The organism is Mycobacterium lepromatosis (assembly GCF_000975265.2).
Classification (GTDB): Bacteria; Actinomycetota; Actinomycetes; order Mycobacteriales; family Mycobacteriaceae; genus Mycobacterium; species Mycobacterium lepromatosis.
On the sequence record NZ_CP083405.1, the window covers coordinates 1 to 57,671 of the forward strand.

Genomic DNA, 57,671 nt, shown 5'->3' on the forward strand with positions numbered 1-57,671 from the left:
ACGTCTGTACCGCACGCCAGAAAGCCCGAAATTTACGAGAACCAGAGAGATACGTCGTTGACCGATGACCCTGGTCTAAGTTTCACCACAGTTTGGAATGCAGTCGTCTCCGAACTCAACGGCGAATCCAACACAGACGACGAAACCACCAACGACAACACCTCCGTCACTCCGCTAACTCCTCAGCAAAGAGCATGGCTGAATCTGGTTCAACCACTCACCATCATCGAAGGATTTGCTCTTTTGTCGGTGCCCAGCAGCTTCGTCCAAAATGAGATTGAACGTCATCTACGCACGCTGATCACCGATGCACTCAGCCGTCGACTCGGACAACAGATACAGCTCGGAGTCCGTATCGCACCGCCCTCTACCGACCACGTTGACGACAATCCCCTACCAGCCGATGTCCCTCCAACTGACGATTGCGGTACAGATACCGACGAAAATTACGGGGAGCCTCTTGCAAGCAAGCAACAGGGTCGGCCAACCTACTTCACCGAACGTCCACACCATACCGAATCAACTGCTACCGGAAGTACCAGCCTCAATCGCCGCTACACCTTCGAAACGTTCGTTATTGGCGCTTCGAATCGGTTCGCGCATGCCGCCGCGCTGGCGATCGCCGAAGCACCAGCCCGAGCCTACAACCCTCTTTTCATCTGGGGCAAGTCAGGTCTTGGCAAAACACACCTGTTGCATGCTGCCGGCAACTACGCACAACGGCTTTTTCCAAGCATGCGAATCAAATACGTCTCCACCGAAGAATTCACCAACGACTTCATCAACTCGCTCCGTGACGACCGCAAAGTAGCGTTCAAACGCAGCTACCGCGACGTTGATGTGCTGCTCGTCGATGACATCCAGTTCATCGAAGGCAAAGAGGGTATCCAGGAAGAATTTTTCCATACCTTCAATACCTTGCATAACGCCAACAAGCAAATCGTCATCTCGTCTGACCGCCCACCAAAACAGCTCGCCACCCTTGAAGACCGATTGAGAACCCGGTTCGAGTGGGGCCTTATTACCGACGTGCAACCCCCTGAACTGGAAACCCGCATCGCCATCCTGCGTAAAAAAGCCCAGATGGAACGCCTCGCGGTACCTGACGATGTCCTCAAGCTTATCGCTAGCAGCATCGAACGTAACATCCGTGAACTCGAGGGAGCTCTCATCAGAGTCACCGCGTTTGCTTCGCTAAACAAGACTCCAATCGACAAAGCATTAGCGGAGATAGTACTGCGTGACCTGATCGCAGACGCCAACACGATGCAAATCAGCGCGGCAACCATAATAACGGCCACTGCCGAATACTTCGACACCACCATCGAAGAACTCCGTGGGCCAGGCAAAACCCGAGCGCTGGCCCAGTCACGCCAGATCGCGATGTATTTGTGTCGTGAGCTCACAGACCTCTCGCTACCCAAAATCGGCCAAGCATTCGGCCGTGACCACACCACGGTTATGTACGCACAACGAAAGATTTTGTCCGAAATGGCTGAACGACGTGAGGTGTTCGACCACGTCAAGGAACTCACTACTCGCATCCGGCAGCGGTCTAAGCGCTGACTTTCAATGCACACCACGTAGCTCCGTCAGAAAAAATTTCTTGCACTTATGTCACACCAGTCACACCTCCAAGGTGTGTGTATTTCTGTGGACAAACCAGGTATGCTGATGTGCAAAAATTTTCTATTTAGTGCACTCCCACAATCGATCCACAGCGACAAATCTCAGAATTTTCATTATCAACACCGATATCCACACCTCAACAGCTCTCCTAGCTCAACAAAATCCGGTTGTCCCCAAGATCCACACCCTTTAATACTGACACTATGAAAATTCCTCTATATTCACATTTGAAAAAACACTGGGGATACGGTCGCCCTGATGAGACGGCAACCTCAGCTGTCACCGCTGACACCGAACTTTTATGTTGGCGCTCGAAGATCTACGTTTGTTCTTCGACTACTGTTACGGACGTCGTTGTGCACTGTGTGTCATCGGCGTTCGTTAGAGTGGACCCACGCTAGCAGGGGAGGCTAGCCGTTGGATTTCAACGATTTTTAGGTGAAGGGGCGCCATGGATCTGGCTACAACCGATGCTGGCTTCAGCGATTTAAAATTTTGTTTGACACGCGAGTCGTTCGCCAACGCAGTGTCATGGGTGGCGAAAAATCTGCCCACTAGGCCGGCAGTACCGGTGCTATCCGGTGTATTGCTGACCGGTTCGGATAGCGGTCTGACGATCTCTGGGTTCGATTACGAGGTTTCCGCAGAAGTTCAGATTGCTGCCGAGATAGTTTCCTCTGGAAGTGTTTTAGTATCTGGAAGGTTGTTGTCAGATATTACCCGGGCCCTTCCAAACAAGCCTGTTGATTTCTACGTAGATGGTAATCGAGTTGCATTGACTTGCGGAAATGCGAAATTCTCATTGCCGACAATGGCGGTTGAAGATTATCCTACACTGCCTAACTTACCAGATAAGACTGGCACGTTGCCATCGGATCTGTTCGCTGAGGCGATAGGTCAGGTTGCTATTGCGGCCAGTCGTGACTACACATTGCCCATGCTGACCGGGATCCGGATCGAGATCTCTGGTGACAAGGTGGTTTTAGCTGCCACCGATAGGTTCCGTTTGGCAATCCGCGAGTTAACATGGTCGGTATTGTCATCGGATTTCGAAGCGACGGTGCTGGTGCCGGCCAAAACGTTGATGGAAGTTGCCAAAGCTGGGACCGCGGGCTCTGACGTTTGTCTGTCGTTGGGCGCTGGAACTGGCGTTGGGAGGGACGGACTGCTCGGCATCAGCAGTGGTGGGAAGCGCAGCACCACTCGACTTCTTGACGCAGAGTTTCCGAAGTTCAGGCAGTTAATACCGGCTGAACACACCGCGGTGGCTACTATAAATGTAGCTGAGTTGACCGAGGCAATCAAATTGGTGGCGTTGGTAGCTGACCGTGGCGCGCAAGTGCGCATGAGATTCAATGACGGCATGCTGCGACTTTCCGCTGGTGCCGATGATGTGGGCCGAGCCGAAGAAGACTTGGCTGTTGCTTTTGCCGGTGAGCCGTTGACTATAGCGTTCAACCCGGGCTATCTGACCGATGGACTTGCATCGGTGCATTCAGAACGGGTGTCATTTGGTTTCACAACACCGGGTAAACCAGCGTTGCTGCGTCCAGTGTCTAATGACGATGTCCATCCGACGCACGAAGGCCCCTTTCCCGCACTGCCAACTGATTATGTGTACCTACTGATGCCAGTTCGGTTGCCTGGATAAGTGTACGTACGGCATTTTGGATTGCGTGACTTTCGGTCCTGGGACCATATTGATCTCGAGTTGCATCCAGGACGAACAGTGTTTGTCGGCCCCAATGGTAACGGTAAAACAAATCTGATTGAGGCACTATGGTATTCTACCACTTTAAGTTCGCATCGGGTCGGAACGGATATTCCGTTAATTAGAGCTGGGACAATCCGGGCCGTAGTTTCGACGATCGTGGTTAATGAAGGTAGAGAATGTGCGATTGATTTGGAGATCGCGGCGGGGCGGGCAAACAAGGCGCGATTGAATCGTTCATTTGTGCGCAGTATGCGTGAGGTAGTTGGGATATTGCGAGCGGTGCTGTTTGCCCCAGAAGATCTGGCGTTAGTTTGCGGAGATCCTGCTAGTCGGCGCCGTTACTTGGATGATTTAGCGATTGTGCGCCGGCCTGTGATCGCCGCTGTGCGCACCGACTATGACAAAGTGTTGCGGCAGCGCACCGCATTATTGAAATCTTTTGCAGCTGCACGGTATCCAAATGACCAAGGTGTGCTGGACACACTTGACGTGTGGGACACCCGATTGGCTGAACATGGCGCCGAGTTGATGGCCGCACGTATTGACTTGGTAAATCAGTTGGCGCCAAAAGTGGAAAAGGCTTATCAGCTGTTGGCGCCGGGATCGCGCGCCGCATCGATCGGCTATCGTGCCAGCCTAGAGGTCGGGGGCGCCGCAAGTGTTGGGAGTAGTGACCGTGGTTCGCTGCAAGCTGATTTGTTAGCTGGGTTGTCGGCGTGTCGAAACGCCGAATTGGAACGTGGTATATGCTTGGTCGGTCCGCATCGCGATGAACTCGAGTTGCGACTCGGCGACCAACCTGTGAAAGGCTTTGCCAGCCATGGGGAATTATGGTCGCTGGCGATAGCGTTGCGGTTGGCGGCCTATGAGCTGTTGCGTACCGATGGCAGCGAACCAGTATTGTTGTTTGACGATGTATTCGCTGAACTCGATGTTACCCGTCGTCGGGCATTGGCGACAGTGGCGGAGTCGGCGGAGCAGGTATTAGTAACCGCGGCGGTGCTGGAGGACATTCCGGTGGGTTGGGACGCTAGGTGGGTGACCATCGATCTGCGTGACAGTGATTCGGGACGGGTATCGGTGGTGCACTCGTGATTGAATCCAAGGAGCCGTATAGCTGTGATGGTGATAGCACCGAAACACCAAGCACGTTATCGTGTGTCGATTTAGTTAAGCGCGCTCTTGAGGAAGTCCGCGTTGCGGCCCGTGCACAAGGAAAAGACGCCGGTTGTGGGCGTGTCTTACCCCCCGTTCCACGTTGCGTTATGGGTCGACGTAGACATTGGTCGGGTCCAGGGGCCGATGTTCGTGATCCGCAACTTTTCGGTAAGGTGGCGTGTGATCTGGCGAAAAAGCGCGGTTGGTCTGCTCAAGTCGCTGAGGGCATGGTGTTCGGTCAATGGGCGTCAATAGTGGGTGGACAGATCGCTGACCATGCATCCCCGATTGGACTCAACAATGGTGTGCTCAGTGTGGCCGCCGAATCGACAGCTTGGGCCACTCAGCTGCGGATGATGCAGGCACAGCTGCTGGCCAAGATTGCGACGGTTGTTGGTAACTATGTGGTGACTTCACTGAAAATCACTGGTCCGGCCGCACCGTCATGGCGGAAGGGACCACGACACATTGCTGGCAGAGGGCCGCGCGACACCTACGGCTAGCCGACAAACCGGTTCAGAGTCGCCAGGATGAAATGAATCCGTGTGGTTAACACGGGGAAAGGGGTGTTTCATGAATAGAAATATTTATCGTACGACTTGGTCAGTTAGGTAGAAAAAGCTCCAAAAAATCGGTCCCGACAAGTTGATTACCGTAAAGTGGAGCGGTGCGACTACTGCGGTAACTGGACCGCTCATATGCAACATTGAGGAGAGCATTCGGACCGTGGCTTCTGAGAAGAAGGCCCAAGAGGAATATGACGCTGCATCCATAACTATTCTTGAAGGGCTGGAGGCTGTTCGTAAACGTCCTGGCATGTACGTCGGGTCGACCAGTGAGCGTGGTCTGCACCACCTGATATGGGAGGTGGTGGACAATTCGGTAGATGAAGCGATGGCTGGTTATGCTACGCAAGTTGATGTGCGGTTACTTGGCGATGGCAGCGTCGAGGTTGCCGACAACGGTCGTGGTATTCCAGTGGCGATGCACGCTACGGGGGTGCCGACTGTTGATGTTGTCATGACCCAACTACATGCCGGCGGTAAATTCGGTGGTAAAAACAGCGGCTACAACGTCAGTGGCGGTTTGCATGGGGTAGGCGTGTCGGTGGTTAACGCATTATCTACCCGGCTCGAGGTTGACATCAAACGCGACGGGCATGAGTGGTCGCAGTTCTACGATAGGGCCGTGCCGGGCATTCTTAAACAAGGCGAAGCGACTGAGGAGACGGGAACGACGATTAGGTTTTGGGCAGATCCTGACATCTTCGAAACTACCGAGTACGACTTTGAAACGGTGGCGCGTCGACTTCAAGAAATGGCTTTCTTGAACAAGGGTTTGACGATCAATCTTACTTCCGAGCGGGTGAGGCAGGACGAGGTTGTCGACGAGGTCTTTAGCGATACAACCGAGGCGTCCATGACCATTGAAGAAAAGTCGGCGGAGTCGAGTACGTCGCACAAGGTTAAGCATCGCACGTTCCACTATCCCGGAGGTTTGGTGGACTTCGTCAAGCACATCAACCGGACTAAGAACCCTATTCAACAGGGCATCATCGATTTTGATGGTAAAGATGCTGGTCACGAGGTTGAAGTCGCAATGCAATGGAACGGCGGTTATTCGGAATCGGTGCATACTTTTGCGAACACAATTAACACTCATGAAGGAGGAACCCACGAAGAAGGTTTTCGTAGTGCTTTGACGTCAGTGGTGAACAAATACGCTAAGGATAAGAAACTACTTAAGGATAAAGATCCCAACTTAACTGGTGACGATATTCGTGAGGGTTTGGCGGCGATTATCTCGGTTAAGATCGGTGAGCCACAGTTCGAGGGACAGACCAAAACGAAATTAGGGAACACCGAAGTTAAATCGTTTGTTCAGAGGGTTTGCAATGAGCAATTAATCCACTGGTTTGAAGCCAATCCAGTGGATGCGAAAGTGGTTGTGAATAAGGCGATATCTTCGGCACAAGCCCGAATAGCTGCACGTAAAGCACGGGAGTTAGTGCGTCGAAAAAGTGCCACCGATCTTGGTGGACTTCCTGGCAAACTTGCTGATTGTCGTTCTACCGATCCTCGAAGTTCTGAACTGTATGTAGTCGAAGGTGATTCGGCTGGTGGTTCGGCAAAGAGCGGCCGCGATTCGATGTTCCAGGCGATCCTTCCGTTGCGCGGCAAGATTATTAATGTCGAAAAGGCACGTATCGACCGGGTGCTGAAGAATACTGAAGTTCAGGCAATTATTATGGCACTAGGTACTGGAATCCATGACGAGTTCGACCTCTCCAAGCTGCGTTACCATAAAATTGTGTTGATGGCTGATGCCGATGTCGACGGCCAGCACATCTCAACGCTGTTATTAACTTTGTTATTCCGGTTCATGCGACCGCTAATCGAGCACGGGTATGTATTTTTAGCGCAACCGCCACTTTACAAACTCAAGTGGCAACGCATGGATCCGGAATTCGCTTATTCCGATCGTGAGCGTGATGGCTTATTAGAGGTTGGGCTAAAGGTTGGCAAAAAAATTAACAAAGAAGATGGTATCCAGCGCTACAAAGGTTTAGGTGAAATGGATGCCAAGGAGCTGTGGGAAACCACCATGGACCCGTCGGTGCGGATCTTGCGCCAAGTAACGCTGGATGATGCAGCGGCCGCTGATGAGTTGTTCTCTATTCTAATGGGTGAGGACGTTGATGCACGCCGTAGTTTTATCACTCGTAATGCCAAGGATGTTCGTTTCCTGGATGTCTAGTTAAATAAACATCTTTCGACGTGTGATGCAAATGAGGAATAGATGACTGATATCACACTGCCACCGGGTGCTAGTTCTGTACAGCGGCTCGAGCCGGTCGACATTCAACAGGAAATGCAACGTAGCTATATTGATTACGCGATGAGCGTGATCGTGGGCCGGGCGTTGCCTGAAGTCCGCGATGGTCTCAAACCTGTGCATCGTCGGGTGCTGTACGCGATGTTAGATTCCGGGTTCCGCCCGGACCGCAGCCATGCTAAATCTGCACGGTCGGTTGCTGAAACAATGGGAAATTACCATCCGCACGGCGACGCATCGATTTATGACACGTTAGTACGTATGGCACAGCCGTGGTCGCTGCGTTATCCCTTGGTTGATGGGCAAGGTAATTTTGGTTCTCCGGGTAACGACCCGCCGGCCGCGATGCGTTACTGTGTTTCAGGAAATTCTTTGGTGAGGTTGCTATTTGGGAAGTCGATACGGATTGGCAATGTCGTTGTTGGCGCTCAGCCCAACTCGGATAATCCGATCGAATTGAAGGTTCTTGATCGGAATGGTAATCCAGTTATAGCCGATTTTTTATTCCATTCAGGAGAGCATCAAACCTATACGGTGCGCACCATTGAAGGTTATGAAATTACCGGAACGTTGAACCATCCTTTGCTGTGTTTAGTGGACATCTGCGGCGTACCCACTCTGTTGTGGAAGCTGATTGAGGAAATTCGACCAGGAGACTACGTCGTCTTGCAGCGGACCCCACCAACGGAGTTCGGGCCAGCGGACTGGCACTCCACGATGGAGGCGTTGTTATTTGGAGCCTTTATGAGTGGGGGCTTCGTGTCTAAGGACCATGCTGGATTTAACAGCTTTGACTACGACTATTTTACTATGGTAGTCAACGCGTACGACGCGGTTGTGGGTGGCTTGCGTTACGTATCGTCTCGGACCATTGCATTGGGATCGAAGCTACTCGAACTCGATGTTTACAACCTCACTGAGTTTAAAAAGACAAGACTTAATAGTTTATGCGGGCAACGGCATGTGGACAAGTTGGTCCCTGACTGGCTGTGGTGTTCTCCCGCTGCTGTCAAACGAGCGTTCCTTCAGGCATTGTTTGAAGGTGAAGGGTCTTGTTTGATATTGCCGTGCAATATAATTCAGATTTCTTACTCGACGCCCAGTGAGCAGTTGGCCGCCGATGTCCAGCAGATGCTGCTTGAGTTCGGGATCGTGTCTGAGCGTTACTGCCATGCTGTCAGTGAGTACAAGGTTGTCATAACCAACCGTACCCAAGTTGAAATGTTCTCTACCCGAGTCGGTTTCGTTGGTACAAAACAAGTTAAACTCACCCATATCTTGGGCTCTATGCCCCCTTGCGTTGGCATGGATATTAACCATGTACCAAATTTGACCACGTTCATTCGGAAGTATTGTGGTAACTGTTGGGTCGACGAAGATTGGCTTAGTTGGCGCAATATTGACTGCATCGCTAATCTCGACATCTGCGCCATCGTGACCGACCTCACTGATGGTCGGTTTTACTACGCGCGCGTTGCATCCGTGACTGACACAGGTATTCAACCGGTGTTCAGTTTACGTGTGGACACCGAGGACCACGCGTTTCTGACCAACGGGTTCATCAGCCATAATACCGAGGCTCGACTTACTCCATTAGCGATGGAAATGTTGCGTGAGATCGACGAGGAAACAGTTGATTTCATTCCTAACTATGACAGTCGGGTGCAAGAGCCGACAGTATTACCTAGTCGATTTCCCAACCTGCTAGCCAACGGTTCTGGCGGCATCGCGGTCGGCATGGCTACTAATATACCGCCGCATAACCTGTGTGAGCTCTCTGACGCCGTGTTTTGGTGCCTAGAGAACTACGACGCTGACGAAGAGGCAACTTTGGCCGCTGTTATGGAGCGGATTAAAGGCCCTGATTTCCCTACTGCCGGGTTAATCGTTGGTTCGCAAGGTATTGTCGATGCGTACAAGACTGGCCGCGGTTCTATTCGGATACGCGGAGTCGTTGAGGTCGAAGAAGATTCACGGGGCAGGACGTCGTTAGTTATCACTGAGCTACCGTATCAAGTAAACCACGATAACTTCATTACTTCAATAGCTGAACAGGTCCGCGCTGGTCGGCTAGCTGGCATCTCGAATATAGAAGACCAAGGCAGCGAACGGGTTGGTGTGCGCATCGTCATCGAAATCAAGCGTGACGCAGTGGCCAAGGTTGTGCTTAACAACCTGTATAAGCACACTCAGTTGCAAACTAGTTTCGGTGCTAACATGCTATCAATCGTCGACGGCGTACCACGCACGTTGCGGTTGGATCAGCTAATACGCTATTATGTCAAACATCAACTGGACGTCATCATCCGGCGTACTACTTACCGACTACGTAAGGCCAATGAACGGGCTCACATTTTACGTGGATTGGTTCAAGCGCTCGATGTGTTGGATGAGGTTATTACATTGATTCGGGCATCGCAGACCGTGGACATTGCCCGAGCCGGGTTAATCGAGTTACTCGATATCGATGATACTCAGGCCCAGGCTATCCTGGACATGCAACTACGGCGTTTGGCAGCGTTGGAACGTCAGCGTATTATCAATGATTTGACTAAGATTGAGGTCGAAATCACTGATCTAGGAGACATTCTGGCTAAACCGGAACGTCAGCGTGATATAATCCGTAATGAATTAGTTGAGATCGGAGAAAAATACGGCGATGACCGCCGTACTCGGATAATTGCGGCTGATGGTGATGTTAACGATGAGGACCTGATTGCCCGAGAAGATGTCGTTGTAACAATAACTGAAACCGGATATGCTAAACGTACCAAAACTGACCTGTACCGCAGTCAAAAACGCGGCGGGAAAGGTGTTCAGGGCGCTGGTCTAAAGCAAGACGACATCGTCCGGCATTTTTTTGTGTGTTCGACCCACGATTGGATCCTGTTCTTTACTACCCAAGGCCGAGTGTACCGGGCCAAGGCCTATGAATTACCAGAGGCTTCTCGGACAGCGCGTGGGCAACATGTGGCTAATTTGTTTGCGTTTCAGCCTGAGGAACGTATTGCCCAAGTAATTCAGATCCGCAGTTACGAAGACGCCCCATACTTAGTGCTTGCCACGCGTAACGGTCTGGTTAAGAAGTCAAAGTTAACTGACTTCGACTCTAACCGTTCAGGTGGGATCGTGGCAATTAATTTGCGTGACAACGACGAGTTGGTCGGTGCGGTGCTATGTGCAGCCGATGACGACTTGCTTTTGGTGTCGGCTAAAGGCCAGTCTATCAGGTTTTCAGCGACCGATGAAGCGTTACGTCCGATGGGGCGGGCTACCTCCGGTGTGCAGGGCATGCGGTTCAACGCGGATGATCGATTGTTGTCGTTGAATGTGGTTCGTGAAGATACTTACCTGCTTGTCGCAACGTCTGGAGGTTATGCTAAACGCACTGCGATCGAGGAATACCCGATGCAGGGCCGTGGCGGAAAGGGTGTTCTAACGGTCATGTATGATTGCCGACGCGGTAGCTTAGTCGGGGCGATCGTAGTCGATGAAGACAGCGAATTGTACGCGATCACTTCAGGAGGCGGGGTAATTCGCACAACGGCACGCCAGATTCGTCAGGCAGGACGCCAGACCAAGGGTGTTCGGTTAATGAACTTAGATGAGGGCGACACGCTGTTAGCCATTGCACGCAATGCCGAAGAAAGCACTGACGCTAATATCGAGGAAAGTGACGATATCAAAGAATCGTGTACCTAGTTTTTTCTTGATCCGATAATAATTCTAGGTCCGATAATAATACTCCGCCCGACCGGACACGATGTGACTGCCAACGCCTGGGCGGACCATGGTATACATTTAAGGAGTCGGGGTGACGTCACCGAACGAGTCGAGGGCCTTTAACGAGGGCGACAACCTGATTAGAGATGGTTTGATCGATCGTGCCAGTCTACACCGCGCGACATCCGTACCGGGAGAGTCACCGGGGGGTCTCCAACGAAGCCACAGTCCGGAGCCTAATGATTCACCGCCTTGGCAGCGGGTATCCGCTGAAGCTTTCCAGTCCGGTTCTCGTCCGTCAGAACCGGCCGCCGTCACGCGGCCGTCGAACCCAGTACCAGGTACAAACGTCCGGCCGAACCGTTTTATCCCCGGCATGACTGCACCGACGCTAGGCGGGCAGCTATCCAGGAAGAACAATTCGACACAGGCATTGGAGCCTGTTCCGGTGCATAACGAGGTCCCATTCACCGAGGCGTACGCCAGCGAGTTGCCAGATTTGTCCGGACCAGTTCAGCGAGTTGCACCATACAAATCCGCGCCTGATCGCGGTTCGAGCACTCCAGGGACAGGGCGTTCAGAGATCACCAAAGTGCGAGAAACCAGTGAAGTTCGGGTCCAAGCATCGCGTCAAAGCCGTGGACCGGTCCGGGCTAGAATGCAGATCCGCCGGATCGATCCATGGAGCATGTTGAAGGTGTCCTTGTTGCTCTCGGTTGTTTTGTTCTTTGTCTGGATGATCGCGGTGGCGTTTCTCTACCTATTACTCGGCGGTATGGGGGTGTGGGCTAAGCTCAACAGTAGCGTTGGTGACCTTCTAAATAACACCAGCGGCAATAGTGGAGAACTTGTCTCCAACAGCACCATTTTCGGCTGCGCTGTCTTAATTGGCTTGGTCAACATTGTGTTGATGACTACAATGGCAGCCATTGCCGCGTTTGTCTACAATTTATCTACCGATTTAGTCGGCGGTGTTGAAGTCACTCTCGCAGATCTAGATTAGGTCGTGGCAATATTGGTTGGGCGCTTGTGTTTGGGGGTGGGATTCCTGCTGCGGTAATCTCATCGATCGGCTATGCGCAAGTATGGGCCTATAGCTCAGACGGTTAGAGTGCTTCGCTGATAACGAAGAGGTCGGAGGTTCGAGTCCTCCTAGGCCCACAACTATGTGTATATCAAGACGTTGTGTGAAATTTGCGTTGTTGCTGGTCTTGATCGCTGTAATGGCGGTGATAGTGCGGTCACGACACGACGTTGAGATCTGACACGTGGCGGCATTAGACATGCTTGATCATGACAAGGGGCCTTAGCTCAGTTGGTAGAGCACTGCCTTTGCAAGGCAGATGTCAGGGGTTCGATTCCCCTAGGCTCCACACATGCAACTAGAGCTAGACAGTGGTCTGTAACTCTGGAATTTCTGAGGTTGCGGGGCTAGTGACCACATTTTAGCCACAATCGCGAGTTAACAACGTATTGATGGTCATCCTAGACTGCCTAGCCTCGACATTCCGATCCTGACCGAGGGTATAGCTGCTTTAATTTCAAGTCCGCAGAGTCAAAGAAAGTCACCACGTCTGGATCGCCCGGCACTAGGAACTCGTTGATGAACACCGGAGAGCTGACTGTGTTCGCTTTGCAGCTCTTTGGTGACTTCATCACGAACACGTCGTTTACCAGTGTCGTCGACCGCGGCACCCATACCTGCCTGTTGTCGACGTCGATCTCTCGTTACCATGGTTCTGCGGATTACCCGAACCGCAGCCCCATATCCTCGTATGTCGATGTACGCAGGAGGCATAGGCCAGAGCGTACAGCTCTTCTTAGCGTCGGAAATATCGATCTATTACTTCCTCACCGAAAGTAATTTGATATGGTCGACCGGATTCATCACGAGCCGGTTGTCGGTGACTGCCATCACGAGCAGCTTCCTAATGACATCGACCATTTTGTGCATCAAAGCCAGACCCACACCTAGATCCGTAACTCACTCGCGGACAAACCTCTGGCGATATCACCCAACACTGTGTCTAGTACCATCTGATATTAGGTGCGAGTAGAATTCCTCAATTCATGCTTGGAGTTGAGTCACATTGTGCCTACTCTCTTAGCTTTACTTGACCGGCAGCTGAGCATCCTGTAAGTGCCGCGGCGCTGTCGGTCTCAAGCCGATTTGTCCACGCTTAATCAGCACGCTTGGTCGGAAAGCTCTGCTTCGTTGTTTGACGGCGGTTAGGAATCTTGTATTGTGCCTGATATCGGGTTGTACCATTTGATGTTTCTTGCTGTTCAATCTTTGCTACAAACGTACTGTTCTTGAAATTGGTCGAGCCACACACATTCTTTTTCTGATGTCGCGACCTTGTTTCTAATGTCGCGACCTTGTTTCTAATGTCGCGACGGTTAACCCCCATCGATGGCATTGAAATCCGATATTTCGGGTAAGGGTTTTTCGGCTTGTAACCTATCCCCGACAAACTGGTTTTCCTGCGCTTCGGATAGTTCAGTCGCCTCAACTTCTTGCTATGACACCCGGGTCCAATACCACTGCTTGAGTTCGAAAGATTGTCGTTAGGACCCAGCAAATAGGGGAGGATGACTTCGTTGCCATAGCTGTGCCTTTTGGTGTTTGGCCTGTAACTCTGTTTGATGCCAGACGTATTCAAGTTTAGCTAAAGGTATTTTTCGGTACCATCAATTGTTTTTCGATAGCCAGGTCCCAATAAATTTTTTCTTGATTGAGAGATACTGAAAAAATTATGGTACTGCCTCAAATATTTATAACGTTGACTTTTTAGTGTTACGAGCGCTTGTGTGTCGATTTTCTCGATTAATGAAAAGTAGCACGCCCAGGAACAGCGGAAACCCGGTTTTTTCTGGGTTGTGTATGCTGACTTTTACCGCGTTACGATTGGAGGAAGGGTCGGAGCTATGAGTGAACCGAGTAATCACTGCTTATCGGCATCGGATTGTCGAACTTGTGAATTGTCTTGTTCATAACTTTTAAAGTGCGGCGCGATTTTTGACGCGAAAAAACCCATCGACCCATTGAAAAGCTTCTGTCGCAGGTACCTTTGGTAAAATGTTAACGAGTGTACATACCGCTTACACTTCGTTGTCATAGGGCTTAGCGTCGTACAAATCAAAAATGTATTGACAAATAACAAATCTAAGCATGGTTGGTTGTTGTTAGTGGATAACAAAATGCAAACATCGTTCTGCCGCTAATAATTTTTATGATTCCTACTTGGCTGGAATGTGACGAATGTTATTTAGCAAAAAACCATGTTCGTCGTATCAATTTTATTCTGGGTAAACTCTTGACGTAAGTCGATCAATTCCTTTTTAATTTTTTTGGACAGAGCTTCTCGTGAGACTATACGAGCTCACCGACACCGTAGACCCTGTCGGCTACCAGGCTATGTTGGTAACGCTGGTCATGATTACTAGGCGTGCTATCACGATGATGAAATACGGCCCTGCTTAGCAGTATTTGCCACCCACTGAAGCATGTCTTCGCCACAAAAGTGTGGACGCTTCGTAACCACTTCTTCGGCCTAACGAGGCACCACTTCGTGATTTGTCCTATCGACAATAGTCATTAATCCCCCTTTGGATTTCCCCGTCACCATTCTGTCGTTACAGATCAATTTTTTCGACTCCTGATCTGTAGCTTCGGATCGCTCACCTAAGCTATAAAAATTCCCAATTTCTCTGAGAGCAATTGCAAAACATGGGACAGGTTATCCGGCATATTTTAGTAGATCAAGTCATTGTTATCGATATGCAAACTTTGGATTAGGCAAATAGATATAGATATAGGTTGTTGAGTTTATAATTTCGAGCTGACGGGGCACGGGTTATCTAACACAGGCACACGGTCAAGCATGTTTGTTGATTGATTTTTTTACAACATGGAGTAAGTTGAGGTTAAGTTCTATCTAAACCTAGCCGGTATTCTTGATGTAAGATCTCATTTTTGTGCGTACCTATTATTGCAAGAACACTCCTACGACGTGGCTGAGCTCTATAATCTGCATATAAGTCGGTGTATAGCTTGCTTGGAGTAAATTCCAGGTCGTGTGTAGACAAAATTTCTGCGGCACACAGGATGGAATTATGGTGCACGCGCCACGCAGCGTATGGAGACCAGATTCGCCATGCTTAATTAAGTAAGAATTCTGAATTAAATACAAATTTAGTAAATAATCTGATAATGGTTTTTGACGAAGTACTTTGCCGTATTTACAATGCTAACGATTACCTATTGAAGGCAGGTAGGAAAATTTTCCCAAATTTTCATCAAGGCCTGTGTGCAATTTTTATATTTGTCCTAGCTAGGTGAAAGTATCGTCCTACCTAGCTGTTTAATAAAAGCCCAATGTAAAAATTTTAACATTATGGTTCAAGTCGTGTCTAAAATCTCCTGAGAAGATGTTTATAATGGATTTGTGTCAACACCAACTCCAAAGATTCGAACTTCTAGTAGTTCTTATCTATTACAGGATTCGAAAGCAGCTCCGGTAAATAATATATCGATCGTTCGATTTAGAACAAGTTCAATACCTGGAGGTTAAATTCTACAAGTAAAGCGGTTAGTTTTGGGTTCTTTACCGTACAACGATGCCGTATTGTGCGTGGATTTTCCTCCGTAGATTTAAAATCACGGCGAAAGCATTTACTCATTGTTAGTTTCAGTGAAAATGCATCTCAAGCCGCAACAGTTGGGCGATCTAACAAAAGCTGGATCGCCAGTGTCTTCAATCTCATCAATGTACGCAAGAATCACAAGGCTGAAGATTACGACCGGACAAGCGCGAACTTAGCCAATTTCTGGCCACAGTTACAGACAATTGTTAACCACAATTGTGTATTTTCGCAGTTGGGCCCGAATGTAATTTCTCGACTAGCAGCACGATTCATCTTTGCAAGGCAAGTATCAAGGGTCCGATTCCCTTAGGTTCTACAACACCTTGAAACCCCGCTGCGCATTCCTGGCAAGAACCACATTCACTTACGGGCGCAGCTGTACGTCAACGCTGGGTGGACGAGGTGACGACTCTGAGCGCGATGAGCCCCAGATAATGCTAAAGCCATTGCGACACCTGCTAGGACTGATCTGCTGATCACAGCGGTGATACAAAGGTGATTGGCATGACGGCGTTGCAGTCGGTGAGCTTGCCACAGCACCTGCGGCAGGTTTGCGACTACCTTCTGCGTGGCTGTCAGCTCCTAGGTGACTGTTTCTTGCGTGGTAACAAGCTTGGAAAAGCTAGTTCGCCTTACTTGTAAGGTCAGCCCGCAGCCACGAGGCGGTCGATCGCACGGAATGGACCTCAAGCCGGTCATGCCTCGCGTGACGTCCACCGGTCTCGGTGCCGAGCAGGTCAGGCCTCGGGTCAATCGTTTTCGAGAGGAAAGCCGCGTTTCACTCTGCGTGCTCATCTGTCGTCTTTCTTTGTTTCTTACGAATGGATACCCCCAGTTGTCATTAACCAATGCTCATGGCTCTATTGCATGTACGCTGGTCGCATAGCGCTGCGACTATCATATAGTCAAGTTTCATGTGGCACCGGATGCGGGCGTGCTGTCGAGTTAATGGCACACTGTGATTTCGTGACCAACAGCCTCATTCAGACTGCCACTGCCACGCTGCACACCAACCGCGGCGACATCAAAGTCGCCCTGTTTGGAAACCATGTGCCCAAGACTGTTGCCAACTTTGTTGGGCTGGCGCAAGGCACCAAGGAATACTCAACGCAAAACGCGTCAGGTGGCCCTTCTGGCCCGTTCTACGATGGGGCGGTTTTTCATCGGGTGATTCAAGGCTTCATGATTCAGGGCGGGGATCCAACCGGGACGGGTCGTGGCGGACCGGGCTACAAGTTCGCCGATGAATTTCACCCTGAACTTCAGTTCGACAAGCCCTACCTGCTAGCAATGGCCAATGCGGGTCCGGGTACTAATGGCTCTCAGTTCTTCATTACCGTAGGTGAGACCCCACACTTGAACCGGCGGCACACGATCTTCGGCGAAGTGACCGACCCTGACTCGCGACGGGTCGTCGATGCGATTTCGACGACAGCCACCGATGGCAACGACCGGCCTACCGACCCGGTTGTGATCCAGTCGATCACAATTTCTTAAGCGCTGCGCGTCGCTTACCGTTTTTTCGGCCGGCGTAGCCGGCAGCTGTAAGTGTGTCAAGCACTTCCCGTGGCTCGGTTCCGAGGTCCCAACGGGACAAGATCACTAAGTCTCCGTTGGCGGCTTCGATCTCGAGTAATCGAACTGTGTGGCCAAACCGGCGGAATTTAATGATCCGAATGATCTTGATGTCGGCAGGTCCGAATAGTTGCGTCCGAAACCAGCCCTGGACCGCCAGACCGTCGGGGTTAATTGCCAACTTTGGGCGCGCGCGCCACGACAATCCCGCAAACAAGATCAGACTTATTGCAGCTATCCCGGCCAGCATGCACCCCGGTGTATCTGTGCCTAATGTCACACATGCGATAGCTATCGAAGTGCCAGCACCACCGCAGCCGGCGATTTTAACCGTACGCGGTCCCCATGCTGTTTGCTGCATAAGTTATTCAACTCCCACCACTGCCGATACGGTTATCCACAAAAGTTATCAACAGTGGGGATAAATCACACCTGTGTGATTGAGTCATCGCAAGGTTGTTGGTTCAGTCAAAGACTGACAGCAAAATGAGTTAATCACGTCTGTTAGGGGTGGCTAGTGCCAACGCATCGTGAGCAGTAAACCGGTGATCATGAATGCGAACGCGATCGCATAGTTCCACGGGCCGAGTTGAGCCATCCAGTGCAAAGCTGCCGGGGACTGGGTGTTCAGCGCGGCTAACTGAAACACCATCAACCAGACGAGTCCGACCAGCATAAGGCCGACGAATAACGTAACGAACCACACACTAGATGGCCCGACCTTCACCTTGACCGGTGTGCGGCTCACCGAGGTGACGGTGAAATCGTTTTTCTTGCGGACCTTGGACTTGGGCATCTTTACCTCGCGGTTAAAGGAGCGCAACGACGACGATGGCAGCTCTGACGCATGGCGTGTTATGAGCTTAACCCACTTGGCGTCATGGCCACGTAACGGAGAGTCAATTATCGATAAGCACCACTCACCGTACCGTTTCGGTGTTCCATTGGTCTGCGTGCTGGCCAGACTGATGCTAGCCGCGACGCACGGAGTTTCTAGCGGCGCTGAGATCAGCCAGCGATGCCCCCGTCTGATATCTGGTCTGTACAGCGCAGTCGTCGATGAGCCGCCTGAGCAGCGAACGGGATGCGTTGGCTAGCAAAAATCGACGTGGTACACAACCGGTCCCCCGATGCTACGCTGATCGGGTGAGCTAACCGGAGGAGCTGGTGCATAGGCCGGGTCGGTGGTCCACCCTTGAGGATGCGCAACGTGACGCCAACGACCGCTTCCCACGCGGAGATGTGTCGCCCAATGACTTGGTGGTGCATCAACAGTACGCCCAGGCCGTGCTGAACGCCATGTGAACTGCCGGTGCGAAAACGATCCAGACGCAGGACCAGCTATTTATCGCGACCTCGGTAGTGCACTGCGTCGAGAACACTTTACTGCTCAAGGGGCGCACTTACACTCCGCCCTACATGATCACCACGATCGACAATGCCTCAGTGAAGCAAGCGGTCCTAGCTGTAGCTCCCCCTAGTAGACACTCTACAAACTACAAATGTTGTTCGGTTCAGACTCGGCTATCGCGAAGAAGTCAAGTCGGACGTGCAGGTCGGCGGCCATTCCGAACCTGCCCGAACACACTTTGCGTAGACAGTGCGCCCACTTGGGCACTGAGCCGGATCCCAAATTGAGTCCGACGGTAGCCTAGTACGATGCGGATCTTGGTCGTCGACAACTATGACAGCTTTGTGTTCAACCTAGTCCAGTACCTCGGGCAGCTCGGAGTAGACGCCGAAGTGTGGCGCAACGACGATGCCCGATTATCCGACGAATCCACCGTCGCCGCACAGTTCGACGGTGTCCTGCTTAGTCCAGGTCCGGGTATTCCGGAACGTGCGGGTGCGTCGATCAATCTGGTCCACGCATGCGCCGCGGCGCACACTCCATTGCTAGGAGTCTGCCTGGGACACCAGGCTATCGGCGTAGCGTTCGGTGCCACTGTGGACCGTGCGCCCGAGCTGTTGCACGGCAAGACTAGCAGTGTATTTCATATGAATACCAGTGTGCTGAAAGGGCTTCCAGATCCATTCACGGCAACCCGATATCACTCATTGGCTATTTTGCCCGAATCACTTCCGTCGGTATTAGAGGTCATTGCACGCGCACGTAGCAGTGTGATTATGGCGGTGCGTCACATCAAGTTGCCGATCCACGGTGTCCAGTTCCATCCGGAGTCGATCCTGACCGAAGGTGGGCATAGACTGTTGGCTAACTGGTTGACCTATTGTGGATGGTCGTGTGACGAAGCCCTGATCCGCCGCCTCGAGAACGAGGTCGATGCCGCGGTCCATTCGCGTCTACCGTTGGCCACGGAGCGCACCGCTGCTGCTACTGTCCGAACTTCAGCGTGATGACCCCGTCCCGGTTTACCCCGGCACCGGCTGGCGGGTTCTGATACGCCACCCGATTGTGCTGAGAACCACCAGCATCCACATCGGGGCCCTTGTCTAGCACCCCGGTCCAGCCTAATGCGCGTAACCGTGGCTCGGCGTCGGACCAGAACATGTCGGACAGGTCGGGCATCACGAATTGGTTACCCTTGGACACCTGTAGTTCGATGACTGAGTCCATCGGAACTGTCGCCCCCTTGGACGGATTGGTACCAATCACCTCACCGGTTGGGCGGGGACTATCCATCAACGCTTGGCTGAACTTAGTGAAGCCGTAAACGTTCAGATTTTTCTGCGCCACTTCGACGATCTGACCAGTGACATCAGGGATTTGTTTCGTCTCCGGTCCGGCGCCGACGATGATAGTGATGACGTTGGTGATCGCCGAGGTCTGGTTGGCTGGTGGATTCGTGCCGATAACCTTGCCCAACAATTCCGGCCTCGACGGCGAGTTTGCCTGCTTAAAGCTTTTGAATCCGGAGGTAGTTAGCTTCTTAACCGCGTCGGTGTAATTGAGCGAGGAGACGTCTGGCACTTCACGTTGCTCAGGTCCGGTAGAGATGTTAATCGTGATCTCGTCGCCCGCACCCATCAAGGCGTTAGCTCCGGGGTTGGTACTGATGACATGGTCGGGCGGGATTGTCGAATCCGGTTTTTGCAAGGCGCGGGTTTTGAAGCCCCGGTTCTGCAGTGCAGAGATAGCATCGGCGGATATTTGGCCGCGTACGTCGGGCACCTGGACCTCGCGGGTATTGCCGCCGAATATATTGAAAGCAGCGACGACAGCGATCGTCAGGACCGCCAACACGGCGACCACGGCAACCCAATGTCCAATCGAACCACCGCGCTCGATTTCATCTAAAGACTGGCGAGATGGCGCATCGGCACGTAGACCACCGAAGCTGCCAGCCCCGGATGACAGCAGGGAGCTCCGATCGGCGTCAGTGAGAACCTTGGGTGCCTCGGGTGGCTGACCACTGTGCACCCGGATCAAGTCGGCACGCATCTCCGACGCTGTCTGATAGCGGTTTTCCGGATTCTTGGCCAGCGCTTTAAGAACAACGGCGTCGAGGTCGACGGAGATGCCCTCATGCCGCTGTGACGGTGGAGTCGGGTCCTCGCGAACATGCTGGTAAGCCACCGAGACCGGCGAATCACCGATGAAAGGTGGTTCACCAGTGAGGATTTCGTAAAGCACACAACCTAACGAATAGATATCTGACCGGGCGTCGACGGAATCGCCGCGGGCCTGTTCGGGGGACAGATATTGGGCGGTCCCGATCACGGCTGCGGTCTGGGTGACGTTGGTGCTATCGGCAATCGCGCGTGCAATACCGAAGTCCATCACCTTTACCGCATTGGTGGTGCTGATCATGATGTTGGCCGGTTTGATGTCGCGATGAATGATGCCATTCTGGTGGCTGAAGTTCAGCGCCTGGCATGTGTCGGCGACAATCTCGATTGCCTGTTGGGGCGGCATTGGTCCATCGGTGTGCACGATATCGCGTAACGTTGCGCCGTCGACGTACTCCATGACGATGTAAGGCAACGGACCTGCGGACGTTTCTGCCTCGCCGGTGTCGTAGATCGCTACGATAGATGGGTGGTTTAGCGCCGCGGCATTTTGCGCCTCACGTCGGAAGCGCAGGTAGAAGCTAGGATCGCGGGCCAGGTCAGCACGTAGCACCTTGACTGCGACATCTCGGTGCAAGCGGACGTCGCGAGCCAGGTGAACTTCGGACATACCTCCAAAACCGAGGATGTCGCCCAGCTCGTAGCGGTCAGACAAATGTGGCGAGGTGGTCATTGTGGCGTCTCATGTTTGGCCGGCGACGGACGAGACGTCAGTGGCACTAGCCAGCTGAGCTCGAGCGGCCTGCTTGGAAGTCCAGAATTACCTATTTCTCTGTGATCCGTCCAGTTGACGCGATATTCGTAATATCCAGCCGGAGAACCGCTGGGGTTTTTGGTAGCTGATGGCGTTCCGGTGTCGGTAACGGTCGGAGTGGGCGGTTGATGCTGTTCGTTTCCAGCGTGGGAGTTGATCACGATCAGCACCGCGATGATGATCGCCAGTGCTCCTAGCATCCCGGCGGCCCAGAGCAACGCGCGTTGTCCAGACGAGAACGTGCTTCGCGTCGGCGACTGGTGGTTTCCGCTCGTTGACGGCCGAGATCGACGGGGCGCCGAAGTCTTGGCGCTGCCGACAGCAACTCGGGTCTGCGTGCTCGACGGGATAGCCGTCGGGGAGGCCCGGCCGGCAGATGGTGTTTGGCTGGGTCGCGGGGGCCGGCGACCAGCTCGTACAGCAGCAACAGCATCGGCGAACAGCCCCCCATTACGATAGCGTATAATCGGGTTCTTGACCAGTGTGATCTTGATTAGTTCTCGTACATTGGGCGGTAGGTCCGCGGGCAACGGTGGCGGGGTTTCTTTGATGTGTTTCATCGCTACCGTTAGGGCGCCGTCGCCGGTGAACGGCCGCTTACCCGAAATCACTTCGTAACCAATAACTCCCAACGAGTAGACATCGCTAGCCGGAGTCGCGTCATGACCCAAGGCCTGTTCGGGCGCGATGTATTGCGCAGTGCCCATAACCATGCCGGTCTGGGTCACCGGCGCAGCGTCGACGGCCTTGGCGATACCGAAGTCAGTGATTTTCACCTGGCCGGTGGGGGTGATCAAGATGTTGCCCGGTTTGACGTCGCGGTGTACCAGGCCGGCGGCATGAGCAATTTGCAGGGCACGACCAGTCTGCTCCAGCATGTCCAGCGCATGCCGCAATGACAGCCGGCCGGTGCGCTTAAGCACCGAATTCAGCGGCTCGCCGTTGACTAGCTCCATCACCAAGTAAGCGGTGCGGCCCTCCCCGTCTATCTGGCTTTCGCCGTAATCATGGACGCTGGCGATTCCGGGGTGGTTGAGCATCGCTGTGGTTCGTGCCTCAGCGCGGAATCGCTCAATGAACTCCGGGTCCGAAGAGAACTCCCCCTTGAGCACCTTGACCGCAACGCGCCGACCCAGTCGACTGTCCACCGCTTCCCATACTTGGCCCATGCCACCGGTGGCGATGAGCCGATGCAGGCGGTACCTACCAGACAGCGTCACACCAATTCGCGGACTCATGGCCTCCCCTGCAGCGCTGCCTCGATCACGGCTCGTCCGATCGGTGCGGCTAGTGCACCCCCCGTCGCAAACAGACTGTCGGCGCCCTTCTCTATCAGCACCGCTACAGCAACCTTTGGGGCTTGCACGGGTGCGAAGGCGATATACCATGCGTGCGGCGGTGTGTGACGCGGATCGGTGCCATGCTCTGCGGTACCAGTCTTGGAAGCAATCTGTACGCCGGGAATGGCCCCTTTCTGTTGTGTGACCTTCTCGGCACCGACCATCAGCTCTGTTAGCGTAGCGGCGACCTGCGGTGATATTGCGCGGCGTTGCTGATATGAGGCAGTGGTGCGGATGTTGGCCAGGTCCGGCCCTTTGAGGTTATCGATCAGGTAGGGCTGCATTGTCACCCCAGCATTGGCGATGGTCGCGGCTACTTGAGCATTTTGCAGCGGCGTCAGCGCGACATCCCTTTGGCCGATACTTGACATCCCCAGTGCTGCGGCGTCTGGGATTACCCCAACAGTCGATTCGGCGACCTGCAGCGGAATGACGTTGGGGTTACTATCCAGACCGAAGGAATGTGCCATGCTCCGCAACGCGTCGGCACCAGTGAGCAGGCCCAGCTGGACGAACGCGGTGTTACACGACATGGCGAATGCCTGCCTCAACGACACCGTCGGACCGGGGCCGCAGGCAACGCCGCCGTAGTTTTCCAAAGTGGCTGTACTGCCAGGTAGTGGAATTGTGGGCTCCGCGGTCAACTGGTCGTTCGTGGTGGCGCCGGCCTGCAGAGCCGCCGTGGTGGTGATCACCTTGAATGTGGAACCAGGAGGATAGGTCTCGGAGATGGCGCGGTTGATTAGGGGTGAGTTAGGGTCGTCGTGCAAGCGCCGCCAGGCCTGTGCTTGTTCCTCGGGATTGTGAGACGCCAGCAGGTTGGGGTCATACGACGGTGACGAGACCATCGCCAGGATCTTGCCGGTGGACGGTTCTAGAGCGACCACAGCTCCCTTACACGGCGACCCTCCGCAACCCTGCTGCATGGCGTCCCATCCAGTCTGCTGGACACGCGGGTTGATCGTGGTATCGACATTGCCCCCACGTGGATCGCGACCGGTGAAGAAGTCGGCCAACCGGCGTCCGAACAGCCGCTCGTCGGATCCATTCAACAGCGCGTCCTCGGCTCGCTCAAGGCCTGTGCTGGAATATCGCAGTGAATAGAAGCCAGTAATCGGCGCGTACACTGCAGGGTTGGGGTACACCCGGAGGAAACGGAAGCGGTTATCAGTGGCCACCGAATAGGCTAGTAGCTGGCCGCTTGCGGTGATCTGGCCACGTTGACGTGAATATTCGTCGAGTAAGACACGCTGGTTGCGGGGGTCGGTACGCAGTCCGTCGGCGGTGAACACTTGCGTTACCGTGGCGTTGAGCAGGAGGAGCACGATCAATGCCATCACTGTCACCGAGATTCGGCGGAGAGAGGTGTTCATACCCTTTCGATCACCTCGGTACTTGCCATAGTGATCGGGGACGTGTTGTGTGGGTGGTTGCGTAACGGGCGTCGGGCGCTATGCGAGATGCGTGCCAGGATGGCCAGCAGCACATAGTTCGCCAGCAGTGACGATCCACCGTAAGACATCCACGGTGTGGTCAAGCCGGTTAGTGGAATAAGCGTGGTAACGCCACCGCCGACGATGAACAGCTGGACGGCTAGCGTCGATGCCAGGCCCGCGGCCAAGAGTTTACCGAAACTGTCGCGTGTGGCGATCGCCGTGCGCAGGCCTCGGATGATGACAATCGTGTAAAGCATGAGAAGGGCAGCCAGGCCCACTAATCCAAGCTCTTCGCCGAATGCAGCGATAATGAAATCGGTTGAGGCCGCAGGTATGGCATCGGGTTGACCGTTACCCAGACCGGTGCCGAAAATACCGCCGGTAGCAAAGCCAAAAAGCGACTGCACAATCTGATAACCGCCGACATCGAAATTGGTGAAGGGCTCCCACCACACCTGCACGCGAACCCGGACGTGTTCGAAAGTGAAGTACGCCATAACGCTTCCCGCAGTGAACAGCACCAGGCCGATGACGACCCAACTGAGACGCTGAGTGGCGAGGTAAACCACCACCAGAAAAGATGCGTAGAGCAGCAGCGAAGTCCCGAGGTCCTTCTCGAAGACCATCACACCTACCGAGATCACCCAGGCAGCCAGCAACGGCGCGAAATCTCGCGGGCGGGGCAGGGTCATACCTATTAAATGCTTACCAACGCTGGTGAACAGGCTGCGTTTAGTGACTAGCACTGCTGCGAAGAAGATCAGCAACAGAATCTTCGAAAACTCGGCGGGCTGAATCGAAAAACCCGGAAAGCGGATCCAAATCCTAGCACCGTTTTGTTCGGGCAGCGGTACGGGAATTGCCAAGAAAACCAGACCCGCCAATCCAGATATGTAGCCGTAGCGTGCGAGCTGGCGGTGGTCTTTTAGCATGGTTGTCACTAGCACGAATGCGGCCACCCCGACCAGGGTCCACAGCATCTGTTGGGCAACACTCGGATGATGGTGACTGGTGACGTCGTTGTTGACAAGGTCGAGTCGGTGGATCATCACCAAGCCTAGTCCGTTGAGCAGGGCCACTATTGGTAGTAGTAACGGGTCGGTGTAGGGAGCGAAACGCCTAATAGCTAGATGCGCAGATGCGAACAAGGACCAGAAGATCAGCCCGTAGCCGGCTAGGTGCCAACAAAAGCCTCTCTCTTGGTTGGCTTCCACGATGGCCAACGCGACGACGGTAATCACGGCGGCGAAACCGAGCAGCAGCAGCTCAGCGTTGCGCCGTGTGGGCAACGGAGGCGTCATTGTGACCGCCGGCTGAAGTTGCGTTGTCATGCCACCGCCCGGCAGTCGATGCCCGGCAGGGGTGGGGGTGGTGGAAGGACGGTCACCGTCTGCGAGGTTCCTACCGGCGTTGTCGGCGCGGTATTTGCAGGGCTGCTAGTGGGATTTATGTTGGCGGGTGTGGTGCCACTGGAAGAAGTGGTCGTGGGTGGTGTGGTAAACGTTGGCGACGTTGTGCTAGCACCGCTGTCGGTAGGCGTGGTAAAGGGACTCGGCGGCGATGTCGCGCGGGGTAGCGGACAGGTCGGTAATAGGGAGTCGGTTAACAATTTTCGTAGCTGCGATTCGGCCTGATCCAGGTTGCCTCCGGGCAGTCCAGCCTGGACCTGCGCCCCTCCAGAGGGGCGCAGGTCCTGCAGAGTCATCACCTGACAATTGAGGTGACCTCCGGATTGTCCATAACTAATTAGGGATAGCTCGTTGCGGGTGTTCAGACAGCCCACCAAATAGGGTTCGTGCAAAGGCATTCCGAGCAATGAGCCTTGAACACCTCGCACGATGGACACCTTGCCGCTGTATTCGGCGACGTAGTAGTTGTTTCGGATGACCCATCGCCCGATAGCCACGCCGGTGAGGACAAGTAGCACTACCAGCGTGATTACGATGCCTGTTTGGCGTTGCGACCACCGTTGTCGATGTATTTTATCGATTTGCGGCACAATGCGTTCGGCTATCTCTTTGCGTGAGACAATAGCTGAGGCGCGGCTAGCGGCGGTGCTGGGCAGGGTCACCTGCTGGTCTTCTTCGCTCGACACCGCACCTGCGAGGATCGGTTGGGTCTGGCCATAGTCGTAGTCGATGACGTCAGCGACTACAACCGTTACGTTGTCGGGCCCGCCACCGCGCAACGCTAATTCGATAAGGCGGTAGGCACTCTCGGCGACGTCGGAGATTTGCAGGGCCTCGAGGATGGTCTCGTCACTCACTGGATCGGATAATCCGTCCGAACACAGCAAATAACGATCACCAGCGCGGGCTTCTCGCATGGTGAAAGTGGGATCGACTTCGTGGCCGGTCAATGCCCGCATGATCAATGAGCGTTGTGGGTGGCTGTGGGCCTCTTCCGCGGTGATCCGACCTTCGTCGACCAGGGTTTGGACAAAGGTGTCGTCCTTGGTGATCTGGGTCAGTTCGCCATCTCGCAGTAGGTAGCCGCGTGAGTCACCGATGTGCACCAGCCCGAGACGGTTACCCGCGAACAGGATTGCGGTGAGTGTGGTCCCCATGCCCTCGAAATCGGGTTCCATCTCGACTTGTGCGGCGATTGCCAAGTTTCCGGCACGCACCGCCGCCTCGAGCTTGCCAAGTAGGTCGCCTCCGGGCTCGTCGTCGTCGAGATGAGCTAGTGCGGCTATCACCAATTGGGACGCTACCTCGCCGGCGGCGTGACCACCCATGCCGTCGGCGAGGGCGAGTAGGCGTGCACCGGCGTAAACCGAGTCTTCATTATTGGTGCGTACCAGCCCGCGATCGCTGCGGGCCGCATATCGGAGGACCAGGGTCACGGGCGCAACTCGATTGCCGTTTTGCCGATTCGGACCGGCGTTCCTAGTGGAACTCGTACCGCAGTAGTCACCTTCGCCCTGTCAAGATATGTACCGTTGGTTGATCCTAGATCCTCCACATACCATTCCGAACCGCGTTGAGACAGTCGGGCGTGCCGGGTTGACGCATAGTCGTCGGTAAGTACCAAGGTGGAGTCATCAGCGCGGCCGATCAACACCGGCTGCCCGCTGAGGGTAATGCGGGCGCCGGTCAGTGACCCTTCGGTCACCATCAGGTAGCGTGCAACGTGCCGGCGTTGGCGCGGTGGCAGAAGCGTGTCGCGCAACGCTAAGCCGCGCCGAACCATGACGGTGCCGGTCGGCGCGTAGATATCAGTCTTCAAGATCTGTAGAACCGACCAGATGAATACCCATAGCAGCATCAAAAATCCGGCACGCGCCAGTTGCAGTACTAGTCCCTGCATCCCTGGCGTCCTTTCCGTCCTGTGCTGTACACGCCCCCCGTGAGCCGAACACACAGCAACGTCACGATACTTGGACGGTGGTCGGCGCGGGATGAAGCACGGCCATGTTGCAAGCCCAGTGGGCTCAGTGAATGCGAACGATAATCTCTGAGTGGCCCAAACGGATCACGTCCCCATCGGCCAACTGCCATTCTTGTACTGGAGCATTATTGACGGTGGTGCCGTTCGTCGAGTTGAGGTCGGAGAGTAGTGCTACCTGTCCATCCCAGCGGATTTCCAGGTGTCGGCGAGACACACCGGTGTCGGGCAACCGGAACTGGGCGTCCTGTCCGCGGCCCACGATGTTGGAGCCCTCACACAGCTGGTAGGTTCGGCCGCTGCCGTCGTCGAGCTGCAGGATGACCGCGCTTCCCGGTGCTCCGTAGCCGACTTGTCCGTAGCCTCCATATCCACCGCTCACCCGTTGGCCATAGTCATTAGCGCCTCCTGGCTGGTTGTATTCGTAGTCGCGGTCGGCGGGCTCGGCGTACTCACCGCTGGAAGGCGCATACATTCCGCCCGGCGGGTTTTCGGCGTATTGGGTGTAGTCCTGTTGTCCGTAGTCCTTCCTGCCGTATCCGAGGACGCCGTGCTGATACCCCTGGTCGTACCCGCTCCCTTGGTCGGGGTACGCTACACGTTGTTCAGGCGGAGTAGGGAGACTCGAGGGGGTATAGCTACCCTCATCTGGGTGAGCTGGGCCACGGCCATAATCTCTGTACCCGCCGTAGCCTGGTTGGCCACCGCTGGAAGGGTTGTAACTGCCTGGGCGATAGCCTTGGTCGTGACCTTGGCTGCCGTAACCACCAGGATTTGCCGGACGCTGTCCATAGGGCGGCGGGTAGCCACCTTGCCCCTGGTCGTAGTAGGCGCGTTGGTCTTCGTACCCGCTTTGGCCCGGGTAGCCACCCTGATCTGGGCGGCGGAGCGGCGGGTGTCCGGGCTGTTGTGGGTAGTTTCCTGGTTTCGGCGAATAGCAGCCTCGAGGGTCGTCCTGTCCCCCTTGAGGGTCCGCGCCGCGTGGATCGTCTTGCGGTTGACCGTAGCGGTCGTCGCAGTAGTAGTCATCACTGGGGCGGCCCTGCCCTTGAACTCCGCGGTAGCTCCAATTGTCAGTCATCGGTGGTACTCCTGGTTCTGCGCTGAACGCTTGACTAGATTGTGTCCGGACGGGATCGTTGACCGTCGGACGGGACTCGACATCGGGGTTGACAGCACTGCGGGCGCGGATCTGCCCGGTATGCAGACTCGATGACTGGTCGAATCGGACGACTACATCACCATACGTTTGCCACCCCTGTTCATGGATATAGTCAGCCAAGTCTCTAGCGAAAGCGCTTGACGTGCGGTCTGGGTCGGCTTCCATCTTCTCAAGGTCGTGCACACCGAGGGTAATAATGTATTCGTTGGGCGCCAAAATGCGATTTCCCTGCAGCGACCGGATGCCGTCGGCGGCTTCGCGGCGCAATAGGGCTTCAACCTCTTGCGGAACTATCGATCCCCCGAACATGCGGGCGAACGCATCGCCTATGCTTGACTCGAGCTTCCGCTCGATGCGCTGCACGAACTCTTTTTGGTTATCCATTGTTTAGCGTTCGCCCGCATTTGTTCTGGCGTATCGTCGACGCAAAGCAAACGCCTTGTCTGTATGTCGTATCACCCAAGCATGGTATCGGTACACTGCAACGTTGTGGCACCGTGGTAATTTTGAGAATTGTGTCTATGTAGTTCAGAAGCGTCTGGACAACGGCGGCCATGATGAGGGAAGTTCTTGTCAGATGTACGCAGACTAGTTAGGTGCGCGGCTACTACTATGGCTACAGTCCACCGGTTGTCTTTCGGGCGAGTGGCGGAATGGCAGACGCGCTGGCTTCAGGTGCCAGTGTCCCTCGGGACGTGGGGGTTCAAGTCCCCCTTCGCCCACTCTTGTGATAAGTCGAGTCATGGCCCAACCAAAAATCCCCAGCCATCGGCTGGGGATTTTTGGTTGGGCCAGTAGTTGTGGTCGAGGTTGATGCACTGGCTGGCGATTAGGTGATGGCCCGTTTGCTGATGATGGTGACGGTGTCGGTGGTGACCAATATTAGTACGAGGTGTGGTCGTGAGTACGGTCAATGCCGAGGTGGTTTAGACGACTGCCGTGGCACAGGATCTGTTTGCTGAATTGTTGACAATGTCGTGTTGGATGTCGGAAACGGGGGTTGGGTCGGAAAATAGAAAGATAGGCCTAGTGGGATGCGGGCCAGCCGGAGTGGGCTTTTGAAGTGTATCATCGTCGTTTTCGTGATTTTGTTTCCTACTCCGTTAGCCTTAGTAGCTACTTACCAATTAACGATGTTATGTGACCACGATTCTGAAAATAAGCGTCAAATTGCGGTCTTGAGCGCCAAAACTTACTCATTTGGTAAATAGTCGAGTTTGAAGTTTGCTAGCAATGCAGGGGCGAGACCATCAACGCAACATCGTCGCTCTGTTCGTTGGTTGGTTTTTTTGTACAGCACTAAGCTCCACTAAAAGACCCGGGATTACGATGTCCGAGTTCTTCGAAGATTTTAGCGTCCGAGCAACACCTGGGTGTGACGTCAAGGACGTTGGTAACGGATTTCTCCATTCGCTCAGACTATTCGGCCCATACGGTTATCGCTTTTCTGCCGTACTGAAGGTGTTTGCCGCATCTTTACCCACCTCTGTGTAAGTTGCCGCCATACCGTCAGATTCGTTCTCTGAAGGCTCTAACAGGTGCTAGAAGATATCTTGAACTGCACTATCGTTAAGGTTATCGTCCTTAAATTTCTTTAATTATAATTATGCGGACGGTTATGGGAACGAGGCATATTCGTACTCTCCGATGATCACGTTACTGCTTAACCACAAGATTTCTCTGACCGGCTCATCGTCTTAATTGCGGCACACGATCACGAGCGTCGATTTCTTGGCAGATACTTTCGATGACAAATCGGAGCGTGGTAATACGCTGCAACGCGCAGGGTCCAGTAGTATTGTAATACAGGGGTTCCGGAGATGACTCTAGTCGTTGCCGGAAAAAACTTTGGTTGCTACAGGTTACGTGGACAACATGTCCTTATGAAAGTGCTGAAAAACCGACTCTACGTCGTAGTAATTCGGCTCTCTATAACCTATTTGATTGCCAAAAACAACCGGGTTGAATTTCATGGGGGCACTGTAATGGCGACCGTGCTAACGATTCAACAGCTTTGCAATGATCATGCTATGTATTCTTCTTTCCACATTCGATTGAACACAAAGCGGAGGACACAAAGTCCTAGAGAGGATCTTAATAGAGATCGAAAATATAACAGCCAGGTCAATTTTATTTGGCTATTTTGGCGGACTGATGCTTGAGCAGTTCGACGATCCAACCACGACGTGTTGAGCGTGGCTAGCCGTTGCCCGACCAGTCAGATAACATCCGGGTTTACGGAGGAAGCAGGCGCCGTTTTTGCTTGGTGAATTCCTTCTCAGTATGGATTCCCGCATTGTGCAGGAAGACCAGTTCCGTTAGCTCGGCGGTGATACCCGTGATCGGGCCGCCTGGCGCGGTCTGCGGTGGTTCCGCCGGCTCCAGCGTTGTCCACCCGATCCGCTTTCGGATTTGTTTCAGGTTGTCTGGGCCATCTGCATCGACATCGGCAAGTGCCAGCGGTGTCGGTCATTGCTTGCCCAGGGCCATCTGACTGAATGGGTTTCCGACACCACCTGCAGAGGCTTCTGCGACTATACCCAGGCTGGTGGTCGGCAGTGGCTACCGTGAACAAATGTGCTGCCGGGGTCGCCGTAACCCAGCTGGTCGTCACTGACAGTCCCCTGATTAAGCCCGTTTAGCCCACGGCTGCGTTAGTCAACAAGCCAGGTTGCGTGATTACCGGGAACGGCGTTGGTGGCTAGAGTGCCGTGCCCGGGAAGGTTTGTATTTCTGCCCAGTCACTAACGATGTCTATTGGGTATGGGCTGAAATGTCATAACTGAGAAGGTCGTAGGCAAACGCTGTTACCTTCAAGCTGTCCATTGGTGCCTCGAAAAGGATTGCGACCAGGTTCTCTATCAGGTCCAGTAACGTTTTAGGGTGTTACCGCAGCGGGTAGTGCGTGTGTCACCAGCGCTTGAAGCGCGTTGGGCACCGCGGCCGCCGCTTGTGGAACAATTGCCACTACGTTCTGCGCTTTGGTGGCGGAGGTGCCCGCGGGTTGGACGACCGCGGCACCTTCGCCCGCCTGGGTGGGTGCTGGACGTCAGCGATGCAATCGACGTCGATGCGTTCGCATAGCGGGACATGGCGTCTGCATCGTGGGTCTCAATCTCAGTGGACGCTATCAACGGGGCGTTCTGGTTAAAGAAGTTTCGTCGCTACCAAAACCATCAGCAGGCTGCTGTTAGCTGCCATCATCGGCGGCAGCACTGTCTCTGAGAACATTGCCTCTTAGGCGGAGGCTGTTGGGATGGCCTGGTTGGCTGTCTGTTCGGTCAGCGCAGCAGTCATTCTCAGCCACGCTACTTACGGTGTGATTGCGACAGCTATTGTTGCTCCTGCCGGATCCAGCCAGGGTGTCCAGTGGTCAGTCTCGCCGACTGTCCGTTTGATGCGAGCTCGAGGTCGAATACGGCTCAGCGGTCCGCCCTTCCCCGGCCACCGTTAGCATCGATCCCGTTCCCGAGCCGGTATACATCCGGGTGGAATTGATATCCGGCGGCAGTGATGTGAAGTCTATCGCCCATCCCTTCACTGGTTAGCCAGGCAGTCTATCCGCTGGCGGCGTGAGGTGACGGCAGACGACACAACATTACCGTCCGGGCCGCGACTCTGCGCGCTGCAATTTGCTAACGACGCTGGAGGCCAAGTGAACGGCCAAAAGTCCAGCTGTCCCAAGAGCACACGGTAATTCAGGTTTAGACTCAGACGGTGACGCTCGCGAAAGGACTTAGGGGAAGAAGAACTGGGCTTTTGCAGGTGCACAGATATCGACCAGCGCTCATCCTGGCGAGTTGCTAGAAAGTGTGACTATAATGTTTTGGTAACTTGGAGCTGGTCATTGCAGCGATCTGGACGACTGGGTGCGCAGTCATCATTTCCGTATAGCGCTGTGCTGGTGCCGTTGTGGAAGTTCATCCGCTACAGCTAAAGTCTGCACTCACTCTTGGAATTCTACGGTGCCAGGGTTGGTGATATCTGCGAACTCTGGGTGTTGCCTCGATCATGTGGCCGATTATCTGCACCGCCTAGTAGGCAGCACAGCTCGACGGTTTGGTCGGCCACACCGGAGGACAAAGCCGGAAGCTATTATAGTAGCCTAGCCCCGGCGATTGAGAATCTACGCCACGGCAAAACGGGATGTTTGCCGTGGCGTAGATTCTCAGCGGCAGGTCTGCGGGCGGGATTAGTACGCCAACTATGGCCAGAAAGGATCTGATGCTTGTTGCAGTGAAGCACAGCAGCCCGGCGCTTAACTCGCTAACTGTGAGGTCTTCATGTGGTGGATCAGTAGCGAATTGATGCCGACCACCATTCCAGTGTGCGGCCAAGATAGGCATGATTGCAGCGACCGCCAGGCGACGCGTCATGGTCTGCGCGCCGTGCAGCCAGCGTGGTACTATGCTGTTCGCGTGGGGTGCGCTAGCCGACAAGTCAGATTGGATGAACCGAGCCAAGCTGTTAGCGAGCAGCGTTGCACACGGCAGCGTCATCTCACTGGCCCTGCCCGCCAGAAGAAGGGTTCCGAATCCTGGTAATGAGCGCCAGCCGTCTGATGTTGGCGCCGACGAGCATCAGCCGGCGATCCCAGCGTCCATCAATGCTCCGGAGAACAGCCCCAGCGGCGATTAGGGCAGAAACAGCATCATGAAATGCCCGCGGTTCGGTCCGGGTTGAACAGTAACGTTCTGGCCAGCCTCGCCTTCACGCCATCGCCACCGAATTGACTTGCCACGCGTATCTGCAACAGTTGCCGATAGTCTGGCACGTGCGCAACCGACCGCCACACGTCGATAAGCGCTCTTATTCCGGGTTGGAATCACTAAATCCACTTTCACGATCGAGGCTCACCTCGGTCTGTGCCGACTTCACAACACTACAGAGCAAATATTCGTCAGAGCAAATATTCGTCGGTCGTCCTCGCTTGCGCTAGGTGATGTTGCGTATGGTGCGATGATGGTGTGGTGCTCCAGCCTGAAGACCCTGAAGACTATGTTGCACCCGCCGCGCAGCGGGTGCGTGCAGGTACGTTGCTGTTAGCCAACACTGACCTTCTTGAACCGACGTTTCGACGTAGCGTGATCTACATAGTCGAGCACAACGAGGGCGGCACCTTGGGCGTGGTGCTCAACCGGCCAAGCGAGACCGCGGTCTATCACGTTTTACCGCAATGGGCGGAACTGGCGGCCAAGCCGAAAACGATGTTCATCGGGGGTCCGGTGAAGCGTGACGCAGCCCTGTGTCTAGCGGTGTTGCGGATCGGCGCTGATCCGCGCGGTGTCGCGGGTCTACGGCATGTGGCGGGTCGGCTGGCGATGGTCGATCTGGATGCCGAACCGGATTTGATCGCACCGCTGGTGGATGGTTTACGGATCTTCGCGGGGTACTCGGGCTGGACCATTGGTCAGCTTCAAGGAGAAATTGAGCGTGACGACTGGATTGTGCTTTCGGCGTTGCCCTCTGACGTCTTGGTTGGGAAGCAGGCCGACCTGTGGGCGCAGGTGCTTCGCCGCCAGCCGCTGTTGCTGTCGCTGCTTGCGACTCACCCGATCGACGTCAGTCGGAACTAAAAGATTCTCTTCCAATGCGGATGGCGGCACGGTTATCGTATGGTTTCGTCGACTTGGTCTCGTTCCAATCTGCTGGCGATCGACATGCAGGCCACCAGTTGAACTGGTGAAAAGTGATGAGCGGCAACTGGTCAAGCCATTGCGGTATCCAGGAAAAGCACCAGCGCCGTCGAAAGGTTGGATACCCAAACTTTTATTTGAACTACAGAACAGCAGGACAATCACGTCGCGTCGGTCGAGCTGGGCAAGTTTGGCCGATGACCCCGGTGCAGACCAGCATCACCGCAAGTAACATGGTGTTGACGGCGATAACCAAGATCAACTGCCACGAATCGATGTTGACCCAGAGTCTTTTGATCACATCCATCGAGAAAGCCGTGTACACCACCAGCAGGATGGAGCCGCAGTCGACCGCCTTGAACAAGGGCGCATAGAGAACGACGTCGCAGCGATCCAGGCCGCATCAGCTGGCCGGCCCCGAACGGCAGCAACAGCTGCAGCACAACATCGCGGATTGAAGCACCATCCAGGAGCGGTACGCCGCTGGTATTCATCATCAGCAGCAGTACCCCAACATTGGGGTCACCACCACGCCCAAGATGTTGGATCAACGGTGCGTTCCTGATGGAGGCTGAGACGTGGCTCCGTGAGGTCGAAGTAAACTTAATCGAAGTCCGCACCGTCGATGGGGACAGGCACAAAAACAGCCCTTTTGTACAGGTCAATGGTCAGCACTGAGGGTACCAACGATCGAACGGCCAACCCAAGAACCATGAAAACTACGAACCTCGCGGCCAGCACCGACCAGGGCAGCCGGCACTGGCGGCCACCGTGCCAGGGTCTGCTGCAGCGACACCCGGGTGCCGTAGAGGGAAAAGTGTGACTATGACCGCTGTCGTGACGAAAGGCACGGTGCCGGCTGCCTTACCGTGGGCCAGCGCAGGCCAGCAACTGCTGTGATTGTACCCACTGTCAGTAAAAATGGTGTCGGCAGAGACCACTCTATAACTGATTCAGCACGACGTTCGCAACAGGGATTTTAACGGCAGGACAGAGTGCAGCTGCGCAGTTCTCTCTGCAACTGGTCGCTGCTACTCGCTGGCGTAACGTGTATCGCGCGCTCTGCCACGAGCCGGTAACCAGGGTGCCGACAGCACCTGTGACACAAACGGCCATCACTGTCATGGCGGTGTGCGCAGTCACGACCAGGGCCACCACACCACCGGCGGCCAGCATTATCGCGGCGGCCAACTGCATAGGCGCCATGGCACGTATCGCCAGCTGCGGGGGGTCGACGGTCTGGTTGTGGGTGATTGCCCAGGCTCCGAACACGGCGGATACTACAGCCGCACAAACGTACAGTGTGCCCGCTATCAACATGGGTCAACAATACGAGTCCACAGGTGAGTTTGCTTACCTGGCTCCCAGTCGGCTACCCGGCCCGGAGTCGGCGTGGTCGCTAACTCAGTGCGACGGGGTCAATACCAGGTTCGGTAACGGCCGACAATCTGGGTGCCAGGGACAGCAGATTCGGTGTGGGTGGGTTGGCCTGGCGGCATATCCCAGGCAAAGGGCGCCAGCCCGATAAGCCTAACGGGTGCTGAGCTGGGTGAGTGTCGGGGCGGACGCCATGGGTGAGGACACTCGGAATCCGTTAACGATGGCGTCGATTGCCGGTGCATCGGCGACCGCTTGCGACAGAGCAGTGGTCACAAACAGCGAGACTAGGTATTTGTCAGGCCCAGAGCTGGCGATGACGTGGCGCCGTGAGGTATTCAGCGTCATATCGTTTTCACGGTATGTACCTTCGATGATTGATGATGGAAAGCCGTCGAAATCCGCTTGGGAGGCGTTGGTGGTCTGCCACGCGGAGAGTTGCTGCGTGTCAGCGAACCCGTGCGTGATGGCCTCTTTGGGATCGAAGTTGCCGATCAGGTTGTACACCACTAACTGTGCGTTTGAGGTGTATAGACTATTGCCCAGCCGGTCGGCGATTACCGCGAATGCGTCGGGCACGTTCGGGTCCGGAACCTGAGTCCAGCGGATGGGCACCGGCAAAGTGATGTCGAGCGCCTTGAAGCCTTGCGGCTTTTGCGCCATCAGCTTGATGTTTTTTGCTTTGAAGTAGTCGCGCAGCGTCTCAGAAACTGGGGCAGCCACCGCTGGTGGTGTCGGTTCCAGAGCTGCCGGTCCGGGCACCTGCGGGATCGCGACGAACCTGTTGTTGGTGGTGATCCCCCCGGGAACGGCTGTTACGCTCTGTACGGGTGGCAGTGATGCTGGCGGGATAACACCGGGAATAGCCGGTGGCGGTGCCGGAGGTGAAGGATCAGCTGCGGCGGTGCCGCCAGCGAAGACAGTGACACCGATTGCGGTGGCAGCTAGACCCCCTGCGAGCACGCGCCACGTTTGTGTGGACTGAATCATTTGCGTTGATCCTTCCCCCATCACCGCACCACGCGGGTACCTGCACCTGTTGTTCGTGGCTGACAGTAACTCGTGGTTAGACACCGCGAACAGGCTAGAAATCGAGCTGGGATGAAGCCCTGATCGGTGCGCAACGGAACCGATACCAACCTGTGGCCACCCCAGGTCCATAGAAGCAGCCCCTTATACCCTGTTTACGTGACCGAACCGCCGACCACTGTCCCTGGGTGCAATTCGGCTGTTGCTCAGACTGACTCTGATGCGACGCGATACCGCTACACCGCGGAGCTGGCGGGCCGGATCGAAAGCAACTGGCAGGACAACTGGGCGCGGTTGCAAACCTTCAACGTGCCCAACCCTGTAGGCTCGCTAGCACCGCCGGACGGTTCCGTAATTCCCGCCAACAAGTTGTTCATACAGGACATGTTTCCTTATCCGTCGGGTGACGGATTGCATGTCGGCCATCCACTCGGTTATATCGCTACCGACGTTTACGCTCGATACTTTCGTATGATCGGCTATAACGTGCTGCACGCGCTAGGGTTCGATTCTTTCGGGTTGCCCGCCGAGCAGTACGCGGTGCAAACCGGGACCCACCCACGCATCCGAACTGAGGCTAACATCGTTAACTTCCGGCACCAGCTGGGCCGGCTGGGTCTTGGTTACGACAGCCGACGCACCTTCTCGACCACCGATGTCGAATTTTACAAGTGGACCCAGTGGATTTTCCTGCAGATCTATAACGCCTGGTTCGACGTCGCAGCTAACAAGGCGCGCCCGATCGCAGAGCTGATTGCCGAATTCGATTCCGGCGTGCGCCGCCTTGTTGACGGCCGTGACTGGGCCACGCTGTCGGAGGGGGAGCGGGCCGACGTGATTGACAATTGTCGACTGGTTTACCGAGCGGACTCGATGGTCAACTGGTGTCCGGGGCTGGGCACGGTATTGGCTAACGAAGAGGTCACCGCCGATGGCCGCAGTGACCGCGGTAACTTCCCAGTATTCCGGAAACGTTTAAGGCAATGGATGATGCGCATCACCTCCTACGCTGACCGGCTGCTGGACGACCTTGACTTGCTGGACTGGCCGGAGCAAGTCAAAACTATGCAGCGCAACTGGATCGGCCGTTCCACCGGAGCGACCGTGCTGTTCTCAGCGATTCTAAACCGCAGCGACGCCACGGTAACCGAAGTCGACATCGAGGTGTTCACCACCCGGCCTGACACCATGTTTGGCGCCACCTATCTGGTGCTGGCACCTGAGCACCATCTGGTCGACGAACTAGTTGCCACCGTCTGGCCGGACGGGACAGACCTCCGGTGGACGTATGGCGCTCCCACACCAGGTGCAGCTGTCGCGGCCTACCGCCGTGCAATCATTGCCAAGTCGGACCTCGAGCGCCAGGAGAGCAAGGAGAAGACTGGCGTCTTCTTGGGTAGATACGCCACCAACCCAGCCAGCGGAAAACCGGTGCCGATCTTCGTTTCCGACTATGTATTGGTCGGGTACGGCACCGGGGCCGTCATGGCGGTTCCTGGCCATGACCCGCGTGACTGGGATTTCGCCAATAAGTTCCATCTGCCGATCATCAAAGTTATTGCTGGAAGCGATATTTCGGATGCTGCCTATGTGGGCGATGGTGTGCTGGTAAACTCCGGTTACCTCGATGGTATGGACGTGGCAACAGCCAAAGAGGCCATTACCTCGCACTTGGAGTCCGAAGGTCGTGGACAAGCTCGCATCGAATTCAAGCTGCGAGACTGGCTTTTCGCTCGGCAGCGGTATTGGGGTGAGCCGTTCCCGATAGTTTATGACAGTGACGAACGACCGCATGCGCTAGACGAGGCCGCACTGCCGGTTGAGTTGCCCGACGTGCCGTACTATTCGCCGGTGCTATTCGGTCCTGATGACGCTGACAGCGAGCCATCACCTCCACTGGCTAAGGCGACCGAGTGGGTGCATGTAGAATTGGATTTGGGGGACGGTTTGAAGCCCTACAGCCGCGACACCAATGTCATGCCGCAGTGGGCGGGCAGCTCTTGGTACGAACTGCGTTACACCGATCCACAAAACTCAGAGTTTTTCTGTGCCAAAGAAAACGAGGCCTATTGGATGGGTCCGCGGCCGACTGAACACGGCATCGACGATCCTGGCGGTGTTGATTTGTACGTCGGAGGCGCCGAACACGCGGTGCTACATCTGTTGTATGCGAGGTTTTGGCACAAGGTTCTCTACGATCTGGGTCACGTTAGCTCTCGAGAGCCCTACCGTAGGCTGGTTAACCAGGGTTACATCCAGGCTTTCGCCTACACTGATGCTCACGGCTCATATGTGCCGGCTAGCCAGGTATTTCAGCGTGGCGACGGGTTTTTCTATCCGGTACCCGACGGTGAGATTGAGGTCTTCCAAGAGTTTGGGAAAATCGGTAAGAGCTTGAAGAATTCGGTATCACCTGACGAGATCTGCGATGAATACGGCGCGGACACGTTGCGTGTGTATGAAATGTCGATGGGGCCGTTGGAGGCGTCCCGACCGTGGGCCACGAAGGACGTCGTTGGCGCATATCGTTTCCTTCAGCGGGTGTGGCGACTGGTGGTAGATGAACGCACTGGCGCAACCCGGGTTGTGGACACGGCAGGGGAGTTGGATACCTACACGTTGCGGGTGTTGCACCGCACCATCGCAGGAGTATCCGAAGACTATGCCGCACTGCGCAATAACACCGCAACGGCGAAGTTGATCGAGTACACCAACCATCTCACCAAAGAACACCGCGACTTGGTGCCCCGGGCCGCTGTCGAGCCTCTTGTATTGATGTTGGCGCCGCTGGCCCCGCATCTTGCAGAAGAGCTGTGGCTGCGGCTAGGCCACACCACATCGTTGGCGCACGGCCCGTTTCCTCGGGCAGATCCCGCCTACCTTATTGACGACACAGTCGAATATCCGGTGCAGGTTAACGGCAAGGTTCGGGGTCGGATAGTGGTTGCCGCTGATGTGGACGACGATACCCTGAAAGCTGTCGCGTTGGCTGACGATAAAGTACAGCAGTTTTTGGCCGGTGCCACACCGCGCAAAGTGATTGTGGTCGCCGGCCGGCTGGTCAGCCTAGTCGTCTAAAGTCGGTGTTCAATCTGGCAACCATCCGTCAGCGAGTCTAGTCGTTCCCGGGATCTGCGATTGAGCTTCGTTGCTGTGTTGTGGGTGTTGCGCCGGTGGGATTTGGTGGGTTTGTTCACCGGCCCTCGGCCAGCCGGTGTGCCCCCGGCTGTGTTGGTGCCGTGTTGGTTTCACAGTTCGTCGATGACCTCGCAGCCGGTGATGACGCGTACGGCGGTGCTCTAGCCTAGGGCAGTACTTGACTTTTTGTGGGGATCGACCGCGGAAGGAAGATAAAAGCCATCCACGGCGTGATCTGGTGACTTGTGCGCGTGGCGGGCTAACACATCACCAGAAAAGCGCAACTGATCCCCGGCCACCCGCCACACCAGACGCACCCCCAGCATCGCCAGCTTCGATGTCGCGGCCGGTGACCAACACCAACTACTCGGCGGCCCTTGCAAGCAGCCCACCTACGCCGCGACCAACCCTAAACCACCAACACAACCCACACCACCGATCCCCACCACATAACCCACCACACCCCTCAACCACACAAAACCAAACCAGCAAGAAATAACCACCAACAACCAGCACAACCACACCATGAAATCTAAACGGCACATTGCTGGTCAGGCGGGGCGACGGAGGTTCAACGCCGATTGAACACGATATGTTGTGTCGTGACCATCGGATATGACCGCAGGCTGGCGGGCAGATCGATGACCCGCACGTCTCCTCCAGAGTATCTGCAGGGCGGATTCTTCTTAATTGGGAGGAAAGTAGTCGACAGCAGACCGAATGTCATGCCTAGCGATTGGAGTACGGAGGACGTTTGTGACGATCACCGACAAGAATCCTGTTCGGGGACCCCATCCGAGTAAGGCGCTGACGTTTGAACTCGTTAGACCGTTCACACACGATGGCCAGCCCGCAGAGGCGTCGAACAACATGAGCAACTCTGCAGCCAACGAGCAGAACCGGGTTCAGCTCAGGCTAGAGCAGACGGCGCTGCACACCGTCGTGAACTCGATACCAGCCAGCGCAGCCTGGCAGCGGATAGGTTCATCAACGCAGGCACCCCCACCGCCTCGAAAATTCCGTAGTTAGCCTTGCTAAACGAGCCGGGGTCAAGCTTGAAAAGGAGTCTCCTTCAGTTGCCCGCCGGGACGATCACGCAGATCCAGCAGGGTGGGCAAGCCGGCCATCGACGAAATACACACCCCAGTGCCGCATTGGTTTCGATCAATGATCCGCAATTCACCGAACGAGCGGCCCCAATGCCTTAATCCAATCTATGTTAACTCGAGGTGGTTCTATCCGCGTAACCCGCGTCAGTCAGATTACCCTGGAATTGATCAACGTGTTGGGCGCGGTCCACCGTCACCACGGCGAGCTGATGCAGCGCGGGGCTACCGCGCCAAGTGCCACACTGGCACAGCCCCTAACAATGCCACCTAGCGGCGGTGCCAAATCTTTCGGCTTCGCGACACTGCACAAGCAGCGGGGTGCGTAGAAGATCTACCCGTTCGCGCGGAAGTATAGAGTATACCGTACCTGTTTAACTCCATCGATGCCATCGAAGCGCTGCTTAGCCAAATCAATTTAGACAAACTTGGGGGCATCAATCGGACAGTCAGCGGCTACAGGACTCAACCGATTGCCACTCATGCCGACGTCGTCACGATGTGTATAACCCTCAATCCGCCGAATCATCGAAATCACTAGTTTAACACGAAAAATTCGTGCACTGACCTCCCGGGTGCACTGCTAACCCCAATGTGGGGCGCAAAGGTGCACATGAAAAATAGTGCACAGGATTAACAGAGGTGAGGAAGCGCTTAAATGTCGATAACCGGAATTTACGATTCGACAATTGGTAATTTCCTGCCTGTTGCTAATGCTTGGAGAGAGCATTCTCGACCCAAAGATGGTCTTCCATGCTTCTTTATCCATGTTCACGTCAATCGCCACTGTGATCGGGAAGGATGTTCTCGGCTTAGACTGAGCTAGCAAGGCCGCGGATCATTATTCCACTCAAAATCTCACTAACCAGTTTCGCTCGCAATACGATGAGCCAGCTCGACAAATTAACCAACAATTTTTTCTCGAATCAGACTAAGGAATTTTCTACCATACGCGACGTCCTGAACCACCTTAAAGTGCATGGTCCAAGGGGCGTGGAGGGCGCTTGTGCTTGGCTGGAGGACCATCTTTGGCTCATCGGCGACGCGGCTTCCTACGGCGATCACCAGCCCTGCCTACAGCCTTGTGATGGGGAGCATCGGTAGAGCCGGCTCTAAATTTATTTGACGATCATGACACTGTCCAAGGTGACCAATCTGCAGGAAGTGCTCGACGAGTTACTATAGATGACAGCTAACTTGCCGAAGAACTTGCTCGACTTGATTCTTGGCTTGGTAGATTGGATTGGTAGCTTGATATTCAAAATCCCTGGCGTATTGCCGCTAAATTTCAACATTTCCTAATGATCAGATTAGATCTTTGAGCTTTCTTAATTCATCCGACACCACTTACCGGGATTCCCATGCTTCCTCAATTTGGAATTCCCGGGTTTTATCATTCCCGGTTTCCCTGGTTTGCCGAACTTGTCCGACTTATTAAGCAACATGGGCAAGTTGCATTTATGGGGTGACTTCGTTAAATTCCCGACGTCTTAGGTGGAATATCCTGTATGTTCTCGTTGAGTTTTAACCATCTGATCCCCCTTAACCAGCTGCCAGCGATGAGCCGGCTAACGACAACCCTGGGCAGATGCCGCAACTTAACGGGAGCGGCATTGGCGTGCGGCTCAGTAGGCAAGCTTCACAAGGGGGCAGCAGGGTATCTGCATCAACGATGACAAGAATGACAGCGATGAAGGAAGTTTTAAAGTGCCGGCGCCGGTACAACCGGTGCGGAGTGCACTTCGATGCAGGCGATCGGTAGAGGTGCCACCAGAGAGATTGAGTGCGCGCATCTTTTGACACCATCGGCAATTGCCACGACTAGTAGGCCAAAACTCTAGCGAGTCAAGACTATAGCGGGTAGAAAACGTACTTAGAGGAGGAGATAACTCATGACAGGAATTCTGAGCGCCATCTCGTCGTGGTTTCAAACGCGGGGCGGGATACAAAACACCATCTCAGGCGAAGTCAAAACCCCGACCAGGACAGGCACGGGGATACGCCACCAGGTCTTGCAGACGAGCGGGTCACACCCTTCACAATCCAGTAGTGTGCTGACCATGCTAAAGGCCACCCGCAATCAAGCAGGCAAGAGTATCGCAGGGGTTTCTAACTCGCTTGGCTCAAAGCCTACTGGAGGCCGCCGACGGCCGCGGACCTGAAACCGATATACGATATATTTCGGAGGCCAGAAACTTGATAAAAGGTTAATTTGGTGACTATGTCCGGTCGCGCTGGCCTCGTCAACGATGTGGTTGGCGTCGAGGTGACTACCGACGGTATGTTGGTGGTCACGGACCGATTGTACTTTGCAGATTTCCCTACGGAACTCGGGATACGGATCAATGATTCCTCAACAGGAACTACGAGCCGTGGTTTGAAACCAGGTGCAATGTGACCTTGCCTCCCAGAGAATTCTGGACGCTAACAGCCAACCTCACCCGACGGTGGCGGCGATGGCAGATATGCCTAGCCGGTCGTACCGGAGGTTGGAGGCTCGTTGGTGACATAGCGATGTTGGTAACAACATGGTGCACCTTTGTTGTGTGCTGCAAGTACGACCGCCATATCGTCATCGCAGCGCGCGATGACGATATGCTGATGCTAAGGCTGATTGTTCTACAAGTCGGTCAGGCAGACATGGTGATCATTGTGCTTAGCCCCGCAGAGCCCGCAAATGTCCAGTCGCTGATCGGCATCGCCGGAAAACTAACCGAGTACAGAACCGCAGCCCAGTTGGTTGGGCAAGGTGTCCAACCGAGCCCGGTCTACATCTATGGCGAGATCCTCACGAGCCTGTCTAACAGGTTGGCGATCATCGTTACTCAACAACCTCAACCGGTAGGCACGACAACACGCAGACGCAGCTGTAGGGGTGTTCGACTCCGTGCAGGGCAGTTTGGCGTCGCTGCCCCGCCGCGTTGGTGCCAAACTGTACAGAAGCTTTCTGCCGGGCATTCAGTAAAATTCTACAGATCGCCTTCAACAGCCTTATGGAGCTGCTGCTAACGGGCTCCTGGCTATATCGCGCTGACGATACCTCCTTACGGCGGTAACTTCCTTCTCACTTTTCGTGCTACGACTTTAGAAAGGGACTCCACAGTGAACCTGACTGGGGATGACGACGACGATAATGACTTGGCAACTTTGGATATTTACAGCGCCAATCGCTATTACGAGTCGTCGTGTTTCGACGAGATCGATGGTTATGCGTCAACAAGGTCGGTGGGCACCGAAGCCGACGATCTAGACGTACTCCAATCTCTGACTAAACCGAAGGAAAAGCTTAAGGTCTCGCTACTCGCGATGACCAACCCCACCAAGTCGGTGTGGGTGTCGGCACTCATGGACGGTAGAGTCCACCAGGTCGAGCGGATCGACAAATTGACTCGCATTGGCGAAACGAAGCTCGCGGAAGAGGTCTTTGCCCTTGCCAGCTTGGCTCGGCAGAAGGCGCGAGCCTCCCAGTACACCTACATACTCGACAGCCTCGAAGGCAACGGAGAAAGCACAGACGCCAGATGTGAACTGGTAGGGCTGACCTTAAACTTGCCAGCGTCGGAACAGGCTGCCGCAAAAGAAGAGGTGTTCTCCACACTATACTTCGGCAAAAATGATTGATCGCTTGAGCAACCTGTTCGAAAGCGCCGCTGGCATGTTACCCATGTCGGAGGCGCGATCGTTGGAGCTGTTCACCGAGATTACAAATTACGATGAGACTGCCTGCGACGCATGGATCGGCCGGATCCGCTGCGGCGACACCGACCGAGTGACACTGTTTCGGGCCTGGTATTCGCGAAGGAACTTCGGGCAGTTGTCGGGCTCCGTCCAGATCCCGATGACCACCCTCAACGCCCGAGTGCCCATTGGGGGGCTATACGGCGACATCACTTACCCTGTCACTTCGCCGCTGGCTATCACCATGGGTTTCGCCGCGTGCGAATCTGCGCAAGGTAACTTCGCCGACGCTATGGAAGCGATTGATGCCACTCCGGTCATCGGCTCCGAACATCTGGTGGCCTGGCTCAAGGCGGTGGTCTACGGGGCAGCCGAACGATGGACCGACGTGATCGACGAAGTCAAGGGCGCCGGAAAGTGGCCGGACAAGTTCCTAGCTGGCGCCGCTGGCGTCGCGCATGGAGTAGCCGCGGCCAACCTCGGCTTGTTCACCGAGGCTGAACGTCGACTCACCGAGGCGAATGACTCGCCGGCCGGCGAAGCGTGTGCGCGCTCCATCGCTTGGTATCTAGCAATGGCACGGCGCAGCCAGGGCAATGAAGACGCTGCGGTAGCACTGCTGGAATGGTTGCAGACCACGCACCCGGAAGGCAAAGTGTCTGCGGCGCTAAAAGATCCGTCCTACCGCCTGAAGACGACGACTGCCGAACAGATCGCCGCTCGCGCAGACCCGTGGGATCCGAGCAGTGTCGTGACCGACAACTCTGATCGAGACAGACTGCTCGCCCAGGCGCAGGCCGAACTGGACAGGCAGATTGGGCTCACCAGGGTTAAAACCCAGATCGAGAGGTACCGCGCCGCGACGATGATGGCGAGGGTTCGCACTGCCAAAGGCATGAAAGTCGCGCAGCCAAGCAAACACATGATTTTCACCGGGCCACCCGGTACCGGCAAGACTACTATCGCGCGGGTGGTGGCCAATATCCTGGCCGGATTGGGTGTCATCTCGGAACCAAAGCTGGTCGAAACGTCGCGCAAAGATTTCGTCGCCGAATACGAGGGGCAGTCAGCAGTCAAAACTGCCAAAGCAGTCGATCTCGCCCTCGGCGGCGTGTTATTCATAGACGAAGCCTACGCACTGGTGCAGGAAAGGGACGGACGCACCGATCCGTTCGGACAAGAGGCGTTGGACACCCTGCTGGCGCGGATGGAAAACGACCGCGATCGACTGGTGGTGATCATTGCCGGCTACAGCTCCGATATCGATCGGCTGCTGGAAACCAACGAAGGTTTGCGATCGCGCTTCGCGACTCGAATCGAATTCGACACCTATTCCCCTGAAGAACTTCTCGAAATCGCGAAAGTCATTGCAACCGATGCCGATTCATCACTGAGTGCAGAAGCGAGCAAGAATCTGCTGGAAGCGGCTAAGCAGCTAGCCCAGCGGACGTTGCGCGGCAGACCTGCCCTCGACGTTGCTGGCAACGGTCGCTACGCGCGACAATTGGTGGAAGCCGCTGAACAGTGTCGTGACATGCGGCTGGCTCGTGGTCTCGACATCGAGCAACTGGATGTGGACCGACTGCAGGAGATCAACGGCTCAGACATGGTCGAGGCGATCGCCACGGTGCATGCGCACCTCAACATAAGAGAGTGAACCATGGGGTTTCGCCTGACCACCAAGGTTCAGGTTAGCGGCTGGCGCTTTCTCCTTCGCAGGGTTGAGCATGCCATCGTGCGGCGCGACACCCGGATGTTCGACGATCCGATGCAGTTCTACAGCCGCTCGACCGCGCTTGGCATCGTCGTTGCCGTTGCGCTCCTCATAGGCGCCATCCTGCTGGCTTACTTCAAACCACAGGGCAAGCTGGGGACCAGCACCCTCTTCACCGATCGGTCGACCAATCAGCTCTACGTACTCTTGTCCGAGCATCTGTATCCAGTCTACAATTTGACCTCGGCGCGACTGGCGCTGGGCAGCCCGGCTAACCCGGCTGTCGTGAAGTCCAGCGAATTGACCAGGTTACCTATGGGCCAGACCATCGGAATTCCCGGGGCACCCTATGCCACGCCCATTTCAGGGGGTTCCTCGTCAAACTGGACATTGTGCGACACCGTCGCCAATATCGAGAGCGAATCGCCTTCGGTGCAGACGTCGGTGATAGTTCGATCACTGCAGATCGAACCTGCGATAGATCCACTGCAGCCCAACGAGGCGCTACTGGCGTCGTACCAGGACAAAACGTGGCTCATTAACTCGAAGGGGCGGCACTCCATCAATCTGGCCAACCGGGCCCTAACCTCGGCCATAGGAATATCGGTAAGCGTTAAGCCAACCCCACTCTCTGAGGGCCTTTTCAACGCGCTACCTGACATCGGCAGATGGGAGCTGCCGACGATTCCTAACACTGGGGAACCTAACTCGCTGGGGTTATCCCCAGACCTCGTGATCGGGTCGGTGTTCCAAATCCAGATGGAAAAAGATCCACAGTATTACGTGGTGCTCTCCGACGGCATCGCTCAGGTAAATGCCACCACTGCCGCCGCGTTGCGCGCCACCCAGTCGCATGGACTGGTAGCGCCTCCATCACTGGTACCAAGCGTGGTCGTCCAGGTTCCCGAACGGGTCTACGACTCACCGTTGCCCGATGAACCGCTCAAGATGGTGGTCCGGGACGACCACCCCACGCTGTGTTGGGCATGGGAACGCAAAGTCAGTGATCAGGCGCCGAAGACAACCGTGTTGATTGGTCAGCATCTTCCGCTACAGCCGTCAACTATGAGCACAGGTATAAAACAAATTCGTGGGACAGCAACCGTCTATATTGATGGCGGCAGATACGTGGCGCTACAGTCTCCAGATCCCCGGTACAGCGAATCCCTATACTACGTCGATCCAGAGGGAGTACGTTACGGCCTGGCGAACTCGGAGGCGGTGAAGGCTCTGGGTCTCGCTTCGCCGCAGACCGCGCCCTGGGAGATAGTTCGTCTTTTGGTGGAGGGTCCTGTGTTGTCCAGAGACGCGGCTCTGTTGGAGCACGATACACTGACCGCTGACCCAAGCCCCCGGAAAGTACCAGCCGGCTCCTCTGGAGCGAGGCCATGACGACGAAAAAGTTCACCCCGACTATCACCCGCGGCCCGCGATTGACACCGGGCGAGATTAACATCACGCCGCCCGACGACCTCGGTCTTGAGATCCCACCATCGGGTATGCAAAAGATCCTTCCCTATGTAATGGGCGGTTGCATGGTCGCCATGATCGCGATCATGTTGGTTGGCGGCACCAAGCAACTCTCGCCGTACATGCTGATGATGCCAATCATGATAGTCATGATGATGGTTAGTGGCAGTGGTGGAGGGGGTGGTGGCAAAAAGGTGCCTGAGATCAACGCTGACCGCAAGGAGTACTTGCGCTATCTGGCCGGACTACGCGCTCGGGTGACATCTTCGGCCGCCTCGCAGGTGGCGTTCTTCAGTTATCATGCTCCCCATCCTCAAGATCTGCTGTCGATCGTGGGCACACAGCGGCAGTGGTCGCGGCCGGCGAACGCCGACTTCTACGTAGCTACCCGCATCGGTGTCGGCGACCAGCCCGCTGTGGATCGATTGTTGAAGCCAGCCGTCGGGGCGGAGCTGGCGTCGAACGGTGCAGCGCCTCAGCCGTTTCTGGAACCGGTCAGTCACATGTGGGTAGTCAAATTTTTGCGGACTCACGGGCTGGTGCATGACTGCCCGAAATTGCTGCAACTGCGTACATTTCCGACAATCGCTGTCGGCGGAGACACGGCAGGGGCGGGCAGATTACTGACCGCGATGATCTGTCACCTGGCCGTGTTCCATCCGCCAGATCTGCTGCAAATCCGGGTTCTCGCCAAGAACCCCGACGACCCCAACTGGTCCTGGCTGAAATGGTTGCCGCACGTACAGCATCCGACGGAAATCGACGCCGCCGGGGCGGTCCGAATGATCTTCACTCGCAGTGACAGTCTGGCCGATCTGACGTCGCGTGGTCCGCATGCACCCGATTCGCTGCCCGGTGGCCCCTACATCATCCTTGTGGATCTGACCGGCGGCAAGGCGGGTTTCCCGCCCGACGGCAGAGCTGGTGTCACAGTGATCACACTCGGCAATCACCGCGGCTCGACCTACCGCATCAGGGTCAATGAGAACGGGACTGTTGACGACCGATTGCCTGGCCAGAGTTTCCGTCAAGTGACTTCGACAGCCGACCACCTCTCTACGGTAGAAGCTACCCGCATCGCTCGGAAGTTAGCCGGATGGTCGATCACCGGCACCATCTTCGATAAAACGTCGCGCGTACAGAAGAAAATGGTGACTGAATGGCACCAGCTGGTTGGTGCTAACACCGTCGAAGAGGTGCTACCGAGCCGCTGGCGGATGTATACCGACGCTGACCGGGACCGCCTTAAGATCCCTTTTGGTCACGAATTCAAGACCGGCAATATCATGTACCTGGATATCAAGGAAGGCGCCGAGTTTGGCGGCGGACCGCACGGCATGCTGATCGGGACCACGGGGTCGGGAAAGTCTGAATTCCTTCGTACCCTGATCTTGTCGTTGGTCGCAATGACACATCCGAACCAGGTGAACCTCTTGCTTACCGACTTCAAAGGCGGTTCCACGTTCCTGGGAATGGAGAAACTTCCACACACCGCTGCCGTCGTCACTAATATGGCTGAGGAAGCCGAACTGGTAAGCCGAATGGGTGAAGTGTTGACCGGCGAACTCGACCGCCGCCAGAACATCCTTCGACAAGCCGGAATCCTGGTCGGTGCGGCCGGCGCGCTCTCCGGGGTGGCCGAATACGAGAGGTACCGCGAACGGGGCGCAAACCTCGCACCGCTACCAACGCTTTTCGTCGTCGTAGACGAGTTCGCCGAGTTGCTGCAGAGCCACCCCGACTTTCTCGGACTGTTCGACCGGATTTGCCGCGTCGGGCGGTCACTGCGCGTTCATCTACTGCTGGCCACCCAGTCATTGCAAACTGGTGGGGTGCGCATCGACAAACTGGAACCCAACTTAACTTACCGCATCGCGCTGCGCACCACCAGCTCGGCGGAGTCCAAGGCGGTTATCGGAACCCCGGAAGCGCAGTACATTACCAACAAGGAAAGCGGCGTCGGATTTCTCCGAGTTGGCATGGAGGACCCCGTCAAGTTCAGTTCCCTGTACACTGGCATCCCCTTCGTTCCGGCGATCGCAGCGGAAACCAACGGTGACGGTGGTCCGTCCAGTCCGCGGTCCAGCCGCAAAAAGGTGCATATCCACGAATTCACCGCCGCTCCAATCCTCGAACCGGCGACAACGTCATGACCTGTGCTAGCTACGATGCAGTGGGGTACCATCCGCTTGCGGGAGACGAAGCGATGGGGGAGCGGCGTCAATGACTGCCGAACCGGAAGTACGCGCGCTTCGCGAGGTAGTACTCGAGCAACTCGGCACCGGTGAATCCCGTGCATATAAGATGTGGCTGCCTCCGTTGCTCGATCCGGTCCCACTGAACGAGCTCATCGAGCGTGACAGCAACAGGCATCCGCTGCACTTTGCGTTGGGCATCATGGATGAGCCACGGCGGCACCGCCAGGATATCTGGGGTGTCGATCTTTCTGGGGCGGGCGGCAACATTGGCATCGGGGGCGCGCCACAAACCGGGAAGACAACCCTTCTGCAGACCATGGTGATGTCGGCGGCTGCCACGCACTCACCGCGGGACGTCCAGTTCTACTGCGTCGATCTCGGTGGTGGTGGGCTGATCTACCTGGAAAACCTGCCTCACGTCGGCGGGGTAGCGAACCGATCAGAGCCCGACCGGGTCAACCGAGTGATCGCCGAGGCGCAAGCTGTTATGCGGCAACGAGAAATCATCTTCAAAGAAAACCGCGTTGGCTCGATGGCAGCGTATCGGCAATTGCGCACGAACCCCAGTCATCCCGTAGCGGCCGACCCGTTCGGCGATGTATTTCTGATTATCGACGGTTGGTCGGCATTTACCAGTGAGTTTCCCGACCTCGAAGCGGCGGTCCAGGATCTAGCCGCACAGGGGCTTTCGTTTGGGGTCCACATGGTGATTACCACACCACGCTGGACAGAACTGCGGTCGCGCGTTCGCGACTACTTGGGCACCAAGATCGAATTCCGACTCGGCGACGTCAACGACACCCAGATCGACCGCATTGCTCGGGATATCCCAGCGAATCGCCCAGGCCGAGCAATTTCAGTTGAGAAGCACCACCTGATGATGGGGGTGCCTAGGTTTGACGACGTGCACAGCGCTGACGACCTGGTGGACGCGATGACAGCCGGGGTGACGCAAATCGCGGCTAAAACCACTGAACAAGCACCCAGGGTTCGGGTTCTGCCGTCGCACGTATACTTGCACGAGATCGACCTGAACCCGCCCGGACCGGATTCCGACTACCGCACCCGTTGGAAAATTCCTATCGGAGTACGCGAAACCGACCTGTCGGTGGCCTACACTCACATGAGTTCGAATCCGCACTTACTGATCTTCGGGAACTCCAAATCGGGCAAGACACGCACCGCACATGCGATCGCGCGAGCCATCTGTGCCCGGAACAGTCCACAACAAGTGCGGTTCATGCTAGCCGACTATCGGTCGAGTTTGTTGGACGCAGTACCGGACAGCCACCTACTCGACGCGGGTGCGATCAACCGCAACAGCGCAAGCTTGGACGAGGCCATCCGGGCCCTGACGACTAACCTGAAGAAGCGGTTGCCACCGGCCGACCTGACGACCGCTCAGGTGCGGTCGCGGTCGTGGTGGAGCGGATTTGATGTGGTGCTGCTAGTCGACGATTGGCACATGATCGTCAGCGCGGCCGGCGGCGCGCCGCCCATGGGCCCACTCGCCCCGTTATTGCCAGCGGCTTCGGATATCGGGTTGCACATTCTTGTCACCTGTTTGATGAGCCAGGCATACAAAGCGACTATGGACAAGTTCGTCGGCAGTGCATTTGGGGCGGGAGCTCCAACCATCTTCCTTTCCGGTGACAAGCAGGAATTCCCCTCCTCTGAAATCAAGGTCAAGCGGCGGCCTCCTGGCCAGGCATTTATGGTCTCACCGGAGGCCAAAGAGGTCATCCAGGCGGTCTACGTAGATCCTCCAGAAGAAGTGTTCACAGTACTCCCAGCAAGCAGTTAAGATAATTTCATTCCCAAAGGAAGAAACGAACGGGCCACCGACAACCAACACCAAAGAGGGACACGGTGAACTGTTGGGCTGTTTTTGGGGTGACGCACTCCATGTCGCTCATGAGTATTCGCTAGTCGACAACGGCGCCGACATAGCTTGGGTGTAGCAATTTGACCCGAGAACGCTATCGCAGACAGAGGGAGCTGACAACATGACTTCGCTGATGTTGTGGCCCGCATCGGTGTTGAGTGAGTGTCTGTTGAGTTATTGGCGCGCTTCAGCTTCCTCGGCGAGGCGTGGACCGGAGGAAGCAGCGGTCGCGCCGATTGCGGCTGCCAAGCCCATGATGACCTGGCTGCAATCCGCGGCAGAGCAGATGACCAACGCAGGCCGAGGAGTACCGGCAAGTGATGGCAAGCACGCTGGGAATGGCCGTGATTACTGAGAACCGCATCAACCGGGCAATCCTTGCCGTCACCGACTTCCTCGGCGTCAACATGGCGCCAATCGTCTTCACGGAAGCGGACTATATTCATCTGCATGAGGAACCAGACCGCCCTAGCAATGAACGCCTACCAGGCGGAAACCCTGCTGAAAACGGCTTTCCAGAAGCTTAAACCAATGGTCGCGATCCTTAATCCGTCGAGCGACTCTCCGTCATCAACTTTGACGTCCGAGGGGAACCAATTAACGCAGATGATATCCGGATTTTTCGCTACCCTGCCTTCAACCCAGGCGTTGCAGCAAACTGTTGGGCAGGCCGCAGAGCTTACTTGCCCGATGCAGCAGGTAAGGTCGCCGTTTACCTCTATGGATAGCACCGACGGTTGCACGAGTGGCCAATGCGGCGACACGGAAAGCTCCCATTGCATCGGTCTGCTTGGTGCCAGTCCGCTATCCAACCACCCTTTGACCGGTGGGATAGACACAACCACCAACGCAAGCCTGCTGTGCGCGGAGTCGCTGCCTGGTGCGAGTGGGTCGTTGGCGTGGACACCGCTGACGACCCAATTGATCGATAAGTCGATTGCACCGGAGCCTCGGCAACGGGTGATGCTGCCCTCGTGGGTGCAAGCTCGCCGGGTCGCAACGCCCCAAGACGGTGGAACGACCGGAACGGCTCTGGCAGAGCCGCCAGCGCAGCAGTTCGGGTTGCCTAACGAGAACGACTGAGAGGAGTGGGACGACGACCAGGACAACTGGTGAACACCCACAATAACAAACTTCCCGGCAACCGGGCCGGAAAGACTTGCTAGCATCTGGCGAGTAACAGCAAGTAAGAGAAGAGAGTAGAATCAACATGGCAGAGATGATCACCGAGGCCGTGGTCCTCACTAGGCAGGCATCAGCTTTCGACGGTATTGCGCAAGGACTCATCCAAGAGCGGAGCACTGTTGACAACATCGGTCTGGGCTTTCAGAGCCAATGGCAGGGCCAGGCCGCCACAGCAACCACTGCTGCGCTGCAGCGCTTCGACAGCGCCATGCAAGCCCAAATCAACGAGTTGAAAGAGATCGTCGAGAAGCTGAACCGGTCCGGTGGCAACTACACCAATACCGACGAGGAAGCGTGCCAGTTGTTGTCCTCGAAGATGAACTTCTGATCCAACCACCAAGAACTGGAGTACAAGATGACACAGGTATGGAACTTCTCTTCCCTACAAGGGGTCGTCGCCGACCTGCAAGGAAGCTCCTGCAGAATTGGGGAGTTGCTCGACCAATGCCAAGAATCGCTCGCAACGCTACAAAGCTCGTGGCATGGTTCCGGTAACGAGTCCTACTCGATGGTCCAACGACGTTTCAACCAGAACACCACAGACATAAACCGTGCACTGGGCGACCTGGTACAGGCAATCAGTAATTCGGCCGACTCGATGCAACACACTGAGCAGGGCGTCATGAGTATGTTCAGCGGGTAGAATATCCAGATACGAGATCGGGGCGGGTTCTACTTCAAAGGATCTCGCCCTTTTCTCGTGTGTACTGGACCACACATCTGAAAGGCTTTCATGGCGGCTGATTATGACAAGCTGTTTCGGCCTGACGATGGCGCCTACGCTCCGTCAGATCAGGCAGCGGAGCAGTTATTCGACGGTGCTCCACCGTATACCCCGCCTACCATGCCAACCTTTACTCCAACGCCCAATGGTGAAGTTGCGTCCCCAATGCCGGACTGGCCAGATCAACTGCAACCGTACCCCTCGGCTGCATCCAAACCCCATCTGCCCCCGATGCCCATCGGCAGCCCGGTGCAACCCCCGCTGGCTTCATCCGAATCTTCGCAGACCCCTCTGCCAGTTAGTGCCCCCCTCCGCGCTCCAGCAGCATCGCTGATGCCAATCGGCGAATCTCAGCAATGGTCACCCGCGGTAGCACCCGAACATCAGTTTGCTGAATCCGAGCCCCCATCGGTCCCAATGCCGATCAACGGGCCTGCCCTAGCCAAACCCGCAACGCCAATGCCCACGACGCCAGTCGACCGATTCCAGCGAACGCCGGTCACCTCGCCTGAACCTTCTCTTGCTGAACCTGAAGCACAGCCGCCGGCTACACCAAAACCGTCTTTGCCTCCGGGGTCAGTGAGCAGGCCGCAGCAGGCTCCGCTCGAATCGCCGCGTCCGTCTGCGGGCCAACATTCACGACACGCTCGCCGAGTTCACCGCCATCGCGACGAAACCCAAACGACCAACCTGACATCAGCAACTGATCCGATGATCGCGCCGCGCTCGCGGATAGCGGAGCCGCGGCAGGCGCCCCACGCCGCAGCAGAGCCGGCTCCGACGCAACCTCCTGCCAGACCCGATGGCCTGACAAGTCGCCGTACCGCGCCGCACGATGCGACTGCGACATCCGCAATCGGCGCGCAGACGGAACAGAGCGCCGGGGTCAAAAAGCCGGGCAAGGTGGTGGCTAAACGAGGTTGGCGGCATTGGGTCCACACCGTTACACGGATAAATCTGGGCTTGTCGCCAGACGAGCTTCACGAGTTGGATTTGCTCACGCGGGTACGTCGAACTCCCCGCGGTTCGTATCAGATCGGGATCTTGGGCCTCAAAGGCGGGGCCGGCAAGACGACTGTAACAGTCACTTTGGGCTCGATGTTCGCTCGTGTGCGTAACGATCGGATCCTGGTGGTTGACGCGGATACCGGCTGTGGAAACCTCGCTGACCGGACGGGACGTTCTTCGGACGCAACTATTGCTGATCTGCTGGCAGACAAAGAGGTGAAGTATTACAATGATATACGCGCGTACACTAGCGTGAATACAGTCAATCTTGAAGTTCTCCCCGCAATGGGGTATAGCACAGCCCAACACATGTTGAGCGGAGAGGACTGGAATCTCGCTGCCGCTACAGTATCAAGATATTACAACATCATGTTGGCCGACTGCGGCGTCGGTCTGTTCGACCCGATTACCCGCAGTGTGCTCTCGACAGCGTCCGGAGTGGTGATTGTTACCAGCACGTCGATCGATGCCGCCCAGCAAGCAGCGGTCGCTTTGGACTGGTTACGCCATAAAGGCTATCAAGACCTACTGAATCGTGCATGTGTGGTGATCAACTATGTTATGCCGAAAGAGCCCAACATCGCGGGCAAAGAATTGGTGCAACAATTCGAACAACAAATTCAACCCGGCCGGGTTGTGGTCCTGCCTTGGGATAAACATATCGCGGCCGGAACCGAAATTCGGCTCGACCGACTCGACCCCCTATACCAGCGTCGGATCCTCGAGCTAGCCGCAGCACTGTCCGACGATTTTGAGAGAGCTGGACGCCATTGAGTGCGCCTGCTGTAACTGCTGGACCGGCCACTGCCGGGGTCACTCCTGCGCGACCTTCCGCCACTCGGGTGACGATTCTTACTGGCAAAAGGATGACCGATCTGGTGCTGCCCTCGGCGGCGCCGATCGAGGCCTACATTGATGACACCGTAGCGGTGCTATCCGATCTGCTCGAAGACGCACCAGCGGATGCTCTGGCGGGCTTCGACTTTTCCGCCCAGGGCGTGTGGACATTTGTCCGGCCCGGATCGCCGCCCCTGAAACTCGACCAGTCGCTGGACGATGCCGGGATTGTCGACGGGTCACTGTTGACTCTGGTGTCAACGAGTCGCACAGAACGATATCGGCCGCTGGTCGAAGATGTTATCGATGCGATAGCAGTGCTCAACGAATCACCAGAGTTCAACCGCAAGGCGGTGGACCGTTTTATCGGGGTGGCAATCCCAGTCTTGAGCCTGCCGATCACTGCCGTCGCGGCGTGGGCGTGGTGGGTAACTGGGCGTAGCCCATTCTGGTCGCTGGCGATCGGCATCCTGGGCATCGTTGTGCTGATCGGCAGCATCGCCGCCGACAAATTCTATAAAAATCTGGATCTTTCCGAGAGCCTGCTGCTCACTTCGTATCCGCTGATCGCCAGTGCCGCGGCTTTGGTCACCCCGCTACCAAATGGAGTCGACTCTTTGGGGCCGCCGCAGGTTGCCGCCGCCGCGGCGGCTGTCCTGTTTTTGACCTTGCTGACCCGGGGAGGCGCTCGACGGCATTCTGACTACGCCTCGTTTACCTTGATCACCACGGTCGCTATCGTGGTGATTGCCATTGCGTACGGCTTTGGTTACCAGCGCTGGGTGCCTACCGGGGCGGTTGCCTTCGGGCTGTTCATCGTGACGAATGCGGCCAAGCTGACCGTTGCTGTCGCCCGGATCGCCTTGCCACCGATACCCGTTCCCGGCGAGACCGTAGACAACGAAGAATTGCTTGATTCCGTTGTCACTCCGCACGAGGCTACTAATGAAGAGACGCCGACCTGGCAAGCCATTATCGCTTCTGTGCCTGACTCCGCGGTACGGCTTACCGAGCGCAGCGCCTTAGCCAAGCGGTTGCTGATCGGTTATGTCATATCTGGCACTTTAATTTTGTGTGCCGGCGCTATCGCAGTGATAGTGCGCGGACACTTCTTCGCACACAGCTTGGTGGTGGCGTTTTTGCTGACGGCGGTGTGCACGTTTCGGTCGCGACTCTACGCCGAGCGTTGGTGCGCGTGGGCGCTGCTGGCAGCCGCCGTTGTGATTCCGACGGGGTTGACCATCAGGCTGTGTATCTGGTATCCGCAAATTGCCTGGCTGTTGCTGATCAGCTACCTGGTGGCAGCCGTTATCGCATTGATGGTATTCGGGGCAACCGTCAGGGTTCGTCGCATTTCACCGGTGACGAAGCGGATTATGGAATTAATCGACGGCGCGGTGGTCGCATCCGTCATTCCGCTGCTGTTGTGGATCGCCGGTGTTTACGACATGGTCCGCAACCTGCGCTTTTAGCACTGGCCGTAGTGTGGTGAGTCGGCGAGATTGCGGCAGTTCATAGGCGCCAAGTCCGGTAATTTCCTCAATGTGAAACCCGGTGTGAAGTCCAGAGAGTGTCCGGCGATGTCTTAGCCATTGGCTATCGATCCTTCCGGTTTGAATGCGGCAGGGCCAAACCCAGTTCCTGGTGTTCCCGGTGCCTCCGTAGCCGATCACAGCGACCGGAACCGATTCGCTGGCAGCCGCCGATCAACAACACGATTTCCAGGATTGAATCACTGGTGGTCGACGACTTGCTAGCGGTTAAGAGCTTCCCCCTTAACCAAGATAACGTCCAA

At 55.6% G+C, this 57,671-nt stretch carries 39 protein-coding genes, 3 tRNA genes and 5 pseudogenes; 31 read left to right on the forward strand and 16 right to left on the reverse strand.

Going from position 1 to position 57,671, the window contains the following annotated elements:
* Positions 1–57 precede the first annotated feature (57 nt).
* The 9 genes from dnaA to MLPF_RS00045 all read left to right on the forward strand — a co-directional run bounded on the left by dnaA (position 58) and on the right by MLPF_RS00045 (position 12,432).
* Complete coding sequence (dnaA, locus tag MLPF_RS00005) at positions 58–1,566, forward strand: chromosomal replication initiator protein DnaA (protein ID WP_045842190.1); 1,509 nt, start codon at positions 58–60, stop codon at positions 1,564–1,566.
* 514 nt (positions 1,567–2,080) lie between these two features.
* A complete protein-coding gene (gene dnaN / locus MLPF_RS00010; RefSeq protein ID WP_045842170.1) occupies positions 2,081–3,280 on the forward strand; it encodes a DNA polymerase III subunit beta in 1,200 nt (399 codons plus the stop codon).
* Positions 3,281–4,438, forward strand: coding sequence for a DNA replication/repair protein RecF (recF, locus tag MLPF_RS00015; protein ID WP_045842171.1), 1,158 nt, complete (start codon positions 3,281–3,283; stop codon positions 4,436–4,438).
* A complete protein-coding gene (locus tag MLPF_RS00020) occupies positions 4,438–5,004 on the forward strand; it encodes a DUF721 family protein (protein ID WP_420329561.1) in 567 nt (188 codons plus the stop codon). The genes recF and MLPF_RS00020 overlap by 1 nt, the downstream gene beginning before the upstream one ends.
* A gap of 223 nt (positions 5,005–5,227) precedes the next feature.
* On the forward strand, positions 5,228–7,258 hold the full coding sequence (gyrB, locus tag MLPF_RS00025) for a DNA topoisomerase (ATP-hydrolyzing) subunit B (RefSeq protein WP_045842173.1): 2,031 nt from the start codon (positions 5,228–5,230) through the stop codon (positions 7,256–7,258).
* Positions 7,259–7,300: 42 nt separating this feature from the next.
* Entirely contained in the window at positions 7,301–11,038 is a 3,738-nt protein-coding gene (gyrA, locus tag MLPF_RS00030; RefSeq protein WP_045842174.1) for an intein-containing DNA gyrase subunit A, read from the forward strand.
* A 112-nt stretch (positions 11,039–11,150) separates the two neighbouring features.
* Entirely contained in the window at positions 11,151–12,062 is a 912-nt protein-coding gene (locus tag MLPF_RS00035; protein WP_045842175.1) for a DUF3566 domain-containing protein, read from the forward strand.
* A gap of 84 nt (positions 12,063–12,146) precedes the next feature.
* Positions 12,147–12,220 (forward strand) — tRNA-Ile (locus MLPF_RS00040).
* Between the two features lie 139 nt (positions 12,221–12,359).
* Positions 12,360–12,432, forward strand: a tRNA-Ala gene (locus MLPF_RS00045).
* 3,634 nt (positions 12,433–16,066) lie between these two features.
* Here the strand turns inward: MLPF_RS00045 and cwsA are convergent.
* A pseudogene (gene cwsA / locus MLPF_RS00050) lies at positions 16,067–16,501 on the reverse strand (cell wall synthesis protein CwsA).
* A gap of 153 nt (positions 16,502–16,654) precedes the next feature.
* Between cwsA and MLPF_RS00055 the strand changes: the two are divergent.
* A complete protein-coding gene (locus MLPF_RS00055) occupies positions 16,655–17,203 on the forward strand; it encodes a peptidylprolyl isomerase (protein WP_045842176.1) in 549 nt (182 codons plus the stop codon).
* Here the strand turns inward: MLPF_RS00055 and MLPF_RS00060 are convergent.
* Complete coding sequence (locus tag MLPF_RS00060) at positions 17,190–17,642, reverse strand: PH domain-containing protein (protein ID WP_045842177.1); 453 nt, start codon at positions 17,640–17,642, stop codon at positions 17,190–17,192. The two genes, MLPF_RS00055 and MLPF_RS00060, sit on opposite strands and share 14 nt — an antisense overlap.
* A gap of 153 nt (positions 17,643–17,795) precedes the next feature.
* Complete coding sequence (crgA, locus tag MLPF_RS00065) at positions 17,796–18,077, reverse strand: cell division protein CrgA (protein WP_045842178.1); 282 nt, start codon at positions 18,075–18,077, stop codon at positions 17,796–17,798.
* Between the two features lie 106 nt (positions 18,078–18,183).
* Between crgA and MLPF_RS00070 the strand changes: the two are divergent.
* Together MLPF_RS00070 and MLPF_RS00075 are read left to right on the forward strand one after the other, a co-directional pair.
* Positions 18,184–18,878: pseudogene (locus MLPF_RS00070) on the forward strand (DUF881 domain-containing protein).
* A gap of 62 nt (positions 18,879–18,940) precedes the next feature.
* The gene (locus MLPF_RS00075; RefSeq protein ID WP_045842179.1) at positions 18,941–19,639 is read left to right on the forward strand and encodes an aminodeoxychorismate/anthranilate synthase component II; all 699 of its coding nucleotides are present in this window, start codon (positions 18,941–18,943) and stop codon (positions 19,637–19,639) included.
* Here the strand turns inward: MLPF_RS00075 and pknB are convergent.
* The 7 genes from pknB to MLPF_RS00110 all read right to left on the reverse strand — a co-directional run bounded on the left by pknB (position 19,617) and on the right by MLPF_RS00110 (position 29,275).
* The gene (gene pknB, locus MLPF_RS00080) at positions 19,617–21,485 is read right to left on the reverse strand and encodes a Stk1 family PASTA domain-containing Ser/Thr kinase (RefSeq protein ID WP_045842180.1); all 1,869 of its coding nucleotides are present in this window, start codon (positions 21,483–21,485) and stop codon (positions 19,617–19,619) included. The genes MLPF_RS00075 and pknB overlap by 23 nt on opposite strands.
* Positions 21,482–22,804 carry a serine/threonine-protein kinase gene (locus MLPF_RS00085; RefSeq protein WP_156146882.1) on the reverse strand — a complete coding sequence of 441 codons (1,323 nt, stop codon included), beginning with the start codon at positions 22,802–22,804 and terminating at the stop codon, positions 21,482–21,484. The genes pknB and MLPF_RS00085 overlap by 4 nt, the downstream gene beginning before the upstream one ends.
* Positions 22,801–24,279: a D,D-transpeptidase PbpA gene (gene pbpA, locus MLPF_RS00090; RefSeq protein ID WP_045842181.1), complete on the reverse strand. Its 1,479-nt coding sequence runs from the start codon at positions 24,277–24,279 to the stop codon at positions 22,801–22,803. Before pbpA ends, MLPF_RS00085 begins: the two co-directional genes overlap by 4 nt.
* On the reverse strand, positions 24,276–25,673 hold the full coding sequence (locus tag MLPF_RS00095; RefSeq protein WP_045842182.1) for an FtsW/RodA/SpoVE family cell cycle protein: 1,398 nt from the start codon (positions 25,671–25,673) through the stop codon (positions 24,276–24,278). The genes pbpA and MLPF_RS00095 overlap by 4 nt, the downstream gene beginning before the upstream one ends.
* Positions 25,670–27,187, reverse strand: coding sequence for a PP2C family protein-serine/threonine phosphatase (locus tag MLPF_RS00100; RefSeq protein ID WP_045842183.1), 1,518 nt, complete (start codon positions 27,185–27,187; stop codon positions 25,670–25,672). Before MLPF_RS00100 ends, MLPF_RS00095 begins: the two co-directional genes overlap by 4 nt.
* A complete protein-coding gene (locus MLPF_RS00105; RefSeq protein ID WP_045842184.1) occupies positions 27,184–27,651 on the reverse strand; it encodes an FHA domain-containing protein FhaB/FipA in 468 nt (155 codons plus the stop codon). The genes MLPF_RS00100 and MLPF_RS00105 overlap by 4 nt, the downstream gene beginning before the upstream one ends.
* 124 nt (positions 27,652–27,775) lie before the next feature.
* Complete coding sequence (locus tag MLPF_RS00110) at positions 27,776–29,275, reverse strand: FhaA domain-containing protein (protein ID WP_045842185.1); 1,500 nt, start codon at positions 29,273–29,275, stop codon at positions 27,776–27,778.
* A 255-nt stretch (positions 29,276–29,530) separates the two neighbouring features.
* Between MLPF_RS00110 and MLPF_RS00115 the strand changes: the two genes are divergently transcribed.
* From MLPF_RS00115 to MLPF_RS00125, 3 genes are all read left to right on the forward strand, one after another.
* Positions 29,531–29,613, forward strand: a tRNA-Leu gene (locus MLPF_RS00115).
* 3,652 nt (positions 29,614–33,265) lie between these two features.
* Complete coding sequence (locus MLPF_RS00120; RefSeq protein ID WP_156146883.1) at positions 33,266–33,529, forward strand: hypothetical protein; 264 nt, start codon at positions 33,266–33,268, stop codon at positions 33,527–33,529.
* A gap of 329 nt (positions 33,530–33,858) precedes the next feature.
* Positions 33,859–34,467 (forward strand): YqgE/AlgH family protein, encoded by a 609-nt coding sequence (locus tag MLPF_RS00125; RefSeq protein WP_156146884.1) that lies wholly within the window; start codon positions 33,859–33,861, stop codon positions 34,465–34,467.
* A gap of 202 nt (positions 34,468–34,669) precedes the next feature.
* Here MLPF_RS00125 and MLPF_RS16675 read toward each other — a convergent pair whose 3' ends face one another.
* The 4 genes and pseudogenes from MLPF_RS16675 to MLPF_RS00140 form a co-directional block, all read right to left on the reverse strand.
* On the reverse strand, positions 34,670–34,834 hold the full coding sequence (locus MLPF_RS16675; protein WP_420329560.1) for a hypothetical protein: 165 nt from the start codon (positions 34,832–34,834) through the stop codon (positions 34,670–34,672).
* A 145-nt stretch (positions 34,835–34,979) separates the two neighbouring features.
* Positions 34,980–35,147: pseudogene (locus tag MLPF_RS16680) on the reverse strand (bile acid:sodium symporter); the annotation flags it as partial.
* 359 nt (positions 35,148–35,506) lie between these two features.
* Positions 35,507–35,847: pseudogene (locus MLPF_RS00135) on the reverse strand (hypothetical protein).
* Positions 35,848–36,057: 210 nt separating this feature from the next.
* The gene (locus MLPF_RS00140; RefSeq protein ID WP_045842192.1) at positions 36,058–36,894 is read right to left on the reverse strand and encodes an LpqN/LpqT family lipoprotein; all 837 of its coding nucleotides are present in this window, start codon (positions 36,892–36,894) and stop codon (positions 36,058–36,060) included.
* Between the two features lie 198 nt (positions 36,895–37,092).
* Here MLPF_RS00140 and leuS point away from each other — a divergent pair, with 198 nt between their 5' ends.
* Together leuS and MLPF_RS00150 are read left to right on the forward strand one after the other, a co-directional pair.
* Positions 37,093–40,011, forward strand: a complete 2,919-nt coding sequence (gene leuS, locus MLPF_RS00145) for a leucine--tRNA ligase (RefSeq protein WP_045842189.1) — start codon at positions 37,093–37,095, stop codon at positions 40,009–40,011.
* 60 nt (positions 40,012–40,071) lie between these two features.
* A complete protein-coding gene (locus MLPF_RS00150; protein WP_175266277.1) occupies positions 40,072–40,236 on the forward strand; it encodes a hypothetical protein in 165 nt (54 codons plus the stop codon).
* Here the strand turns inward: MLPF_RS00150 and MLPF_RS00155 are convergent.
* Together MLPF_RS00155 and MLPF_RS00160 are read right to left on the reverse strand one after the other, a co-directional pair.
* The gene (locus MLPF_RS00155; RefSeq protein WP_237817102.1) at positions 40,233–40,463 is read right to left on the reverse strand and encodes a hypothetical protein; all 231 of its coding nucleotides are present in this window, start codon (positions 40,461–40,463) and stop codon (positions 40,233–40,235) included. The two genes, MLPF_RS00150 and MLPF_RS00155, sit on opposite strands and share 4 nt — an antisense overlap.
* Positions 40,464–40,616 (reverse strand): hypothetical protein, encoded by a 153-nt coding sequence (locus tag MLPF_RS00160; RefSeq protein WP_156147131.1) that lies wholly within the window; start codon positions 40,614–40,616, stop codon positions 40,464–40,466.
* A gap of 211 nt (positions 40,617–40,827) precedes the next feature.
* Here MLPF_RS00160 and MLPF_RS00165 point away from each other — a divergent pair, with 211 nt between their 5' ends.
* From MLPF_RS00165 to eccD, 14 genes and pseudogenes are all read left to right on the forward strand, one after another.
* Complete coding sequence (locus MLPF_RS00165; protein WP_175266282.1) at positions 40,828–41,100, forward strand: hypothetical protein; 273 nt, start codon at positions 40,828–40,830, stop codon at positions 41,098–41,100.
* Between the two features lie 2,298 nt (positions 41,101–43,398).
* A pseudogene (locus tag MLPF_RS00170) lies at positions 43,399–44,233 on the forward strand (ESX secretion-associated protein EspG).
* 46 nt (positions 44,234–44,279) lie between these two features.
* Entirely contained in the window at positions 44,280–44,798 is a 519-nt protein-coding gene (locus tag MLPF_RS00175; RefSeq protein ID WP_045842206.1) for a hypothetical protein, read from the forward strand.
* Positions 44,791–46,512: a type VII secretion AAA-ATPase EccA gene (gene eccA, locus MLPF_RS00180; protein ID WP_045842205.1), complete on the forward strand. Its 1,722-nt coding sequence runs from the start codon at positions 44,791–44,793 to the stop codon at positions 46,510–46,512. Before MLPF_RS00175 ends, eccA begins: the two co-directional genes overlap by 8 nt.
* 3 nt (positions 46,513–46,515) lie before the next feature.
* On the forward strand, positions 46,516–47,961 hold the full coding sequence (gene eccB, locus MLPF_RS00185) for a type VII secretion protein EccB (protein WP_045842204.1): 1,446 nt from the start codon (positions 46,516–46,518) through the stop codon (positions 47,959–47,961).
* Positions 47,958–50,192, forward strand: a complete 2,235-nt coding sequence (gene eccCa, locus MLPF_RS00190; protein WP_045842203.1) for a type VII secretion protein EccCa — start codon at positions 47,958–47,960, stop codon at positions 50,190–50,192. Before eccB ends, eccCa begins: the two co-directional genes overlap by 4 nt.
* Positions 50,193–50,262: 70 nt before the next feature.
* Positions 50,263–52,041 (forward strand): type VII secretion protein EccCb, encoded by a 1,779-nt coding sequence (eccCb, locus tag MLPF_RS00195; protein WP_045842202.1) that lies wholly within the window; start codon positions 50,263–50,265, stop codon positions 52,039–52,041.
* A gap of 202 nt (positions 52,042–52,243) precedes the next feature.
* Positions 52,244–52,477: a hypothetical protein gene (locus MLPF_RS00200; RefSeq protein ID WP_193386700.1), complete on the forward strand. Its 234-nt coding sequence runs from the start codon at positions 52,244–52,246 to the stop codon at positions 52,475–52,477.
* Positions 52,461–52,649 (forward strand): PPE family protein, encoded by a 189-nt coding sequence (locus MLPF_RS00205; RefSeq protein ID WP_236684805.1) that lies wholly within the window; start codon positions 52,461–52,463, stop codon positions 52,647–52,649. Before MLPF_RS00200 ends, MLPF_RS00205 begins: the two co-directional genes overlap by 17 nt.
* Positions 52,650–52,941: 292 nt before the next feature.
* Positions 52,942–53,205, forward strand: a complete 264-nt coding sequence (locus MLPF_RS00210; protein ID WP_193386698.1) for a hypothetical protein — start codon at positions 52,942–52,944, stop codon at positions 53,203–53,205.
* A gap of 127 nt (positions 53,206–53,332) precedes the next feature.
* Complete coding sequence (locus MLPF_RS00215) at positions 53,333–53,635, forward strand: WXG100 family type VII secretion target (RefSeq protein WP_045842201.1); 303 nt, start codon at positions 53,333–53,335, stop codon at positions 53,633–53,635.
* A gap of 27 nt (positions 53,636–53,662) precedes the next feature.
* On the forward strand, positions 53,663–53,950 hold the full coding sequence (locus MLPF_RS00220; protein WP_045842200.1) for a WXG100 family type VII secretion target: 288 nt from the start codon (positions 53,663–53,665) through the stop codon (positions 53,948–53,950).
* Positions 53,951–54,040: 90 nt separating this feature from the next.
* Positions 54,041–55,813, forward strand: a complete 1,773-nt coding sequence (locus MLPF_RS00225) for an ESX-1 associated ATP-binding protein EpsI N-terminal domain-containing protein (protein WP_045842199.1) — start codon at positions 54,041–54,043, stop codon at positions 55,811–55,813.
* Positions 55,810–57,348, forward strand: coding sequence for a type VII secretion integral membrane protein EccD (gene eccD / locus MLPF_RS00230; RefSeq protein ID WP_045842198.1), 1,539 nt, complete (start codon positions 55,810–55,812; stop codon positions 57,346–57,348). Before MLPF_RS00225 ends, eccD begins: the two co-directional genes overlap by 4 nt.
* Positions 57,349–57,671 lie beyond the last annotated feature (323 nt).

Excerpts from the sequence above, each read along its gene's own strand:
- dnaN (WP_045842170.1), top strand. The coding sequence starts at position 2,081 with ATGGATCTGGCTACAACCGATGCTGGCTTCAGCGATTTAAAATTTTGT.
- gyrA (WP_045842174.1), top strand. The coding sequence starts at position 7,301 with ATGACTGATATCACACTGCCACCGGGTGCTAGTTCTGTACAGCGGCTC.
- MLPF_RS00055 (WP_045842176.1), top strand. The coding sequence starts at position 16,655 with ATGGCACACTGTGATTTCGTGACCAACAGCCTCATTCAGACTGCCACT.
- MLPF_RS00060 (WP_045842177.1), bottom strand. The coding sequence starts at position 17,642 with ATGCAGCAAACAGCATGGGGACCGCGTACGGTTAAAATCGCCGGCTGC.
- crgA (WP_045842178.1), bottom strand. The coding sequence starts at position 18,077 with ATGCCCAAGTCCAAGGTCCGCAAGAAAAACGATTTCACCGTCACCTCG.
- MLPF_RS00075 (WP_045842179.1), top strand. The coding sequence starts at position 18,941 with ATGCGGATCTTGGTCGTCGACAACTATGACAGCTTTGTGTTCAACCTA.
- pknB (WP_045842180.1), bottom strand. The coding sequence starts at position 21,485 with ATGACCACCTCGCCACATTTGTCTGACCGCTACGAGCTGGGCGACATC.
- MLPF_RS00085 (WP_156146882.1), bottom strand. The coding sequence starts at position 22,804 with ATGAGTCCGCGAATTGGTGTGACGCTGTCTGGTAGGTACCGCCTGCAT.
- pbpA (WP_045842181.1), bottom strand. The coding sequence starts at position 24,279 with ATGAACACCTCTCTCCGCCGAATCTCGGTGACAGTGATGGCATTGATC.
- MLPF_RS00095 (WP_045842182.1), bottom strand. The coding sequence starts at position 25,673 with ATGACAACGCAACTTCAGCCGGCGGTCACAATGACGCCTCCGTTGCCC.
- MLPF_RS00105 (WP_045842184.1), bottom strand. The coding sequence starts at position 27,651 with ATGCAGGGACTAGTACTGCAACTGGCGCGTGCCGGATTTTTGATGCTG.
- MLPF_RS00110 (WP_045842185.1), bottom strand. The coding sequence starts at position 29,275 with ATGGATAACCAAAAAGAGTTCGTGCAGCGCATCGAGCGGAAGCTCGAG.
- MLPF_RS00120 (WP_156146883.1), top strand. The coding sequence starts at position 33,266 with ATGGTCTGCGCGCCGTGCAGCCAGCGTGGTACTATGCTGTTCGCGTGG.
- MLPF_RS16675 (WP_420329560.1), bottom strand. The coding sequence starts at position 34,834 with ATGGATGTGATCAAAAGACTCTGGGTCAACATCGATTCGTGGCAGTTG.
- MLPF_RS00140 (WP_045842192.1), bottom strand. The coding sequence starts at position 36,894 with ATGATTCAGTCCACACAAACGTGGCGCGTGCTCGCAGGGGGTCTAGCT.
- MLPF_RS00160 (WP_156147131.1), bottom strand. The coding sequence starts at position 40,616 with ATGTGCCGTTTAGATTTCATGGTGTGGTTGTGCTGGTTGTTGGTGGTT.
- eccA (WP_045842205.1), top strand. The coding sequence starts at position 44,791 with ATGATTGATCGCTTGAGCAACCTGTTCGAAAGCGCCGCTGGCATGTTA.
- eccB (WP_045842204.1), top strand. The coding sequence starts at position 46,516 with ATGGGGTTTCGCCTGACCACCAAGGTTCAGGTTAGCGGCTGGCGCTTT.
- eccCa (WP_045842203.1), top strand. The coding sequence starts at position 47,958 with ATGACGACGAAAAAGTTCACCCCGACTATCACCCGCGGCCCGCGATTG.
- eccCb (WP_045842202.1), top strand. The coding sequence starts at position 50,263 with ATGACTGCCGAACCGGAAGTACGCGCGCTTCGCGAGGTAGTACTCGAG.
- MLPF_RS00200 (WP_193386700.1), top strand. The coding sequence starts at position 52,244 with ATGACTTCGCTGATGTTGTGGCCCGCATCGGTGTTGAGTGAGTGTCTG.
- MLPF_RS00205 (WP_236684805.1), top strand. The coding sequence starts at position 52,461 with ATGGCCGTGATTACTGAGAACCGCATCAACCGGGCAATCCTTGCCGTC.
- MLPF_RS00215 (WP_045842201.1), top strand. The coding sequence starts at position 53,333 with ATGGCAGAGATGATCACCGAGGCCGTGGTCCTCACTAGGCAGGCATCA.
- MLPF_RS00220 (WP_045842200.1), top strand. The coding sequence starts at position 53,663 with ATGACACAGGTATGGAACTTCTCTTCCCTACAAGGGGTCGTCGCCGAC.
- MLPF_RS00225 (WP_045842199.1), top strand. The coding sequence starts at position 54,041 with ATGGCGGCTGATTATGACAAGCTGTTTCGGCCTGACGATGGCGCCTAC.